The organism is Serratia sp. YWN4, from assembly GCF_055790845.1.
Genome location: NZ_CM147696.1, coordinates 5,175,889 through 5,233,117, shown reverse-complemented (window position 1 = coordinate 5,233,117; position 57,229 = coordinate 5,175,889). Strand labels below are relative to the sequence as shown.

General features: G+C 55.5%; 54 protein-coding genes and 1 pseudogene (2 of these 55 running past the window's edge). 39 read left to right on the top strand and 16 right to left on the bottom strand.

The features are described 5' to 3' along the window. From ACX9GT_RS24100 to rsmD, 3 genes are all read right to left on the bottom strand, one after another. Positions 1-460, bottom strand: the 5' portion of a protein-coding gene (locus ACX9GT_RS24100; protein WP_473189048.1) for a lysoplasmalogenase. It extends 167 nt beyond the left edge of the window; only the first 460 of its 627 coding nucleotides appear in the window; it begins with the start codon at positions 458-460; its stop codon lies off the left edge, out of view. A 101-nt stretch (positions 461-561) separates the two neighbouring features. Next, the gene (locus tag ACX9GT_RS24095; protein ID WP_473189047.1) at positions 562-834 is read right to left on the bottom strand and encodes a DUF1145 family protein; all 273 of its coding nucleotides are present in this window, start codon (positions 832-834) and stop codon (positions 562-564) included. Continuing rightward, entirely contained in the window at positions 824-1,447 is a 624-nt protein-coding gene (rsmD, locus tag ACX9GT_RS24090; protein ID WP_459400875.1) for a 16S rRNA (guanine(966)-N(2))-methyltransferase, read from the bottom strand. Before rsmD ends, ACX9GT_RS24095 begins: the two co-directional genes overlap by 11 nt. A 182-nt stretch (positions 1,448-1,629) precedes the next feature. Here rsmD and ftsY point away from each other — a divergent pair, with 182 nt between their 5' ends. From ftsY to ACX9GT_RS24040, 10 genes are all read left to right on the top strand, one after another. Further along, complete coding sequence (gene ftsY, locus ACX9GT_RS24085; RefSeq protein WP_473189046.1) at positions 1,630-2,982, top strand: signal recognition particle-docking protein FtsY; 1,353 nt, start codon at positions 1,630-1,632, stop codon at positions 2,980-2,982. 5 nt (positions 2,983-2,987) lie between these two features. Further along, positions 2,988-3,659, top strand: coding sequence for a cell division ATP-binding protein FtsE (ftsE, locus tag ACX9GT_RS24080; protein WP_473189045.1), 672 nt, complete (start codon positions 2,988-2,990; stop codon positions 3,657-3,659). Continuing rightward, positions 3,649-4,602, top strand: a complete 954-nt coding sequence (gene ftsX, locus ACX9GT_RS24075) for a permease-like cell division protein FtsX (protein WP_459400878.1) — start codon at positions 3,649-3,651, stop codon at positions 4,600-4,602. Before ftsE ends, ftsX begins: the two co-directional genes overlap by 11 nt. 314 nt (positions 4,603-4,916) lie before the next feature. Beyond that, entirely contained in the window at positions 4,917-5,774 is an 858-nt protein-coding gene (rpoH, locus tag ACX9GT_RS24070) for an RNA polymerase sigma factor RpoH (protein WP_459400879.1), read from the top strand. A gap of 467 nt (positions 5,775-6,241) precedes the next feature. Further along, positions 6,242-8,314, top strand: a complete 2,073-nt coding sequence (locus ACX9GT_RS24065; protein ID WP_473189044.1) for a type VI secretion system Vgr family protein — start codon at positions 6,242-6,244, stop codon at positions 8,312-8,314. Next, positions 8,311-8,901, top strand: coding sequence for a DUF4123 domain-containing protein (locus ACX9GT_RS24060; protein WP_473189043.1), 591 nt, complete (start codon positions 8,311-8,313; stop codon positions 8,899-8,901). The genes ACX9GT_RS24065 and ACX9GT_RS24060 overlap by 4 nt, the downstream gene beginning before the upstream one ends. After that, positions 8,898-9,743, top strand: a complete 846-nt coding sequence (locus ACX9GT_RS24055; protein WP_473189042.1) for a hypothetical protein — start codon at positions 8,898-8,900, stop codon at positions 9,741-9,743. Before ACX9GT_RS24060 ends, ACX9GT_RS24055 begins: the two co-directional genes overlap by 4 nt. Before the next feature lie 3 nt (positions 9,744-9,746). Next, positions 9,747-11,609 carry a hypothetical protein gene (locus ACX9GT_RS24050; protein WP_473189041.1) on the top strand — a complete coding sequence of 621 codons (1,863 nt, stop codon included), beginning with the start codon at positions 9,747-9,749 and terminating at the stop codon, positions 11,607-11,609. Positions 11,610-11,634: 25 nt separating this feature from the next. After that, positions 11,635-12,573, top strand: coding sequence for a hypothetical protein (locus ACX9GT_RS24045; protein WP_473189040.1), 939 nt, complete (start codon positions 11,635-11,637; stop codon positions 12,571-12,573). A 26-nt stretch (positions 12,574-12,599) separates the two neighbouring features. Continuing rightward, positions 12,600-12,863 (top strand): PAAR domain-containing protein, encoded by a 264-nt coding sequence (locus tag ACX9GT_RS24040; RefSeq protein ID WP_473189039.1) that lies wholly within the window; start codon positions 12,600-12,602, stop codon positions 12,861-12,863. 34 nt (positions 12,864-12,897) lie between these two features. Here the strand turns inward: ACX9GT_RS24040 and ACX9GT_RS24035 are convergent, their stop codons facing one another. Genes ACX9GT_RS24035 through panM form a run of 3 tightly spaced genes read right to left on the bottom strand, consistent with a single transcriptional unit; the run spans position 12,898 to position 16,527 of the window. Then, a complete protein-coding gene (locus ACX9GT_RS24035; RefSeq protein ID WP_473189038.1) occupies positions 12,898-14,937 on the bottom strand; it encodes a hypothetical protein in 2,040 nt (679 codons plus the stop codon). Then, positions 14,924-16,135 carry a DUF3142 domain-containing protein gene (locus tag ACX9GT_RS24030; protein ID WP_473189037.1) on the bottom strand — a complete coding sequence of 404 codons (1,212 nt, stop codon included), beginning with the start codon at positions 16,133-16,135 and terminating at the stop codon, positions 14,924-14,926. Before ACX9GT_RS24030 ends, ACX9GT_RS24035 begins: the two co-directional genes overlap by 14 nt. Continuing rightward, positions 16,132-16,527, bottom strand: a complete 396-nt coding sequence (panM, locus tag ACX9GT_RS24025) for an aspartate 1-decarboxylase autocleavage activator PanM (RefSeq protein ID WP_473189036.1) — start codon at positions 16,525-16,527, stop codon at positions 16,132-16,134. Before panM ends, ACX9GT_RS24030 begins: the two co-directional genes overlap by 4 nt. Before the next feature lie 473 nt (positions 16,528-17,000). Between panM and ACX9GT_RS24020 the strand changes: the two genes are divergently transcribed. The 13 genes from ACX9GT_RS24020 to ACX9GT_RS23960 all read left to right on the top strand — a co-directional run bounded on the left by ACX9GT_RS24020 (position 17,001) and on the right by ACX9GT_RS23960 (position 30,441). Next, a complete protein-coding gene (locus ACX9GT_RS24020; protein WP_473189035.1) occupies positions 17,001-18,116 on the top strand; it encodes a branched-chain amino acid ABC transporter substrate-binding protein in 1,116 nt (371 codons plus the stop codon). 168 nt (positions 18,117-18,284) lie between these two features. Further along, positions 18,285-19,211, top strand: a complete 927-nt coding sequence (gene livH / locus ACX9GT_RS24015; RefSeq protein ID WP_473191681.1) for a high-affinity branched-chain amino acid ABC transporter permease LivH — start codon at positions 18,285-18,287, stop codon at positions 19,209-19,211. Then, positions 19,208-20,491, top strand: coding sequence for a high-affinity branched-chain amino acid ABC transporter permease LivM (locus ACX9GT_RS24010; RefSeq protein WP_473189034.1), 1,284 nt, complete (start codon positions 19,208-19,210; stop codon positions 20,489-20,491). The genes livH and ACX9GT_RS24010 overlap by 4 nt, the downstream gene beginning before the upstream one ends. Then, the gene (gene livG, locus ACX9GT_RS24005) at positions 20,488-21,255 is read left to right on the top strand and encodes a high-affinity branched-chain amino acid ABC transporter ATP-binding protein LivG (protein ID WP_473189033.1); all 768 of its coding nucleotides are present in this window, start codon (positions 20,488-20,490) and stop codon (positions 21,253-21,255) included. The genes ACX9GT_RS24010 and livG overlap by 4 nt, the downstream gene beginning before the upstream one ends. Before the next feature lie 4 nt (positions 21,256-21,259). After that, a complete protein-coding gene (livF, locus tag ACX9GT_RS24000; RefSeq protein ID WP_459400886.1) occupies positions 21,260-21,961 on the top strand; it encodes a high-affinity branched-chain amino acid ABC transporter ATP-binding protein LivF in 702 nt (233 codons plus the stop codon). A gap of 45 nt (positions 21,962-22,006) precedes the next feature. Beyond that, a complete protein-coding gene (locus tag ACX9GT_RS23995) occupies positions 22,007-23,194 on the top strand; it encodes an aminotransferase-like domain-containing protein (protein WP_473189032.1) in 1,188 nt (395 codons plus the stop codon). A gap of 175 nt (positions 23,195-23,369) precedes the next feature. Beyond that, complete coding sequence (ugpB, locus tag ACX9GT_RS23990; protein ID WP_473189031.1) at positions 23,370-24,689, top strand: sn-glycerol-3-phosphate ABC transporter substrate-binding protein UgpB; 1,320 nt, start codon at positions 23,370-23,372, stop codon at positions 24,687-24,689. Between the two features lie 149 nt (positions 24,690-24,838). Further along, positions 24,839-25,726, top strand: a complete 888-nt coding sequence (gene ugpA / locus ACX9GT_RS23985; RefSeq protein WP_473189030.1) for a sn-glycerol-3-phosphate ABC transporter permease UgpA — start codon at positions 24,839-24,841, stop codon at positions 25,724-25,726. Beyond that, on the top strand, positions 25,723-26,568 hold the full coding sequence (gene ugpE, locus ACX9GT_RS23980; RefSeq protein ID WP_473189029.1) for a sn-glycerol-3-phosphate ABC transporter permease UgpE: 846 nt from the start codon (positions 25,723-25,725) through the stop codon (positions 26,566-26,568). Before ugpA ends, ugpE begins: the two co-directional genes overlap by 4 nt. Then, positions 26,569-27,642 (top strand): sn-glycerol-3-phosphate import ATP-binding protein UgpC, encoded by a 1,074-nt coding sequence (locus tag ACX9GT_RS23975; protein ID WP_473189028.1) that lies wholly within the window; start codon positions 26,569-26,571, stop codon positions 27,640-27,642. Then, positions 27,642-28,379 (top strand): glycerophosphodiester phosphodiesterase, encoded by a 738-nt coding sequence (ugpQ, locus tag ACX9GT_RS23970; protein ID WP_473191680.1) that lies wholly within the window; start codon positions 27,642-27,644, stop codon positions 28,377-28,379. The genes ACX9GT_RS23975 and ugpQ overlap by 1 nt, the downstream gene beginning before the upstream one ends. Before the next feature lie 102 nt (positions 28,380-28,481). Further along, positions 28,482-29,438 (top strand): AEC family transporter, encoded by a 957-nt coding sequence (locus tag ACX9GT_RS23965; protein WP_473189027.1) that lies wholly within the window; start codon positions 28,482-28,484, stop codon positions 29,436-29,438. Positions 29,439-29,580: 142 nt separating this feature from the next. Next, positions 29,581-30,441 carry a carboxylate/amino acid/amine transporter gene (locus tag ACX9GT_RS23960; protein ID WP_473189026.1) on the top strand — a complete coding sequence of 287 codons (861 nt, stop codon included), beginning with the start codon at positions 29,581-29,583 and terminating at the stop codon, positions 30,439-30,441. A gap of 4 nt (positions 30,442-30,445) precedes the next feature. On the opposite strand, the gene metR is transcribed toward ACX9GT_RS23960, so the two are convergent. Then, positions 30,446-31,396, bottom strand: a complete 951-nt coding sequence (gene metR / locus ACX9GT_RS23955; RefSeq protein WP_473189025.1) for an HTH-type transcriptional regulator MetR — start codon at positions 31,394-31,396, stop codon at positions 30,446-30,448. Between the two features lie 105 nt (positions 31,397-31,501). Here metR and metE point away from each other — a divergent pair, with 105 nt between their 5' ends. Further along, on the top strand, positions 31,502-33,778 hold the full coding sequence (metE, locus tag ACX9GT_RS23950) for a 5-methyltetrahydropteroyltriglutamate--homocysteine S-methyltransferase (protein WP_473189024.1): 2,277 nt from the start codon (positions 31,502-31,504) through the stop codon (positions 33,776-33,778). Between the two features lie 55 nt (positions 33,779-33,833). Here the strand turns inward: metE and ACX9GT_RS23945 are convergent, their stop codons facing one another. Both ACX9GT_RS23945 and ACX9GT_RS23940 read right to left on the bottom strand, forming a co-directional pair. After that, positions 33,834-34,496: a B3/B4 domain-containing protein gene (locus tag ACX9GT_RS23945; RefSeq protein ID WP_473189023.1), complete on the bottom strand. Its 663-nt coding sequence runs from the start codon at positions 34,494-34,496 to the stop codon at positions 33,834-33,836. 82 nt (positions 34,497-34,578) lie between these two features. Continuing rightward, on the bottom strand, positions 34,579-35,376 hold the full coding sequence (locus tag ACX9GT_RS23940; RefSeq protein WP_473189022.1) for an AraC family transcriptional regulator: 798 nt from the start codon (positions 35,374-35,376) through the stop codon (positions 34,579-34,581). 143 nt (positions 35,377-35,519) lie between these two features. Here ACX9GT_RS23940 and ACX9GT_RS23935 point away from each other — a divergent pair, with 143 nt between their 5' ends. After that, positions 35,520-36,380: an AraC family transcriptional regulator gene (locus ACX9GT_RS23935; RefSeq protein WP_473189021.1), complete on the top strand. Its 861-nt coding sequence runs from the start codon at positions 35,520-35,522 to the stop codon at positions 36,378-36,380. A 3-nt stretch (positions 36,381-36,383) separates the two neighbouring features. Here the strand turns inward: ACX9GT_RS23935 and ACX9GT_RS23930 are convergent, their stop codons facing one another. The 5 genes from ACX9GT_RS23930 to ACX9GT_RS23910 all read right to left on the bottom strand — a co-directional run bounded on the left by ACX9GT_RS23930 (position 36,384) and on the right by ACX9GT_RS23910 (position 41,388). Next, positions 36,384-36,728 carry a PTS fructose-like transporter subunit IIB gene (locus ACX9GT_RS23930; RefSeq protein ID WP_473189020.1) on the bottom strand — a complete coding sequence of 115 codons (345 nt, stop codon included), beginning with the start codon at positions 36,726-36,728 and terminating at the stop codon, positions 36,384-36,386. A gap of 27 nt (positions 36,729-36,755) precedes the next feature. After that, positions 36,756-37,652: a [formate-C-acetyltransferase]-activating enzyme gene (locus ACX9GT_RS23925; protein ID WP_473189019.1), complete on the bottom strand. Its 897-nt coding sequence runs from the start codon at positions 37,650-37,652 to the stop codon at positions 36,756-36,758. Further along, positions 37,618-39,915, bottom strand: a complete 2,298-nt coding sequence (locus ACX9GT_RS23920) for a formate C-acetyltransferase (protein ID WP_473189018.1) — start codon at positions 39,913-39,915, stop codon at positions 37,618-37,620. Before ACX9GT_RS23920 ends, ACX9GT_RS23925 begins: the two co-directional genes overlap by 35 nt. 62 nt (positions 39,916-39,977) lie before the next feature. After that, positions 39,978-40,298, bottom strand: coding sequence for a PTS fructose-like transporter subunit IIB (locus tag ACX9GT_RS23915; protein WP_473189017.1), 321 nt, complete (start codon positions 40,296-40,298; stop codon positions 39,978-39,980). Between the two features lie 10 nt (positions 40,299-40,308). Then, positions 40,309-41,388, bottom strand: coding sequence for a PTS fructose transporter subunit EIIC (locus tag ACX9GT_RS23910; protein ID WP_473189016.1), 1,080 nt, complete (start codon positions 41,386-41,388; stop codon positions 40,309-40,311). Between the two features lie 362 nt (positions 41,389-41,750). On the opposite strand from ACX9GT_RS23910, the gene ptsP reads away from it, so the two are divergent. Together ptsP and fsa are read left to right on the top strand one after the other, a co-directional pair. Further along, positions 41,751-44,252 (top strand): phosphoenolpyruvate--protein phosphotransferase, encoded by a 2,502-nt coding sequence (gene ptsP / locus ACX9GT_RS23905; RefSeq protein ID WP_473189015.1) that lies wholly within the window; start codon positions 41,751-41,753, stop codon positions 44,250-44,252. Positions 44,253-44,279: 27 nt separating this feature from the next. After that, the gene (gene fsa / locus ACX9GT_RS23900) at positions 44,280-44,945 is read left to right on the top strand and encodes a fructose-6-phosphate aldolase (protein ID WP_473189014.1); all 666 of its coding nucleotides are present in this window, start codon (positions 44,280-44,282) and stop codon (positions 44,943-44,945) included. A gap of 39 nt (positions 44,946-44,984) precedes the next feature. On the opposite strand, the gene ACX9GT_RS23895 is transcribed toward fsa, so the two are convergent. Both ACX9GT_RS23895 and ACX9GT_RS23890 read right to left on the bottom strand, forming a co-directional pair. Beyond that, the gene (locus ACX9GT_RS23895) at positions 44,985-45,821 is read right to left on the bottom strand and encodes a dienelactone hydrolase family protein (RefSeq protein ID WP_473189013.1); all 837 of its coding nucleotides are present in this window, start codon (positions 45,819-45,821) and stop codon (positions 44,985-44,987) included. 161 nt (positions 45,822-45,982) lie between these two features. Continuing rightward, positions 45,983-46,341 (bottom strand): annotated as a pseudogene (locus tag ACX9GT_RS23890) (helix-turn-helix domain-containing protein). Positions 46,342-46,638: 297 nt separating this feature from the next. Between ACX9GT_RS23890 and udp the strand changes: the two are divergent. The 12 genes from udp to tatC all read left to right on the top strand — a co-directional run. Beyond that, on the top strand, positions 46,639-47,400 hold the full coding sequence (gene udp, locus ACX9GT_RS23885) for a uridine phosphorylase (RefSeq protein WP_473189012.1): 762 nt from the start codon (positions 46,639-46,641) through the stop codon (positions 47,398-47,400). Positions 47,401-47,550: 150 nt separating this feature from the next. After that, positions 47,551-48,333, top strand: a complete 783-nt coding sequence (locus ACX9GT_RS23880; protein WP_473189011.1) for a tyrosine-protein phosphatase — start codon at positions 47,551-47,553, stop codon at positions 48,331-48,333. An 89-nt stretch (positions 48,334-48,422) separates the two neighbouring features. Then, the gene (locus ACX9GT_RS23875; protein WP_473189010.1) at positions 48,423-48,953 is read left to right on the top strand and encodes a DedA family protein; all 531 of its coding nucleotides are present in this window, start codon (positions 48,423-48,425) and stop codon (positions 48,951-48,953) included. Between the two features lie 330 nt (positions 48,954-49,283). Then, positions 49,284-50,066, top strand: coding sequence for a histidine phosphatase family protein (locus tag ACX9GT_RS23870; RefSeq protein WP_473191679.1), 783 nt, complete (start codon positions 49,284-49,286; stop codon positions 50,064-50,066). Between the two features lie 95 nt (positions 50,067-50,161). Beyond that, positions 50,162-51,475 (top strand): OprD family outer membrane porin, encoded by a 1,314-nt coding sequence (locus ACX9GT_RS23865; RefSeq protein WP_473189009.1) that lies wholly within the window; start codon positions 50,162-50,164, stop codon positions 51,473-51,475. Between the two features lie 128 nt (positions 51,476-51,603). Next, positions 51,604-53,139: a DNA recombination protein RmuC gene (rmuC, locus tag ACX9GT_RS23860; protein ID WP_473189008.1), complete on the top strand. Its 1,536-nt coding sequence runs from the start codon at positions 51,604-51,606 to the stop codon at positions 53,137-53,139. 80 nt (positions 53,140-53,219) lie between these two features. Further along, a complete protein-coding gene (ubiE, locus tag ACX9GT_RS23855; protein WP_473189007.1) occupies positions 53,220-53,975 on the top strand; it encodes a bifunctional demethylmenaquinone methyltransferase/2-methoxy-6-polyprenyl-1,4-benzoquinol methylase UbiE in 756 nt (251 codons plus the stop codon). Positions 53,976-53,988: 13 nt separating this feature from the next. Next, positions 53,989-54,597: a ubiquinone biosynthesis protein UbiJ gene (gene ubiJ, locus ACX9GT_RS23850; protein WP_473191678.1), complete on the top strand. Its 609-nt coding sequence runs from the start codon at positions 53,989-53,991 to the stop codon at positions 54,595-54,597. Further along, positions 54,594-56,225, top strand: coding sequence for a ubiquinone biosynthesis regulatory protein kinase UbiB (gene ubiB, locus ACX9GT_RS23845; RefSeq protein ID WP_473189006.1), 1,632 nt, complete (start codon positions 54,594-54,596; stop codon positions 56,223-56,225). The genes ubiJ and ubiB overlap by 4 nt, the downstream gene beginning before the upstream one ends. Positions 56,226-56,328: 103 nt before the next feature. Further along, on the top strand, positions 56,329-56,592 hold the full coding sequence (gene tatA, locus ACX9GT_RS23840; RefSeq protein ID WP_473189005.1) for a Sec-independent protein translocase subunit TatA: 264 nt from the start codon (positions 56,329-56,331) through the stop codon (positions 56,590-56,592). A 3-nt stretch (positions 56,593-56,595) separates the two neighbouring features. Continuing rightward, entirely contained in the window at positions 56,596-57,147 is a 552-nt protein-coding gene (tatB, locus tag ACX9GT_RS23835; protein ID WP_473189004.1) for a Sec-independent protein translocase protein TatB, read from the top strand. A 3-nt stretch (positions 57,148-57,150) separates the two neighbouring features. Further along, positions 57,151-57,229, top strand: the beginning of a protein-coding gene (gene tatC / locus ACX9GT_RS23830) for a Sec-independent protein translocase subunit TatC (protein ID WP_473189003.1). 692 nt of this gene lie beyond the right edge of the window; 79 of the gene's 771 nt are visible here — the first part of the coding sequence; its start codon is at positions 57,151-57,153; its stop codon lies beyond the right edge, outside the window.

The window sequence follows — 57,229 nt, the reverse complement described above, 5'->3', positions numbered from 1 at the left end:
TGCGCAGGAAATACTGCTCACCGGCTAGCCATACCATCAGCAGCGTCATTGCCACCAGCGTGGCGATCGGCCAGCGCATCTCTTCCAACCGGCTCCAAATGGTTGCCAGTAGCGCCGCCCCGATGATCAACAACGCGACTGGCAATGGCCAGAACAGGCTGAACGTCATCTGGCTGGCAAAGCTCAGGGTATAAAGCAAGTGCGAAAGGAAGAACGCGCCGATGGCATACAGCACGCGTTCGCGTGGCAGTAGTAGCAGGGCATCACCGACCAGCGTGGCCAACAGGCCCAGGACGATCAGATAACCGGCCGCACCCAGCACCGGCGCCTGCCAGGCCATCAGCAGCATCAGCAGCAGCGTGACCGGTTTAAACACCCAGCGTTGCCAACGGGGGCCGCGGTAGGAGGCATCGACGAACAGCCAACCGGAAAAAAATACGGCAAGGAACGGCCAACTCATTTTGTCTTCCTTATTTATGATGGGAGCGGTGTCACCCGATCCAGGTTGTCACTTCAGTTTAGGCAGCGTGCGTAAGTTAGACAACGCTTTCTTCGTGAGGCTTATTTCTTCTTGATCGGCGGCTGTTTTTTCTGCCAGGCCAGCATTTCAAAGACGCCAAAAATAAAAATTTTGGCTTGCTGCCCGCGGCTGATGGGCTGATCTTTCGGCTGGGTGGATTTCAGTAATACCAGTTGCAGCCCATGCATCACCACCATAAAGAACAGCGCCACGTCGATGAAGTATTTCAGCGGCTTGGGGTACGGCGAGAACAGGTTAGTGAGCAAAAAGCCCCACACGCACAGCATCAGCAAGCGGCCCAGATTAATCAGCATGTTCGGTTTTCTCATCAATAGAGCGGATATAAAGACGGTAGGCCACCTGACCCGCGATTTTCTCGCGGTGCAGCGTCCAGGTTGCTGGGACGTCAGCGGCGGCGCTTTCGGCTTCAGCCTCGACATAAATCCACGCCTCATCCGCCAGCCATCCCCGTTGTTCTAACAGTATAACGGTTTCGGCCAGTAACCCCTTGCGGAATGGCGGATCGAGAAATACCACGTCAAAGGGTTGTCCGTTGCCCGCCAGCCAATGAAGCGTATTGGTATGGATGACCTGCCCCTCGCCCTTTAGCAACGCCAGGTTTTTCTCCAACTGCTGGGCTACCGGCCGTTCATATTCCAGCAGCGTGGCGCTGGCGGCGTAGCGTGATAGCGCTTCCAGCCCCAGCGCACCGCTACCGGCGAAACAGTCCAGGCAGCGAGCGCCGCGGATCACCGGAGCCAGCCAGTTGAACAGCGTTTCACGCACGCGATCGGTGGTGGGCCGCAGCCCTTCACTGTGAGGAACCGGGAGTTTACGCCCGCGCCACTGGCCGCCGATAATGCGGATCTGGCCAGCAGAAGCCGATGGCGCTTTTTTAGCCGGGCTGCGTGAAGATATTTTTGCCATAGAGAGTTTCGGAGTTAACAAAAAGTTGCCGCCATTCTACCGGTGTGGCGCGCCGGGGGAAACGTAAAACGCTGTTGCTTTGGAAAGCATGCCCGATGCGTGTTGCTGTGCGAGGGAAAGTGATAGACTCGGCGGATTAATTTTTGCATTGGCAAGCTATTGGTACGGAGTAGGGTTAATAGATGGCAAAAGATAAGAAACGTGGGTTTTTCTCCTGGCTGGGCTTCGGCCAACAGGAAGAAAAGCAGCAACAACCTGAGCCAGCCGCAGAGCAAGAGGAGCATCAGGTTGCAGAAACTCCGGTTGCCCCCAAACTGGACGACCAGCTTCCCGCTCAGGAATCCGAGCCAGCCGATCTCAACGATACCCCAGGGGAGTGGGATGCTGGCCAGAATGGTGAACCGATTGCCGAAAATATCCCGGCGCTGATCGAACACAGTGCTGCGGTGGAAGAGCCCGCCCCAGCCCAAGAGATCGAACCCCTTATTGAACCGGTGGCAGAGGTGGTTGAACCTGAGCCAGAGCCGGTTGCAATTATGGCAGAGATCGAAGCCCCGGCAGAAATCCCCGAATTACTGGCCCCAGCGGTGACGCAGGAGCAGGAACGCCCGAGCAAAGAGGGCTTTTTTGCCCGCCTGAAGCGCAGCCTGCTGAAAACCAAACAGAATCTGGGTTCTGGTTTTATCGGCCTGTTCCGTGGCAAAAAGATCGACGACGAACTGTTCGAAGAGTTGGAAGAACAACTGCTGATTGCCGACGTCGGCGTGGAAACTACGCGTAAAATCATCGAATCTCTCACCCAGCATGCCAGCCGCAAGCAGTTGAATGACGCCGAGGCGCTGTACGGCAAGCTGAAAGAAGAGATGTCAGAAATTCTGGCGAAGGTGGATCAACCGTTGGACGTTGGCGGTAAAACGCCGTTTGTCATCCTGATGGTTGGCGTTAACGGCGTGGGTAAAACCACCACCATCGGCAAAATGGCGCGTCAGTTCCAGGCTGAAGGCAAGTCGGTGATGCTGGCAGCAGGCGATACCTTCCGTGCTGCCGCGGTTGAGCAGTTGCAGGTCTGGGGTGAGCGCAACCGCATTGCGGTGGTGGCCCAGCATACCGGTGCCGATTCCGCCTCGGTGATCTTCGACGCCGTACAGGCTGCTAAAGCGCGCAATATCGACGTGCTGATCGCCGATACCGCTGGCCGCTTGCAGAACAAAGCGCACCTGATGGAAGAGCTGAAGAAGATCGTGCGCGTCATGAAAAAACTGGACGAGCAGGCCCCTCATGAGGTTATGCTGACCCTGGATGCCAGCACCGGGCAGAACGCGGTCAATCAGGCGAAATTATTTAATGAAGCCGTAGGTTTAACCGGTATTACGCTGACTAAACTGGATGGTACCGCCAAAGGCGGGGTGATTTTCTCCATCGCCGATCAGTTCGGTATCCCGATCCGTTATATCGGCGTTGGTGAAGGCATTGAAGATTTGCGGCCGTTTAAGGCTGACGATTTTATTGAGGCACTTTTTGCCCGAGAGGATTAATACGGATGATTCGCTTTGAACAGGTCAGTAAAGCTTATCTGGGCGGACGGCAGGCGCTGCAAGGGGTAGATTTCCATCTGCGCCCGGCGGAGATGGCGTTTCTGACCGGCCATTCCGGCGCGGGGAAAAGTACCCTGCTGAAACTGATTTGTGGTATCGAACGGCCGAGCGCGGGGCATATCTGGTTCGGCGGGCATGATATCAGCCGCTTGAAAAGCCGCGAAGTGCCCTTCCTGCGCCGCCAGATCGGCATGATTTTTCAGGATCATCATTTGCTGCTGGATCGCACGGTGTACGACAACGTGGCGATGCCGCTGGTGATCGCCGGGGCCAGTAGCGAAGACATTCGCCGCCGCGTGTCGGCTGCGCTGGATAAGGTTGGGCTGCTGGATAAAGCGAAGAACTTCCCGATCCAGCTTTCTGGCGGCGAGCAGCAGCGCGTCGGCATTGCCCGCGCGGTGGTGAACAAACCCGCCGTTCTGCTGGCGGATGAACCGACCGGTAACCTGGATGATGCGCTGTCGGAAGGCATTTTGCGCCTGTTTGAAGAATTTAACCGCGTTGGGGTCACGGTGCTGATGGCTACCCACGACACCGGGCTGATTGCGCGCCGCAACTACCGCATCTTGACGCTGAGCCAAGGCCGCATGGCAGGAGGAGTGCATCATGGCGAATAACGCAAAAACGGCCAAGAGCAAGGCACTGCGCGGCGGCTGGCGTGAACAGTGGCGCTACGCCTGGATGAACGCTATCGCGGATATGCTGCGCCAACCTTTGGCAACGCTGCTGACGGTGATGGTGATCGCTATCTCCCTGACGTTACCCAGCGTCTGTTACATCGTATGGAAAAACGTCAGCACGGCAGCCACCCAATGGTATCCAACGCCACAGTTGACGGTCTATCTGGATAAATCCCTCGACGATGACGCGGCGGTGAAAGTGCTGGACGCCATCAAGGCGGAAGCGGGCGTGGAGAAGGTGAATTACCTGTCGCGTGAAGAAGCGCGCGGTGAGTTCCGCAACTGGTCCGGTTTTGGCGGTGCGCTGGATATGCTGGAAGAGAACCCGCTGCCCGCGGTCGCTATTATTACACCGAAGATGAGTTTCCAGAGCTCCGATACGCTCAATACCCTGCGCGATCGCGTCGCAGCGGTGCACGGTGTGGACGACGTGCGGATGGACGACAGCTGGTTTGCCCGCTTGGCGGCGCTGACCGGTTTGGTGGGTCAGGTAGCGGCGATGATCGGCGTGCTGATGATCGTGGCAGTGTTCCTGGTGATTGGTAACAGCGTGCGCCTGAGCATCTTCAGCCGCCGTGATACCATCAACGTGATGAAGCTGATTGGCGCGACCGATGGCTTTATCCTGCGCCCGTTCCTGAACGGCGGTGCGATGCTCGGCTTCTTTGGTGCCCTGTTCTCGCTGATCCTGTCTGGGGCGCTGGTGTGGAAGCTGGAATCGGTGGTCACCAGCGTGGCAAAAGTGTTCGGCACTACCTTTACTCTGCACGGCTTGGGCTGGGACGAAGCCCTGTTGTTACTGCTGATTGCCGCCATGATTGGCTGGGTTGCCGCCTGGTTGGCCACAGTGCAACATTTACGCCGATTTACACCACAATAAATGATTTTTTGATATACTCTTCTCCTGCTGCGTCCCACCGTGTTGCGGGAGAAGAGCACTCAAACAGCAAGTTATCCAGCCTCTTTTCAATAACGCACAAATTTCCTATTATTCTGAGCTTTCGTCACGTATTGTCATCAGCGTTGCGAGCGAAAAATATGGAACTTATAGGGTAGAGCACGGTCGAAAATGGCAGCAAATGTTAAGGTGCCCGGCGTGTGGAACCGCTTTTGCAACAGCAATAGCCATAAGATCAATAACTCCCCCGCCGTAAAATCATCTGCATGATCTGTTTTATCAAGAGAGGGTTTTGAATGACCAAAGAAATGCAAACTTTAGCCTTAGTCCCACAGGGCAGCTTGGAAGCCTATCTGCGGGCAGCCAACACCTATCCGATGCTGACGGCAGAGGAAGAGCGGGAATTGGCTGAACGGCTGCATTATCAGGGCGATCTGGAAGCAGCTAAGTTGCTCATCCTGTCCCACCTGCGCTTTGTTGCTCATATTGCCCGTAACTATTCAGGATATGGGTTGCCGCAGGCAGACCTGATCCAGGAAGGGAATATCGGCCTGATGAAGGCGGTGCGCCGCTTCAATCCAGAGGTGGGTGTGCGTCTGGTGTCCTTTGCCGTGCACTGGATCAAGGCAGAAATTCACGAATACGTGCTGCGTAACTGGCGCATTGTCAAAGTGGCCACCACCAAGGCCCAGCGCAAGTTGTTCTTTAACCTGCGCAAAAACAAACAGCGTTTGGGCTGGTTTAACCAGGATGAAGTCGAGCTGGTGGCGCGTGAACTGGGTGTAACCAGTAAAGACGTGCGCGAGATGGAATCCCGCATGGCCGCACAGGATATGACCTTTGACCCAACGCCGGAAGACGAAGGGCGCGATGGTCAGGCAATGGCGCCGGTGCTGTATTTGCAGGATAAAAGCTCAGACTTTGCCGAAGGCATTGAGGAAGATAACTGGGAAAGCAGTGCTGCAGACAAACTGGCCTTCGCGCTGGAAGGTCTGGACGAGCGCAGCCAGCATATCATCCGCGCCCGTTGGCTGGACGATGACAACAAGTCCACGTTGCAGGAGCTGGCCGATCAGTACGGTGTTTCCGCCGAACGTGTGCGCCAGCTTGAAAAGAACGCCATGAAGAAGCTGAAGATGGCGATCGAAGCGTAATTCTGCTCAGCGCATTGCAAAAGCCCGGTCTGTGTTAACAGCCGGGCTTTTCTGTTTCTATACCCATGCAACTTGACGTATGACAAGTATCAACGTGGAATAACTGTCATCAGGAGTACACTACCGACAGCAGCAGTACCACTAGGCTCTATAAGTCGCAGAAAATAGGCTTTCTTTTATAAAAACATATCGATTTATTTATATTACAAAGAGATGAAATTCCCCCATGGCGCTATATTAAAATAAAAAACCATGAGTTAATTTCCTACAGTATAAAAAATCAACTTTGCAAACATTATACTATTTACACCTGCATATATCAGTGGTGGAATATCGAGGCATATTGATCTCCTGTTTCATTCCCCTTACTCTACGAGCGTCTTTGAATATCCCCTGAGATTTGAATGGAATACCACGCTGTCGCGCGGCTGGGAATCGGCTGCGCGTTCAATTAAGGAAAGACGTGTATGTTGAGTGGGAATAAAGAGGCAACAGGTCTGCGGTTTACGCTGAGTGTGGGTGGTCTTCCCCCTGAAACCTTCGTGGTGGCAGGATTTACTCTGCATGAGCAATTCTCGTCGCACTTTGTGCTTGACCTTGAGGTCGCCAGTGCCAACCCCAGCGTCGAGTTTGGTGCCGTGTTGGACAATACCGCCACGCTGACCCTTTGGCAGGGTATGGAGGTGCAGCGGTTCGTCAACGGTATCGTGACGGAAGTGGAACAGGGTGATACTGGTTTGCATCAGACCCGTTATCGTCTCACCGTACAGCCTGCGCTCTGGCGAACCGGACTGGTCAGAAACTCCCGTATTTTTCAGCAAGAGAACGTTCAACAAATTCTCGAAACCTTGTTGAAAGAGCACCAGATCAGTGACTACGCCTTCGCGTTTCGCCATACCCATGCGGTTCGTGAGTTCTGTGTCCAGTATCAGGAGAGTGATGCAAGTTTCATCGACAGGATGGCCGCCGAAGAAGGATTATACTATTTCTTTGAACACGCCGATGGCAAACACACGCTGGTGTTTGCCGATGATTGCGCCGCACTGAATGATGGGCCTACGCTGCCCTACTACCCCAGCAAGCAACCCTACTCTGACGAACTGTGCATTACCACGTTTCGCCGCAAGGAAAGCCTGCGCCCTTCCGATGTCCTGTTGAAGGATTACACATTCAAGAGCCCCCGTTGGCCTGCGGAATCCAGTGAGCATGCCCGTGATCTGGAACACCAGAGTGCGCAATACCGTCATTATGACTATCCGGGGCGCTATAAAGGAACCGGGCCTGCGGGGGAGGATTTTGCCGAGTGGCGTCTCCAGGCACTGCGTCATGATGCACATCAGGGCCAAGGGGCCACCAACAGCCCGGCGCTTCAACCCGGTGTGTGCTTTACCTTGAATAACCACCCGCTGGCGACCCATAACCGACGCTGGCAAATCACCGGTATCACGCATCAGGGACGACAGCCGCAAGCGCTGGAAACCGAGTCGGGTGAACAGGGCACCACCCTCAACGGTCAGTTTACCTTTATTCCCCATAACCAGACCTGGCGGCCCCTTTCACTGCCCAAACCGCGCATTGATGGCGCACAGATAGCGATTGTCACAGGTCCCCCCTCGGAGGAAATTTTTTGCGATGAGTTCGGGCGCGTCAGAGTGCGTTTTCTGTGGGATTTATCCGGTAAAACAGACGACAGCAGTTCCTGCTGGGTACGGGTCGCTCAACCTTGGGCGGGGACAAGCTGGGGGATGTCGGCGATTCCCCGCATTGGCCACGAGGTGATTGTGGAGTTTCTGAACGGCGACCCCGATCAACCGATCATCATTGGGCGTACCTACCATGCCAACAATCTGCCCCCCGGAGATTTACCCGCCACTAAGACCCAGATGACGATCCGTTCAAAAACCCATAAGGGTGACGGGTTTAACGAACTGCGTTTTGAGGATGAAAAAGATAAGGAAGAAATTTTCATCCATGCGCAGCGTAACAAACGCATTATCGTTTTAAATGATAAAGACGAGCAGGTTGAGCATGATGAAAATCGTGCCATCGGCAATGATCAGCAGTTCAGTGTCGGGCGTGACAGACGGAAGAACATCGCTCAGGATGAAATACTGAAGATCGGTCGCGATCGTAAAGAACATATTGAACAGGACGTGTTTGTGACCATTGGTCGCAATGAAGATCGCAAGGTATTAAGTCAGTTACGCGAGGAAATCACCGCCAGCCATTTTGTTACCATTGGTGAAAATGAAACCATCACCATTGAAGGTATTCAGTCCATCGAAGCCAAAACGCAACTGAAAACACTGACCAGGAATTACCTGTTGCAGGGCACGGATAAAATACTGATCCGGGGCCCAAGCGGCAGTATCACGTTTGATGCCGCAGGGATCACCATCAACGCACCGCAAATCAATCTGCGCGGTAACGTCAGTGTCTCAGGCCCGGCAGGTGAGCAGGTGGAAGCGATTAAAGCCGCCATTCAGCAGGGTTCGCCTTTTGTTGAAGAGTGTCCGCTGAAGAAAAAAGGGCAACAATGATGAGGGTGCAACAACACTGGCAGTCACTGGACTTACCCACCCCGTTGAATCTGTTCGTATTGGCAGAAGCCACGCCGGATAACGGCCTGTTACCACAGATGGAGTTTCATCAGGTGCCTCATCGCGCCCTCTGGCGATTGGAGGACCAGCCTGAATTGGCGCAGTACGCCCCTTATCTGATTGATATGAGTGAGAGCCCGGCTTTTGAGCATTGGTTTTCGCAACAGGTTGAAAATCTGGCCTTTACCACCCTGAACAGCAGATTGACGTTTGATCCCTTGTGGCAACATCTGCGCCATTTCACCCGATTTGCGGATGTGCGTGAAGACCGTTACTACTTTTTGCGTATCGGCAATGCGGCCATGCTTTACCTCTATCTCTCATCGGTTACCGACCAGCCACAAAACGTCAGCAGGCTGTTTGCCGAAGGCCGGGTTAATGGCTTGCTGTTTCAGCACAAGGCGACAGACCTGTTGATGTACTGCCACCCCGCGTTTAAACACGACACCTACGGTAAAGGTCAGGAAGACGGCTACCTGCTGTGGCATGACCTGATGGAAGACCGGGTATCCAAGGGGGGAGTATGACGCTATTTGGCACAGTCGATTTGGTGTCGGTCGCCAGAGCCCAACAGAAAGAGGCGGGCAGGCAACTGACTTATTATCTGCAACGGCACTACAGCACAACGCTTCACCGTCTGCCTTCTGACGCCGGCGCACTGAAAGATTTTATCCCGCAAGCCCTGCAACAGGCCAATCAGCAGGGGTACGGTGCCGATGAATTATTCACGTTCTTTATTGTCAGCAGCGTTCTGCTGGGCTCCGACTGGCTGCAAGACCCCGTATTTACGCCGCTGATGACCTTGCTGATGGACAGCGGTACAGCCAGCGATCTCACTTCACGCCTGCACCATTGCCAACATCAGCGACAGCGGCTGGAGGTCGCCTTGCCTGCATTGCATGACAGTGCCATCACCCTGTTAGAGTCGCCTCTGGCACGTCTGCCTCTAGAGGCACTCTGGACATACTGGCAGGCAATGACCCGATTACGGGGAGTGTCTGCGAATCAATCATTGCCTCAGTTGTTTCGCTGCTATGAAGACGATTTTCGTCAGTGGGCCGGTTTGCCCGACCAAAAGAGAGGGGTAAAAGGTCTGGCATCTTCCCCATCCAAACGCCTGTCACACAGTGGGATGCCACAGGATGAGATCCTGGAATTCAGTCATGACCTGAGCCATGAACTGCGTCATCAATTATTACTTCACTTGCATCTGGTGTTGAGCTTTGGGCGTTTTTACCGCACTAACCGGTTGTATCAATCCTTGCACCAGGCGCTCGACACCCAGGAGCCGGGGCGAACGAGAGCGTTGATCCAGTTTTTGCGCCTGCACCAGCAACGTTTGAAGGAACATACCGAGGAAAGGGAATAAACCATGGCCGACATACCCAAGACAGGAACACCTTGCGCCACTTGTATGGATGGACTGGCGATCCCTTTCGATGTCAAATCCGATAATGCGCCCCATCCGGTCGACGACCGGCTGGGCTTGTACGGCGATACCGTGACCACCGACTGGTTGTTTGATAACCCCTGGATCACACCGGCCAGAAAAGAGCAGCATGCGCGAGATGCTTTTCTCCTGAAGGTCCTGGAACAGTTTGGCCACACCTATGGCGCGGAAAAGCAGGCAGAAATGTGTGCATTTCTCCACACGGAAGACTACCGGTTTGTTTGCCTGGATGATGAACTGCTGTTCGATGCCAGTGTTCAGGCCTCTCAAATGCTGCGCGAGCTTAACAGCCGGTTTGTCGATATCAGCAGCCGTGCAAAAGGAGGCAAGGACAGTGGTGAACACCATCTGAGCGATAATTTTCTGTTTGCAGATAACCGAATACTCTATGCCACCTTTACCCGAGCACGTTGGGAAATGAATGACCCCAGCCCGTTGATACTGGATTGGTCGATCTCCGGGCATTTTGATATCCCGATGGCCGTGCAGGCGCTGAAACGACGTTATGAAGCGGCCCAGGCATCCAGCAAGCGCTGGAAACGATTCTGGGGCGGGGTTGAGGCCACCCTGGCTGTCGCGACCGTGATACCCATTGCCGGGCAATTCTCAGCCGCTGCGCGTGGCACCATTGCCGCGGTCAAAGGGGTTAAGTACGCCTTTTATGCCCTCGAAACGGCACTGACGGCCAATATGCTGGTCGATGGCAGCAGCAAGGTGATCAACGGTGAGGGGCTGGATCTGGGGGAGGCGTTGTTTAAACGGATAGGCGCACTGGCTGACCCCAAGGACGGTGCGCAGCGTGGGGCGCAGGCGTTTATGGTGGTCAATCTGCTGATGCTGGCCCCGCTTGCCGGGCAGGCGGCAAAGTGGGCGTTGATACGCTTTCCCGGCACCAGCCGCAGCATGGCCGCTTATGAAGTGGCGAAAGAGATTGAACAGGCGGCAGCCCGTTATGCCAGCCAGGGCGAGGCCGTGGCGCTCTATGTCAATCTTGCCAGAACGCCAAGAGGTATGGAGGTGGCGACAGGCTCCATCAGCCGTATCGATACCCGCCTCACGCCGTCACTGGATACGCGCAACTGGTTTCATCAGATTGAATTTACCGGCGGTTCGGCGCACGTTAACCTGCGAACCCCGACCCTGCAAGATAATCTGGCCTTGCTGATCCACAACAACGGCGGCACGATCCGCGTTGCGGGTCGGGTCAGTAAAATGGTGGGCAACGTGGGTGAAGAGATCCTGGCACAGATGCTCATGCGTCAGTACGGTGTAAAAGCGGAGAATATTCTGGGCTATAGCCAGGGTAAGCTCGGGTTGACCAATGCCAGCGGTCAGGGGCTGGATATTCTGGTTCGGGTGCCGCCACCGCCCAGTCTGACCGTGCGTAATCCGGTGAGCCAGACAGCACGCAATGGCATTGAAGGCGCACATGGCACCACTGCCACCACCACGATAACGTTTCAGCCGGATACCCTGCTGGTGATTGAGGCAAAGACGACCTTGGGGGGGCAGGCGACACCGGGGTTGAGTGCTGCTACTCAGCAGGGAGGGGGCGAGAAGGATTTGCAACGTATTATGGAATTGGTTGAAGGTGGTAAAAGGGGGTGGAAACCCGAGAAGGTACAGTCTTTTGATCCTAACTTTCGCGATAAGATACGGGCAATCAATAGTGCATCAAGGCGGGATCGTGTCGAGTTTACACACGCACAGGTGTTTTTACGACGTGATGGCACCATCAATACCTCGGTGGGTAATGGCACTGGAGTACAGTGGAATGGTTGGTAATATTTAAGGATAAAGGTTCATCACTATGACGACGAAAAAACAGAAAAACCGTTTGGATAAAACACTGCCAGATGTGTCTAGCTGGGCACGAGGGATGGCCGCCTGGCCAGTTTCTGATCCTAAGCATGACTATATAGACCAATACCCTAATGGGCATGCTGAACTTTATGAAGCGTTGAGCCATTTGCATAAATTGGGTATGGCTGAAGTGGGTAATAGTTTATTAACGGCTGAACAGCATCCTAACAAGTCATCTGTTATTCATATGGCACACGGTTTCTCCCGAATGATCCATGCTAATAGTATCGATATTTTAGAATTAAAGGAGAGTAAGAAAACCATTATCTCTAACCTAGATTCAGTCACACGTAAAATGCTGGGCGCTATTGCTCTGGGAATGCCAACATTAGCCAAAAAGTTTCACCAGATTATTCTAGCTGGATTGGAACAGGGCTACGGAGTCAAAGATGGGTTCAAATATCGTGGCCCAGACTCCTTGCGTTATGCAGCTATGGGGTTATCTATAGTCCATGACTGGCTCCAGATCCCACTGGATCTGGAAAGGTTTGGCTTACCACGCGATCCAGCTTGGGGACCCCTGGTCAAATACTGGAATGACCCCGACCCAATCAAGCTGCAATCTATTCTTTACGGTGCCTGTGATACTCATATTGAACGTATCGCACTCACTGAGCAAGAAGTGAATAGCGGTAACTTTGAGTTTGGTTCCGAGTTTGAAGCGGTACATCCTACCGAAATTCTGGCAGTGTTGCGTTTGCGGCAGATGTTGGGTTTGATGAACCCCGTGCTGGATCATCCATTGATGAATACTCCCTATGCACAGATCACCGCAGTACCGGGACAAATCACTCAGCCAGACGACCTACTGGAAGCGTTTCTGACCAAAGCCCGTGAGCGTGATCCGCAGGTGATGGCTGAATGGGATCGAATTCAGGTTAATTGATTTCGGCATGTGATAAAGGAACCAGTATGGCCAAGCCTCTGATTGTACTCGGTGATAAAACCGACCACGGTGGTGTTGTGGTTACCGCTTGCTCTGGATTTGAAAATGAAGGTGCGATGGTCGCCTGTGAGGGTGATACCGTTGTGTGCCCACAGCACGGCTCTACGGTGATTGTAGGTCATGCTCAGGGCTTTGGCGTTAACGGAAAAGGGGTGGCTCGCGAAGGGGATCAGACCAGTTGTGGAGCACGTCTGATAGCCAGTCGTCATGGCACCACTCATGCTGGATAATTGGCGGCATATCGCCGCCTTCCTGTAACTCGGATTATTTGGCTACGGCGGCAAACTCCGGTGCCGGGCAGTTATAGCCAAATCGGCTTGACCAGTCGTATTGAGCCCCTGTTTTGGTGTAACGCTGATAGAGTGCCCGCCCGGTTTTGGCATCGCGCGCTATCACCCAGCTTGCGGCGTTGCACAGCACGGCGGCATAGGCTTGGCTTTTTGGTGGCAAGAGATCGGCCGCAAGCTGTGCCAGCGCCACGGCCTGCCAACGATAGTGCAGGAAACGGTTATCCGCCGCCGGCAGAGATTTGGCAGCACGTACCGCCTCAGCGGCGCTGATCCAACTCTTGTGTTTTAGCTCGCGGGTATCAAAGGCATCCCCAAGATAGGAGTAGCCCGCGCCGTAAATGGCGTAATCCGGCGTCATTTCGTAGCCGGTGAATTCCAACCCTTGTTCGCGCAGTAACGCCGCCGCCTGATAGTAGGCTTTGGCGCGAGTGGTTTTATCGCCGGTCTTATCCTGCGCCACTTTCAAACGTTCGGCAAATTCCTGCGCAGCTTGGCCATAGTTCGGAATGGCAAAGTAATTTACCGCTTCCTGATAACGACCGGCGCGCATCATCCGCCGTGCCAGCAGTTCGCGCAACTGTACTTCCGGCGTCAGCTGTTGGCCATTGTACTCATCAGGCTTAACCGGTTTCAGCGGCGTGGTGGGCGCAGGGGCATGTTTATCGACAAAGCCTTTCAACTCATCAATGGTTAGCACCCGCTCGGCGATATCGGCGACGTCTGCCCAGTAATTCTCTTTACCACGGTACATCAACCCCATCGCTTGCAGGTAATCACCCCGGTTCAGCGCCAGAATGGCCTGTTCACCAGCCACCCGGCACTCGGGGATGATCATCTCATTGGCGAAATCCCCATCATATTGTGGCCCCCAGCTTTCGTCAGAAGGGAACGCCGCTGCGGCTTTGGCATAGGCGGCGGTGGCGGCCTTGACGTTGCCGTCACGCAGCGCCATCTTGGCGCGCAACCACCAGGCTAAACCGCTGTCCCCGGCGTTTTTCAGCAGGCTAGCGGCCATCGGGTAGTTCCCGGAACGATAGGCCAATGCCGCCAATCGATCGCTACCGGCAAAACCGCTTTGTACCGATTCATTGAGCAGCGCCAGGATCGGATCAATGACCTGCTTGGTGTTGTCGTATGGCTGCACGTTAGCGCTGCGGGCGAACAGTTCGATGGTGACCAACTGCTGGACCAGCGGATCGTGAATCGCCTGCTTGAGCGCTTCCAGGTGGTTCGGGTTGACCAGATAGCTGGAGATATATTGCAATGACAAACCGCCATCGCTATCACCCTGTGCCGCCTGTTGTGCATATAACTGCACCGCAGCGGTCATCTCGCCCTGCCACAGGTGAATTCGCGCCTGCTGGCCCAGGCTGCTTAACGCCAGCTGATCGGGATCGGCCTCGCCGTTTTTCACTTGGTCGATCACCTGCTGGAAAGCAGCAATAGCCTTATCAAGCTGCGCTCTCTCTGGGTGTTTCACCACCGGAGTGGCTGAGCCGTCGACGTTTTCCGGCGTGCCGTGGTCATTCATCCATAGCCGCCCGAGCGAGTATTGTGCCCGTAACCCCCAATCGCCCCGATCGGCCGCTGGCAGCGCCAGAACCTGCTTGAAGTATTCGGCTGCACGGGGATCTTCCGCCGCAAAAGCCACCGCGCCCAGGGTGTACAGGCGCGCTGCGTTGGAGAGCGCTTGTGCGTCAACTGCACTGGCTTGCTCAACGGTCTTGCTGGCGCGCATTTGGTTGATTGCCTGTTCCTGAGGCGATTGCGGCATCGGTTTTGGCGGCGTTTCTGGTGCCGGTTCTTTCCACCGCGGCAATTGTTTGTCTACCGCGACCAACCTGCTGGTTTCGAATGCGAAATTACCTTCTGGCATATACAGCAGGGTGCTGTTGCGATTGAGCAGTAAACGGTTGGGGAAATCCGGTCCGCAGGCTTGGCCGCTCAAAGGGATAACTAACGCAGCGGCAATCAGCGATGCGAGTGGAAGAGTACGCAAATCATGGGACGACATAAGTGCCTCCTGGCGTGATCTGTTGGCAGCGTAGCCAGCCTAATGGGCGTGATTGCCCGGCGCGTAGCTGATCGCCGCTGATGCGGATAAAGTGTTGTTGCTGTGCCGTGGTTTCTAGCCGGTAATTAGCCACCGCATCGGCCGCCAGGCAACGGCTGGCGTTAATGACGATCTCGCGGGGGAGCGGGGCATCTACCGGCCCATCATTCTGAATAAGCAGATCATACAACCCATTTTGCTGTGGCAGAAATTTTACCTGCCAACTGACGGTAAGCGGTTGGTTACCGATCACTGCTCGCAGCGTGGCGAGTGACCAGGCGCGGCGATCGCCCTCCAGCGGCAGGCGGAACCAGATGATACCGCGCAATCGTGGTGGGTTGAGCGTGGCAAGCTGATGCAGAAAATCGGCCACCTGCTGGGGCGCAACGGTGAGTTCCTGCGTGCTGCCCGCCACGCGTACAGAAGCCTCGCTTTCCACCTGTGCGCCCTGGGCGTCAAAACCCACCAGGCCCATACCGTAAGCGGGCAGCGCCACGCGGAAGGGGTTGCGGCTGATGCGGGCATACTGGTTGACCCAGCGCAGGGCCAGCGGGCCATCGAACAAGCCTTGCTGTGGTGATAGCACCGCATGCACTTGTAGCACCGAACTGTCGGTCTGCTGTAACACATCGGGTAACGCCGGAGAGCCGATCCAGGCGGGCAGAGCGGTGATCCCCAGTTGCAACGAGGCAGGAAGCTGCTGGCGCAGTTGCTGTAGAAAATGCCGGTATTCCGCCAGCCGCGCGGTGGCGGCATCGTGATCGATCTCCACGCCGATGACCGGCAACCCGGCGGCCTGCCAGCGTTGCAACTGTTGCAGCAGACGTTGGCGGATTGCCGCTTCATCCAACTGCTTCAATTGCCCATCCAGGCGCACCACCAGCCACAGCGGGCGGCCATCCTGCTTCAGCAGTGGCATATTGACCTGGATCTCGCGGTAGCCTTCACGCGGATGCACCTGTAGGCCCAGAACGCGCAGGGTAGAGAACAGGTCACGGCTGGCGGCCAGCGCGCTAGCGTGTTGTGGCGTCCAGACTCTTTGCCACAGGTAAACCTGCTGATCCCAAACCTGGTGCAACCGCAATGCTTGATAGCGGCCAGCCAGCCCTGCGGCTAGCGCCAGCAACAATATGGCTGCCAAAGCGACCCAACGCTTCATTTCTGCCAGAGATCGCCCTGCGCGGAGAAGCCACAGGCACGCATAAAGTTCTCTACTTCGCCGCGTTCACGCGGGCTTAATCCGGCGGTGGAGAGCTGCCAGCGTAACGCCTGCGGCAATTGACGCTGGGCATCCTGTACCAGATACAGCCCAACGCCACGGCGACGTGTCACTTCGCGCACCATCAGATCGTGCAGTTGAGCGCCATCATCGTTCAACAGCTCAATTTTTACCGCTCCCAGCAGGCGCTCATTAAACCGTGCGGCGAACAGTGCTTTGCCATCTTGCAGCCAGGCTTGCCACTCTGCCGGTTGCTGGTGTGGCCAGATTTTGCCAAGGTCAATCAGGTCTTGCGCGGACAACGTGGTCAATCGCTCAATGGTCAGTTTCATGCAAAATTTCCACCCAAATAGAGAGTCTGGACAGTGTAATGGATCTTGTTCAGAGCGTTGTGTAAGTTTTTCTGTACGACGACTGCGCAAAATGTTTTTTGCAGCCAGCATTTTCCGAGTAAAAAATTAGTTACTGGCTTGTTAACTAGCACAATGCGCTGCGCCATATCGGTTATAGCGTAGAATTAATCCAGATTTTATTCTGTTTACACCGCTTGTTTCTGAGCGTGAAAGTTGATTTGCAGAAGAAAATTCCTGTTTAATGGCATGAAAAGTAAAGTCTTATTAGAAAATATTGTCGAGAATACACCTAAATCATTATTACTTATAGATAAAAGCCGTATACCCTGCATACCTTAAGCCGCTCACGCATTGACTACCTGGCTACAGCTTCGGGCAATAAAGGGTATACAGTGAACTAGGTGCGGCAAACACCACGGGCAAACTCACAACGATAGATGGGGATTATGCGGATGAAATTAACAAAGGGTAAAGCGCTGCTGGCTGGTTGTATCGCAATGGCTATGGGTCATGTTGCGATGGCGAAAGACATCAAAGTGGCGATCGTTGGTGCGATGTCTGGCCCGGTGGCGCAGTACGGCGATATGGAGTTCACCGGCGCACGTCAGGCGATTGCTGATATCAACGCTAAAGGCGGCATCAAAGGGGATAAGCTGGTTGGCGTAGAATACGACGATGCTTGTGACCCGAAACAGGCGGTCGCGGTGGCCAACAAGGTGATCAACGACGGTATCCGTTACGTGATCGGCCATCTGTGCTCCTCTTCGACCCAACCTGCATCAGATATCTATGAAGACGAAGGTTTGATCATGATCACCCCGGCGGCCACTAACGCCGATCTGACCACTCGCGGTTACAAGATGATCATGCGTACCACCGGCCTGGATTCCGATCAGGGCCCGACCGCAGCGAAATACATCCTCAACGAGATCAAACCGAAGCGCATCGCCGTGGTGCATGACAAGCAGCAGTACGGTGAAGGCCTGGCGCGCTCAGTGCGTGACAGCCTGAAAAAGCAGGGTACCGAGGTGGTGATGTTTGAAGGCGTTACCGCTGGCGACAAAGATTTTTCTACCCTGGTGGCGCGCCTGAAGAAAGAGAACGTTGATTTCGTCTATTTTGGCGGTTACTACCCGGAAATGGGGCAGATCCTGCGCCAGGCCAAGCAGGCTGGCTTGACCACCCGCTTTATGGGGCCGGAAGGCGTAGGTAACTCTTCGCTGTCTAACATTGCTGGTGCCGCGTCTGAAGGCATGCTGGTGACTCTGCCAAAACGCTACGATCAGGTTCCTGCCAACCAACCGGTTGTTGATGCGTTGAAAGCCAAGAAACTGGATCCGACCGGGCCATTCGTCTGGACCACCTACGCCGCGCTGCAATCGCTGGTGACTGGGATGGAGCGCAGCGGCAGCCAGGAGCCTGCGGATATCGTCAAAGATCTGAAAACCGGCAAACCGGTGGAAACCGTGATGGGGCCACTGAGCTGGGATGAGAAGGGCGATCTGAAAGGTTTCGAATTCGGCGTGTTCGAATGGCATGCAGATGGTTCATCAACGCCAATTAAATAAGCCATAATAATATCCTTGGTCTTGCAGGTTGCGGCCTGCAAGCCATCGGGTAGCGCTATTCAGGCAGAATAGCGCATATCTACAAGCCGGGAACTCCCGGTGCCTGCCGTTTTAGCAGGCCGTTGGGCCGATATTTACGGCCGCGACAACACCTTAGAAGGCCAGAGTATGTCAGAGCAGTTCCTCTATTTTCTGCAGCAGATGTTCAACGGTGTCACGTTGGGCAGCACCTATGCATTGATTGCCATCGGTTACACCATGGTTTACGGCATTATCGGCATGATCAACTTCGCCCACGGCGAGGTGTATATGATCGGCAGTTATGTCTCATTTATCGTTATCGCCGCCCTGATGATGATCGGGATCGACGTGGGCTGGCTGCTGATCGGCTGCGCCTTCCTGGTCTCTATCGTGATTGCCAGCGCCTACGGTTGGAGCATTGAGCGCGTGGCCTATAAGCCGGTGCGCAACTCCAAGCGCCTGATCGCGCTGATTTCCGCCATCGGGATGTCGATATTCCTGCAAAACTACGTCAGCCTGACGCAGGGCTCACGCGATGTGGCGCTGCCGAGCCTGGTCACCGGCCAGTGGGTACTCGGCGAAAGCAACGGCTTTGCCGCCACCATCAGCACCATGCAGCTCACCATCTGGATCGTGACCTTCCTCGCTATGCTGGCGCTGACGATGTTTATCCGTTATTCGCGCATGGGCCGCGCTTGCCGTGCCTGTGCAGAAGATTTGAAAATGGCCAGCCTGCTGGGCATCAACACCGACCGGGTGATTTCGCTGACGTTTGTCATCGGCGCCATCATGGCGGCGGTAGCCGGTGTGCTGCTTGGTCAGTTCTACGGCGTGATTAACCCGTACATCGGCTTTATGGCTGGGATGAAAGCCTTCACCGCCGCCGTGCTGGGCGGGATCGGCAGTATTCCGGGGGCGATGATCGGCGGGTTGGTGCTGGGCGTGGCCGAAGCGCTCACCTCGGCTTATTTGAGCACCGAATACAAAGACGTGGTGTCTTTCGCGCTGCTGATCGTGGTGTTACTGGTGATGCCGACCGGCATTCTTGGGCGTCCGGAGGTTGAGAAAGTATGAAACTCGATCTGCTTAACGCCTGCATTGCCACGGTAGTGCTGTTTGTCATGGCGTCCTTCCTGATGGGGATGCAACTGAGCCTCGACGGCACCAAGCTGGTGGTACACGGCGCGGCTGAAGTGCGCTGGATGTGGATTGGCATCGGCTGCGTGGTGGTATTTTTCTTCCAACTGCTGCGCCCGCTGATGCAACAGGGGCTGAAAAAGATTTCCGGCCCATCGTTCGTGTTACCGAGTTTTGACGGCACCACTACGCGCCAGAAACTGCTGGCGGCAGCGATCATCATCGCGGCGGTGGTCTGGCCGTTTCTGGTTTCACGCGGCACGGTGGATATCGCTACCCTGACGCTGATCTACGTGATGCTCGGCCTGGGCCTGAACGTGGTGGTCGGCCTTTCTGGCCTGCTGGTGCTGGGTTACGGCGGTTTTTACGCCATCGGCGCTTATACCTATGCGCTGCTGAATCACTATTACGGCCTGGGGTTCTGGGAAAGCCTGCCGCTGGCGGGGATAGTGACGGCCATCTTTGGCTTTATTCTCGGCTTCCCGGTCTTGCGCCTGCGCGGCGACTATCTGGCGATCGTTACGCTCGGCTTCGGCGAGATCGTGCGTATTCTGCTGCTGAACAATACCGAGATTACCGGTGGCCCGAACGGCATCAGCCAGATCCCGAAACCCACCTTCTTTGGTCTGGAGTTTAGCCGCAGCGCGCGCGACGGCGGTTGGGATACCTTCCATAACTTCTTTGGTCTGCAATACGATCCCGGCGATCGCATCGTGTTCCTGTATCTGGTGGCGCTGCTGCTGGTTATCCTGACGCTGTTCGTGATTAACCGCCTGCTGCGCATGCCGCTCGGGCGTGCCTGGGAAGCGCTGCGCGAAGATGAGATCGCCTGCCGTTCATTGGGCCTTAGCCCGGCCAAGATTAAATTGACCGCTTTCATCATCAGCGCCGCGTTCGCCGGTTTTGCCGGAACGCTGTTCGCTGCGCGCCAAGGCTTTGTCAGCCCGGAATCCTTCACCTTTGTCGAATCGGCTTTTGTGTTGGCGATCGTGGTACTGGGTGGGATGGGTTCGCAGTTTGCGGTGATCCTGGCGGCCATCCTGCTGGTGGTTTCCCGTGAACTGATGCGTGATTTGAACGAATACAGCATGTTGCTGCTGGGCGCGTTGATGGTATTGATGATGATTTGGCGGCCACAAGGCTTGTTACCGATGAAGCGGCCACAGTTGAAGCTGAAAGTGGCAGAGATCAAGGCAGTGAAGGGGGAGCAGGCATGAGTTCTCAACCTTTACTGGCGGTCGAAGGGTTGTCGATGCGTTTTGGCGGCCTGCTGGCGGTCAACAACGTTGCACTGGAACTGAACGAAGGCGAAATCGTCTCGCTGATCGGCCCGAACGGCGCGGGGAAAACCACGGTATTCAACTGCCTGACCGGCTTCTATCGCCCAACCGGCGGCACCATCAAACTGCGCGATCGCCACTTGGAAGGGCTTTCCGGTCAGACGATTGCGCGCATGGGCGTGGTGCGCACCTTCCAACATGTGCGGTTGTTCCGCGAAATGACGGTGGTGGAAAACCTGCTGGTGGCCCAACATCAGCACCTGAAAAGCGGCGTGTTTGCCGGTTTGCTGAAAACCCCGGCGTTCCGCCGCGCCGAAGCCGATGCGTTAGAGCGGGCGATGGTATGGTTGGAGCGCGTCGGCCTGCTGGAAATGGCCAACCGCTCGGCGGGTAATCTGGCCTATGGTCAGCAGCGGCGGCTGGAAATTGCCCGCTGCATGGTGACACGCCCGGAACTGCTGATGCTGGATGAACCGGCGGCTGGCCTGAACCCGAAAGAAACCGACGAGCTGGATCATCTGATCGTGGAACTGCGCAATCAGCATAAGGTTTCGGTGTTGCTGATTGAGCACGATATGAAACTGGTGATGGGGATTTCTGATCGCATCTATGTGGTCAATCAGGGAACCCCGCTGGCGCACGGCACTCCGGCAGAAATCCGCAATAACCCGGACGTGATCCGGGCCTATCTGGGCGAATAAGCATATGTTGTCATTTAATCAGGTTTCCGCCCATTACGGCAAAATCCAGGCGCTGCATCAGGTCAGCCTGAATATTCAACAGGGTGAAATTGTCACCCTGATCGGTGCCAACGGTGCCGGTAAAACCACGCTGCTCGGCACGTTATGCGGCGAACCGCGAGCCAGCGAAGGCACCATCCAACTGCTGGATCAGGACATCACCCAGTGGCAGACCGCGCGCATTATGCGTGAAGCGGTGGCGATCGTACCGGAAGGGCGGCGGGTGTTTTCTCGCATGACGGTGGAAGAGAATCTGGCGATGGGCGGCTTCTTTGCCACCCGCGATCAGTACCAGCAGCGCATTGAGCGGGTGTTCAGCCTGTTCCCGCGCCTGCTGGAGCGCCGCAATCAGCGTTCTGGCACCATGTCCGGCGGTGAACAGCAGATGCTGGCGATCGGCCGCGCACTGATGAGCCAGCCGAAGTTGCTGCTGCTCGACGAACCTTCGCTCGGGCTGGCACCGATCATCATCCAGCAGATTTTCGATATCATCCAGCAGCTACGCGAAGAGGGCATGACCATCTTCCTGGTGGAGCAAAATGCCAATCAGGCGTTAAAACTGGCGGATCGTGGTTATGTACTGGAAAACGGCCGCGTGGTGTTGGAAGATACAGGGGCCGCATTGTTAGCCAACGAAGCAGTAAGATCGGCGTATCTGGGCGGTTAGGCTGCTCCCCTACAAACTAGACATTTTCAGGTAAGAGAATAACCAATGAAGACAGAAGGACTCCTCGCGCAGCGCATGGTGAAGGTAAAAAGCTCGGCAATCCGTGAATTGCTCAAGCACAGTAAAATGGAAAATGTCATTTCGCTGGCGGGTGGCATTCCCTCTGATGCGCTGTTTGATTTCGAAGGATTGAGCATTGCCACACAGCAGGCGATTACCGAACAGGCGAAAAGCGCTTTTCAATATGGATTGACCGAAGGCAGCTACCTGCTGCGTGAACGCATCTGCACCCTGTGTACCGAACGTGGCGTCAGCGCCAAGCCGGAAGATGTGCTGGTCACCGCCGGTTCTCAGCAGGCGTTGGATCTGGTGATGCGTGCCGTGGTTAACCCCGGCGATGTGTTTGTGGTAGAACGCCCGACCTATCTGGCGGCATTGCAGACGCTGGAATTGGCGGAGGCCAACGTCATGTCGGTTTCTTCCGACAGCGATGGCATGGTGGTTGAAGAACTGGCCGAGTTGCTGAAAACCCAGAAAATCAAAGGGGTGTACGTGGTGCCGAACTTCGGTAACCCGACCGGCCTGACCCTGAGTGCTGCACGCCGCGAGCAACTGGTTAAGCTGGCTGCCGAGCATAACTTCCTGATTGTGGAAGACGATCCGTACGGCGAACTGCGTTTCACCGAAGAGCGTAATGCCACGCTGTATCAGGTTTCACAGCAGCTTCTGGGCCATACCGATAACATTATCTACACCTCAACGTTCTCCAAGATCCTGGCGCCGGGCCTGCGTTTGGGCTGGGCGATCCTGCCGCCGTTCCTGCTGCACAAGATTGCCATCATCAAGCAGGCGGCCGATCTGCACGCCAGCTCGCTGTCGCAGAGTATCGCTGAGTGCTATCTGGGCCTGAACCGCTTACCGGCACAGATCGAGAAGATCCGCACGGCTTATAAGCAGAAATGCGGCATTTTGGCCGGGTTGGTGGAAAAAGAGCTGGGTGATGTGATCAGTTTTGATATGCCAAAAGGCGGCATGTTCCTGTGGGCGCGTTTCCGCCAGCCGTTCAACGCGACCGAATGGCTGAAAACCACCCTGGATCAGGGGGTGGTGTTTGTGCCGGGGGAATATTTCTTCTCCGACAAACCTGATCACTCCACGTTCCGCCTGTCGTTTGCGACTGCCACCGAGCAGCAGATGCAGGAAGCGGTCGCCCGCCTGCGCCGCGCGCTGTAATCTCTTTGCGGCGGCGTGGAGCATTCCATGCCGCCGCTATCAAATCGCCATCTGCACTTCACCCTCCCGTCACGCTGCTGTAATCCAACCATTATTTTTCTGTCATCCGTGCATGGCATGTTAGCTCCCGAACAAGATGAGATATTTTTATACCCGCTTTTCTCAGGAGTTAGGCATGCTTACCTACACGATTAAAAAACCGATGCTGTGCGTGGCGTTGACCCTGGCGGTCAGCACTCAGGCACTGGCTGCGACCGATATCCCGTTTTGGCATTCGATGGAAGGTGAACTGGGTAAAGAAGTGGATTCTTTAGTGAGTCGTTTCAACCAGGCCCACAGCGATGTGCAGATCGTGCCGGTTTATAAAGGCAATTACGAACAGAGCCTGGCGGCGGGTATTGCCGCTTACCGTTCCGGCAAAGCACCGGCGATCTTGCAGGTTTATGAAGTCGGCACCGCTACCATGATGGCAAGTAAAGCCATTAAGCCGGTGTACCAGATATTTCAGGAAAGCGGCGTGCCGTTTGATGAGTCGGTCTTTGTTCCAGCGGTTGCCGGTTATTACACAGATAATAAAAGCGGGCACCTGATTTCCCAGCCGTTCAACAGCTCCACTCCGGTGCTGTATTACAACAAAGACGCCTTCAAAAAAGCCGGTCTGAGCCCGGATCAACCGCCAAAAACCTGGCAGGAACTGGCCGCGAACAGTGCCAAATTGCGCCAGGCTGGCATGAAATGTGGCTATACCAGCGGCTGGCTGGGCTGGATCCAACTGGAGAACTTCAGCGCCTGGCATGCGGTGCCGTTTGCCAGCGAGAACAACGGCTTTGGCGGCACCAACGCCAAGCTGGAGTTTAACCAGCCGTTGCAGGTCAGGCATGTTCAGTTGTTGCAGGACATGAGCAAGAAAGGCGACTTTACCTACTACGGGCGCAAAGACGAACCTACCGAGAAGTTCTACAGCGGCGACTGTGCCATTATCACCGCTTCTTCCGGCGCGATGGCCACCGTCAGGAAATATGCCAAATTCGACTTCGGCGTGGGCATGATGCCTTACGACGCCGAGGTGAAAAATGCCCCACAGAACGCCATTATCGGCGGGGCCAGCCTGTGGGTGATGAATGGCAAAGATGCCACTACCTACAAAGGCGTGGCGGAATTCCTGCAATTCCTGGCACAACCGGAGATCGCCGCCGAATGGCATCAAAAAACCGGCTACTTGCCGATCACCACCGCTGCCTTTGATCTGACCAAACAGCAGGGCTTTTACGCCAAATTCCCAGGTGCCGATATCCCAACCCGTCAGATGCTGAACAAGCCGCCGTTATCTTTCACCAAAGGCCTGCGTCTGGGCAATATGCCGCAGATCCGCACCGTGGTGGATGAGGAGTTCGAGAGCGTCTGGGCCGGCAAGAAAACCCCGCAGCAGGCGATGGATACCGCCGTTGAACGTGGGGATGCACTGTTGCGCCGCTTTGAGTCCTCAACTAAATAGGTCACGGCTACTGCGCGCTTCGCCATTCTGGGATTGGGCAGTGCTCGCTCTTCTCATGGACTTTGTGTCCACTCTGGGAGTTGCGCGCAGTCCGTGCCCAGACTGGCTTTGTTCGCGACCCCATCTTTGGTATCAATAAATATTTGCTTATGAACTCACATCGTCCCGGTTTCGGTTGTAGCTGGTTGCCCTATGTTTTGCTGTTACCACAACTGCTGATCACCGTTGTTTTCTTCCTGTGGCCCGCTGGTCAGGCGTTGTGGTATTCGGTGCAGAGCCTCGATCCCTTTGGCCTTTCCAGCCAGTTTGTTGGGCTGGATAACTTTAGCCAACTGTTGCACGACCCGTATTACCTGGATTCCTTCTACACCACGCTGGTGTTCAGCTCCTTGGTGGCCGGTATCGGTCTGCTGGTGTCGCTATTGTTTGCGGCACTGGTGGATTATGTGCTGCGCGGCAGCCGTTTCTACCAAACGCTGATGATCCTGCCCTACGCGGTAGCGCCTGCCGTGGCGGCGGTGTTGTGGATCTTCCTGTTCAGCCCCGGCATGGGGTTGATCACCCGCTTTCTTGCCGGATTCGGCTACGAATGGAATCACGCACAAAGCAGTGGCCAAGCGATGTTCCTGGTGGTGCTGGCGTCGGTGTGGCAGCAGATCAGCTATAACTTCCTGTTTTTCGTGGCGGCGTTGCAGTCGATCCCGCGCTCGCTGGTGGAAGCGGCGGCGATTGACGGCGCAGGCCCGGTGCGGCGCTTCTTCAATCTGGTGTTGCCGCTGATTACGCCGGTCAGCTTCTTCCTGCTGGTGGTGAACCTGGTATATGCCTTCTTCAATACCTTCCCGGTGATCGATGCCGCTACCGGCGGCGGCCCAGGGCAATCCACCACCACGCTGATCTACAAGATCTACCGTGAAGGTTTTGCCGGTCTGGATCTGTCCAGCTCGGCGGCGCAGTCGGTGATCCTGATGTTGCTGGTGATTGGTCTGACGGTGATTCAGTTCCGCTTTGTCGAACGTAAGGTGCGCTATCAATGATTGAGAACCGACGCGGGCTGGATATTTTCAGCCATGTCATGCTGATTGTCGGTGTGCTGGTGGTGCTATTCCCGCTGTATGTGGCGTTCATTGCCGCCACGCTGGACGATCGGCAGGTGTTTGAGGTGCCGATGCGGCTTATCCCAGGGGATCATCTGTGGAGCAACCTGCGCCATATCTGGCAGAGCGGCGTAGGTTCCCTCAAGGTGCCGTTTTCACAACTGCTGCTCAACAGTATGATCATGGCGTTGGCGATTACCTGCGGCAAAATCGTGGTCTCGGTGCTTTCCGCCTACGCCATTGTCTATTTCCGTTTTCCGCTGCGCAGCCTGTTTTTCTGGCTGATCTTCATGACGCTGATGCTGCCGGTGGAAGTGCGCATTTTCCCGACGGTGGAGGTGATCTCCAACCTCAATCTGCTGGACAGCCACACCGGCCTCACGCTGCCGCTGATGGCTTCGGCGACCGCCACCTTCCTGCTGCGCCAGTTCTTTATGACCTTGCCGGATGAACTGCTGGAAGCGGCACGCATTGACGGAGCCGGGCCGATGCGTTTTTTCTGGGACATCGTGTTGCCGCTATCGAAAACCAATCTGGCGGCGCTGTTTGTCATCACTTTTATCTACGGCTGGAACCAGTATCTGTGGCCGCTGCTGATCACCAGCGATGCCTCGATGGGCACCGCCGTGGCGGGCATCAGGAGCATGATTTCCACCTCTGGCGCACCAACCCAGTGGAACCAGGTGATGGCGGCAATGATATTGACCTTAATTCCACCCTTGGCGGTGGTTCTTCTGATGCAGCGCTGGTTTGTGCGCGGTCTTGTAGACAGTGAGAAATAAATGGCAGGTTTAAAACTACAGGCAGTCACCAAGTCTTACGATGGCAAAACGCCGGTGATTAAGCCCTTTGATCTCGACGTGGCGGACGGCGAGTTTATTGTGCTGGTTGGCCCTTCGGGCTGTGGCAAATCGACGCTGCTGCGTATGGTGGCCGGGTTGGAGCACACCACCAGCGGCGATATTTATATCGACACCCAGCGGGTTACCGAGTTGGAGCCGAAAGATCGCGGCATCGCGATGGTGTTCCAGAACTATGCGCTGTACCCGCATATGAGCGTGTATGACAACATGGCCTATGGCCTGAAAATCCGAGGTTTTGGCAAACAGCAGATCCGCCAGCGCGTGGAGGAAGCTGCGCGCATTCTGGAACTGGAACCGTTGTTGCAGCGCAAGCCGCGTGAGCTTTCCGGTGGTCAGCGCCAGCGGGTGGCGATGGGCCGGGCGATTGTGCGCGAACCGGCGGTCTTCTTGTTCGACGAACCTTTGTCTAACCTGGACGCCAAGCTGCGCGTGCAGATGCGCCTGGAATTGCAGCAACTGCATCGCCGCCTGAAAACCACCAGCCTGTATGTGACGCACGATCAGGTGGAGGCGATGACGCTGGCGCAGCGGGTGATCGTGATGAACAAAGGCGTGGCGGAGCAGATCGGTACGCCGAGCCAAGTCTATCAGCGCCCGGCTTCGCTGTTTGTCGCCAGCTTTATCGGCTCCCCGGCAATGAACCTGCTGCCTGGCGTATTGAATGCCGATGGCAGCCAACTGCAACTGGCTGGCGGTATGGCATTGTGTTTGCCTGAAGCGCAGCCGCGCTGGAGCGGGCGCGAATTGACGCTGGGCATTCGCCCTGAACATATGCAACTGACTACGCGTGAGCGGGGCGGTATTCCATTGGAACTGCAAACGCTGGAACTGCTCGGTGCAGATAATCTGGCACATGGTCAATGGGGTGGCATCGGGGTGATCGTCCGCCTGAACCACGAAACCTTGCCGCCAGCGGGCAGCAGGTTATATTTACAGTTGCCTGCGCAGGCACTGCATTTTTTTGACACCCACAGCGGATTACGGATGGAATGATGACCACAGTCTGGCCTTACCCTCATATTGCTGCTCATCGCGGCGGCGGTTCCTTGGCACCGGAAAATACCCTGGCGGCGATCGATGTTGGCGCGCGTCACGGCCACAAGATGATCGAATTCGACGCCAAACTGGCGCAGGACGGGCAGATCTTCCTGCTGCATGACGATACGCTCGATCGCACCAGCAACGGCTGGGGCGTGGCGGGCGATCTGCCGTGGGAAAAGCTGGAGCAGTTAGACGCCGGTAACTGGTACAGCGCGGCATTTAAAGGCGAGCGCCTGCCGCTGCTGGCGGAAGTGGCCGAGCGTTGTAAACAGCATGGTCTGATGGCCAATATCGAGATTAAACCGACGCTGGGCATGGAAGACGAAACCGGCCGCGAGGTGGCGCTGATCGCGCGCCTGCTGTGGCAAGGGCAAACCGATCCGCTGCTTTCTTCGTTTTCTGTTGAAGCGCTGGCGGCGGCGCAGCGCACGGTGCCGGAACTGCCACGCGGCCTGCTGCTGGATGAGTGGGATGACCATTGGCGTGAACTGACCGAAAAGCTGGAATGTGTTTCGATACATCTCAATCACCACGTTCTGACCGCCGAGCGGGTAAACATGCTGAAGGAAGCGGGGTTGCGCATTCTGGTGTATACCGTCAACAGCCCTGAGCGCGCGCGTTTATTGTTGAACTGGGGCGTTGACTGCATTTGTACCGACCGGATAGATTTAATAGGCCCGGATTTTTAATGGTTAATGGGGCACAGTGCGCTGTGCCCAGCAATAATCCGTCGGCGCTCATTAAATCTTGCGACGTCAGCCCTTTGCCGCCGCGCCACCGGAAGGGATGCGATGCCTGCTTTTATTGTTTCATTGTGGCACCAGATAGTGCTGTCTTTGCCGTTATTTGTGCTGATCGTGCTGGGATATGGCCTTATCCGCTGGGGGAAATGGCCTGCCAGTATCACCGATGGTTTGACCCGCTTCGTGTTCTCTCTGGCACTGCCCGCCATGCTGTTCCGCATGATGTGTGATTTCTCGCAACGTCCGGCGGTGGATGCCCGGTTACTGATCGCCTTCTTCGGCAGTTGCCTGATCGTCTTTGTTATCGGCCGTATTACGGCCAAGCGAATATTCAAGCTGGACGGCGTGTCCGGTTCGGTGTTCGCGCTGGGCGGTATTTTCTCCAACAACGTGATGCTTGGTCTGCCGATCGCCAGCGTGATGCTTGGGGAAGCGGCAATTCCGTCGGTGGCTCTGGTGCTGGTGTTCAACGGCCTGATCCTGTGGACATTGGTGACCATCTCTATCGAATGGGCGCGCAACGGTTCACCCACGTTGAACGGTTTTATCAAGACCGCGCGCAGTGTGCTGACCAACCCGCTGATTATCGGCATCCTTTCCGGCACGCTGTTCAGCCTGACTGGTTTGCCGCTGCCGGCGTTTGTCGATCAGCCGGTCAGCATGCTCGGGCAGGTGGCGGCACCGCTGTCGCTAGTGGTGCTCGGTATGGGCCTGGCGGAATATCCGATCAGTGAAGGCTGGAAGCTGAGCAGCGCTATCTGCTTCCTCAAACTGTTGGTGCAGCCCATGGTGATCTGGCTGCTGGCCTGGGCAATGGATCTGCCACCGATGGAAACTCACGTGGTGGTCCTGTTGGGTTCAATGGCGGTAGGGGTGAACGTTTACCTGATGTCACGCCAGTTCAACGTGCTCACCGGCCCGGCCGCCACCAGCCTAGTGATGTCCACCGCGCTGGCGGCGATCACCACCCCGTTGATCCTCACCATTATGGGCGTGCGGGTGTAATCGGTGGCTGCAATAGGATAGCCCAGCGGTATGAATTCGCACGTTGGGTTGTTTTTTGCACAAACGTCAACCGCCTTTCTATCACGCGGCTTCTCGCCTTCCGTTACAATCGCCTTTTCAGATCTTTTAGGGTGAATTTGACGTGTGGCTTCTGGTTATTACCACCATTTTATGGGCATTTTCTTTCAGCCTGATCGGCGAATATCTGGCAGGGCATGTCGATAGCTGGTTTTCGGTGCTGATCCGCGTCGGGCTGGCGGCGTTGGTGTTCCTGCCGTTCCTGCGCTGGCGCAACATCAAGCTGAAAGTGATCCTGCTGTATATGCTGGTGGGGGCGTGCCAGCTTGGCATCATGTACCTGTTCAGCTTCCGCGCTTTTATGTACCTGACGGTGCAGGAATTTTTGTTGTTTACCGTGCTGACGCCGCTGTATATCACGCTGATCTATGACCTGATCAGTGGCCGCCGCCTGCGCTGGGGCTATCTGTTCAGCGCGTTGCTGGCGGTGCTGGGCGCGGCGATTATCCGTTACCACCAGTTGAGCGAGCACTTCTGGTTCGGGCTGCTGCTGGTGCAGGCGGCGAATATCAGCTTTGCCATCGGCATGGTGGGCTATAAACGGCTGATGGAGGTGCACTCGTTGCCGCAGCATACGGCGTTTTCCTGGTTCTACCTGGGGGCGCTGGTGGTGGCTGTGATTGCCTGGTGCTTGTGGGGCAACCCGAACCAACTGCCAACCACCCACCTGCAATGGGGTATTCTGGTATGGCTGGGCGTGGTGGCTTCCGGGCTGGGCTACTTTATGTGGAACTACGGCGCAACGCAGGTGGATGCTGGCACTCTCGGCATTATGAACAACATGCATGTGCCCGCCGGGCTGCTGGTTAATCTGGCGATCTGGCAGCAGCAGCCGCACTGGACCAGCTTTATCATCGGCGGCGCGGTGATTGTGGCTTCGCTGTGGGTGCATCGCCGCTGGGTGGCACCGCAAGCCACCCAGTGATGGCTTAAACCTGGGGTGCTGGCGGTTTGATACTGGCAAAACCCGCGCCGGGCCGGGCGGCATCACGCACGAACGGCAGGTGATCGCAGGCGTGCTGGCGGGCGGAGCGGATAAAGGCTTCGATCACCGCCTGGCGCTGTTCGCCGTCGCGCACGGCGGCATACAACCGGCTCCACAGACCATCGCCCAGGGTTTTGGTTACTACCAGGCCCTGGCGTTCAAAACTTTCCACCACCCAGTGCGGTAACGCGGCGATCCCCATGCGTGCCGACACCATCTGAATTAATAACAACGTGTTATCGACGCTTTTCAACGTTGGGCTGACGCCTGCCGGTTGCAGAAAATGCCGCCAGATATCCAGCCGCTGGCGCTGCACCGGGTAAATCATCAGCGTTTCATCGCACAAATCTTCCGGCTCAATGTGCGGTTTGTTGGCCAGCGGATGATCGGGGGCCAGCACCAGCCGCACTTCAAAATCGAACATCGGCGAATAGTGCAGCCCGCTGCGCGGCAGGATATCGGAAGTGAGCACCACATCCAGTTCGCCCTGCTGCAAGGCTGGTTGCGGATCGAAAGTGACGCCGGATTTGAAATCCATCACCACCTGCGGCCAGCTCTGGTGGAAGTTGTCCAGCGCCGGAGTGAGCCACTGGATGCAACTGTGGCACTCAATGGCAATGCGCAGCGTAGCCTGATGCGGTTCGTGGCACGCCTGTAGCGCCTGCTGGATCTGCGGCAGCACCCGTTCTGCCAACTGCAACAGGATCTCGCCCTGTGCGCTAAAGCGCAGCGGCTGGCTTTTACGAACGAACAGCTTAAAGCCCAGACGTTGTTCCAGATCGCTGAACTGATGCGAAAGCGCAGATTGTGTCTGATGAAGTTGCGCGGCAGCGGCGGCCAGCGAGCCGGTATTGCGCAGCGCTTGCAGCGTCCTTAAGTGTTTCAGTTCGATCATGAGAATCCTTCACAGTGACAGTGAACATATTGCGCTTGTGGTTGATACAGTACCTGCGGATTATAGATGTGTAAACATCTGGACGGCTAAATGGGAAATATGACGATGACAATTCTAAATCACACACTGGGTTTTCCACGCGTTGGTCTGCGTCGCGAACTGAAAAAAGCACAGGAAAGTTACTGGGCAGGCAATTCAACGCAGGAAGAACTGCTGGCGGTTGGCCGCGAGCTGCGTGCTCGCCACTGGCAACAACAACAGCAAGCCGGGGTGGATTTGGTGCCGGTCGGTGATTTTGCCTGGTACGATCACGTGCTGACCACCAGCCTGCTGCTGGGCAACGTCCCGGCGCGTCACCAGAATAAAGACGGTTCAATCGATCTGGATACGCTGTTCCGTATTGGTCGTGGCCGCGCGCCCTCCGGTGAACCGGCGGCAGCGGCAGAAATGACCAAATGGTTTAACACCAACTATCACTACATGGTGCCTGAATTCACCCTAGGTCAGCAGTTTAAACTGAGCTGGAGCCAACTGTTGGACGAAGTTGACGAAGCGCTGGCGCTGGGCCACAAAATCAAGCCAGTACTGCTGGGGCCGCTAACCTATCTGTGGCTGGGCAAAGTGAAAGGTGAGCAGTTCGATCGCCTGTCGCTGCTGAACGATATTCTGCCGGTGTACCAGCAAGTGCTGGCGGAACTGGCCAAACGCGGTATCGAGTGGGTACAGATCGACGAACCGGCGCTGGTGCTGGAATTGCCGCAGGCCTGGCTGGATGCCTTCAAACCGGCTTACGCGGCGTTGCAGGGCCAGGTTAAGCTGCTGCTGACCACCTATTTCGACAGCGTGGGTCACAATCTCGACACCATTCGCGCTTTGCCGGTGCAGGGGCTGCATGTGGATCTGGTGGCAGGCCATGATGATATTGCAGCACTGAACAATGCGCTGCCAAAAGAGTGGCTGCTGTCGCTAGGGGTGATCAACGGCCGCAACGTGTGGCGTGCCGATCTGAGCAGCTGGTTTGCCCGCCTGCAACCACTGGTAAACAGCCGCCCGCTGTGGATTGCTACCTCTTGTTCGCTGCTGCACAGCCCGATCGATCTGAGCGTAGAAACCCGCTTGGACGATGAAGTGAAAAGCTGGTTCGCCTTTGCTTTGCAGAAATGTGCCGAACTGGCGTTGTTGAGTGCGGCCTTGAACGCACCGGGGGCCAACAAGCAGGCCGAACTGGACGCTTACAGCGCGCCGATCCGCGCCCGCCGTCAGTCCAGCCGCGTACATAATGCGCAGGTGGAACAGCGCCTTGCCGCCATCACCGCCAAAGACAGCGAGCGCCAGCGCCCTTATCAGCAGCGTGCTCAGGCCCAGCGCGATCGCTTCAACCTGCCAGCCTGGCCGACCACCACCATCGGTTCCTTCCCGCAAACTACCGAAATCCGCGGCCTGCGTCTCGATTTCAAACAGGGCCGCCTGGACGGCAATAATTACCGCACCAGCATCGGTGAGCATATCAAGCAGGCAATCGCCGAGCAGGAACGTTTAGGGCTGGACGTGCTGGTGCACGGCGAAGCCGAGCGTAACGATATGGTGGAATACTTTGGCGAAAATCTCGACGGCTTTGTGTTCACTCAAAACGGTTGGGTGCAGAGCTACGGTTCCCGCTGCGTGAAGCCGCCGGTGATTATTGGTGATATCAGCCGCCCAGAGGCGATTACCGTTGAGTGGGCCAAGTTTGCCCAGTCGCTGACCGATAAACCGGTAAAAGGCATGCTGACTGGCCCGGTAACCATTCTTTGCTGGTCGTTCCCGCGTGAAGACGTGACGCGCGAGACGATCGCCAAACAGATCGCCTTGGCACTGCGTGACGAAGTGGCGGATTTGGAGCAAGCCGGTATCGGCATCATCCAGATCGACGAACCGGCATTGCGTGAAGGCCTGCCGCTACGCCGCTCCGATTGGGCTGCCTACCTGAACTGGGCGGTGGATGCCTTTAAACTGAACGCTGCCGTGGCGCAGGACGACACTCAGATCCACACCCATATGTGTTACTGCGAGTTCAACGACATTATGGATTCGATTGCGGCGCTGGATGCGGATGTGATCACCATCGAAACCTCACGCTCCGATATGGATCTGCTGGAGGCCTTCAAAGAGTTCGAATACCCGAACGAAATTGGGCCGGGCGTGTACGACATCCATTCGCCAAACGTGCCCAGCGTGGAGTGGATCGAAGCGCTGCTGCGCAAAGCGGCGCAAAACATCCCGGCAGAGCGCCTGTGGGTTAACCCGGACTGCGGCCTGAAAACCCGTGGCTGGCCGGAAACCCGTCAGTCGCTGGCCAATATGGTGCTGGCGGCCCAGCGGTTGCGTGAGTTGCAGGTGTAACTCAATGCTTTGCTAGAGATCTGTTTTCAAGGGCGCTTCGGTGCCCTTTTGCTGTTCAGAGTGGCGTTGACGTACTGCCGGGCCAGATATGTTGGATCTGCTGCGTTAGTGCCGCGCTTAGTGCGGCAATATCTTCTGCCGCTGTGCTATGCATGGCTTCCATCACAATCAGTGCCTGCGTGGTATTTACCGAGACCGCCGAGTCACCGCTTTGTCGATGAGTCCAGCGCCGGGCGTGAGCGCGGTCTGCGGCGTCGGCAAAGATCACCTCACCGGGGGCCGGATTCTCGGTGGTGCCAGAAAAGGTGTGGTAAATCTCGTGGCCTGTGGCCGGCCTAACTTGCAGATCTCCGCTGATTTTCTGCCGATCAAAAACCGCAATCGGAATGGCAAATGCCAGTGACAGGGCATTGCACAGGTCAATTAATGGGTAAATGGCCGGCAGTGAGCCCTCTTTGCGCCAGCGGCGCAGCAGGGATTCCGCCGCACAGCGGTACTGAGTAGGTTTTAGCCCCATCTTGACGAAGGCGCGCCGCCAAGCCTGGATTTCTGCTAAATCGCTTTCGGTGCTGCCGCTCAATCTGACTACGGTCTGGTGGTTGAGATCCGCCACCGCTTGGCTGACATCCGTCTGTTGATCGACGCCATCAACCCGCAGGCAATAAGAAACCAAGGTGGGAAAAGCCGTTCTGATACTGCTGGCGTAGGTAAAGTTCATGGTTCACCGGGAATGAAGTTGAGGTCAATGGCACTACTGTGACCTTCAGGACCAACGGTGTCTTGAACGAAATTGCAGCCGATTAGCCGCAGCGTTTATGGTTGGCGTAGATGCCGGGAGAAACGCCTAGCGCCCGGCGGAATTGCCGGGACATGTGGCTTTGATCGGCAAAGCCTGCTGCTGCTGCGCTCTCTGCCAACGGCGTGCCCGCTGCAATCAATTGCCGAGCAAGCTGGATGCGGCGTTGGATTTGGTAAGCGTGCGGCGTGATGCCGGTGGCGCGCTGGAAGCTGCGTAACAGTTGGAAGTGGTTCATGCCGCAAAGCTGTGCCAGCTCGGTCAAGGTGACTGGGCTGGCGGGGTCATCGTCAATACGCTCCCTGGCGAACCGGATCGGGGGGGCGGTTTCCTTTGGTTCACTGACGTGGAGCAACCGCGCCAGCAGGATCAACAACGCCTGTTCCTGCTGGAGATTGTTGTGTGGTGTGCAGGTTATGTTGTTGAACAGAGTACGGAAACTACCGGCAGCTACGGTATCAGTAAGGGCAGGGGATGAAAACTCGCGGTGGTGTGCGTTGCCAGCGGCAAGATCGCCAATGGCGGCTGCCACCACGGCAGGTTCCAGATAGAGCATGCACCATGAGCGCGGCTGCTCACCGATCGGGCGGCCATCATGAACCTCACCAGGATTGACGGTGATGATATCGCCGGGCCCGGCTTCCACCTGCCCGCGCCCGCTAAGTGATTTCTGTGCCCCATGTTCTATCAGCCCGATGCCAAACTGTGCGTGAAAATGTTTGGGATAGCTGTGACGGGTGGAAGCGATTACGGCTTCGATACCCGCTATGGAACAAGCTGGCATGCTGAAAGTCGCCGTCATTTGAAGCACTCCTTGGTTTTTGGGTCATCGTGCGTACCAGCCTATCATTATCCTGCGCCATTTATTGTCCTGAGCCTGCGTTTTATCTGGCGCTATTGGTTATCATCAGGTATCGCTTTGCATTCGCTTGAAGGACTTGCTTGATGAAACACCCGCTCGCCACGGTGCTAATGCCATTGCTTGATGATGTGCAGGGTATTCGGCAGGTTTATTTTGCTGGGAATCAACATCCGGCGCCGGAGTTGGCCTATCAGGTGAGTTTTCCGCGCCTGGAATTGGTGGTGGACGGTGAGCAGAATATGGAGTGGGAAGGCAGCCAGGGCATGCGGCAGCAACAGCTGCTGTTGCCGGGGGATGTGCTGTTTGTCCCGGCCCAGGGTTGGAACAGCCCAAGCTGGCAACGCCCGGTGACTACGCTCAGCCTGTTGTTTGGCAAGCAGCAACTGGGTTACAGCCTGCTGGGCTGGGATGGCGAACAGACTCAACCGCAGGGTAAGGACAATGTGGCGCGTCGTGGGCCGCGAGTGGGCTCCTTTATGTTGCAGGCGCTTAATGAGCTGGCATGGCATCAGAGCGATCAGTCCACCGCACGCTTTTTAGTGAAGGGGCTACTCAGCCATGCGCTCGATCTGTTCGGTACCTCGGTAAAAACCGCTTCACGCAGTCAGGCGCTGTTTGACGCAGTGCGCGCCCACCTGGAGGAGCACTATCGCGAACCGCTGACTCGTGAGTCGGTCGCGCAGGCGTTTTATATTTCCCCTAACTATCTTTCGCATCTGTTTCAAAAGGCAGGGGGCGTCGGTTTTAATGAGTATCTGAATCATGTGCGGCTGGAGCAGGCGAAGCATCTGCTGAAACGGTATGACATGAAGGTGAAGGAGGTGGCGCACGCCTGCGGCTTTATCGATAGCAACTATTTTTGCCGCCTGTTTCGCAAAAGTACCGAGCGCTCGCCGTCAGAATACCGGGGCCAGTATCATAGCGAACTGAAGATGCGCGAGTAGCGTTCAAACTACGCGAATATGGGTTTCCTGTGGCGATGCTGCCGCTTTGCGCACCGCGCTGAGGGCCTTTTCTGGCGTGCGCAGAAAGGTGTTGATCCCAATCTGCACACTGCGGTGGTGCTTGAAGCGTTCACTTTCTGCCAGCAAAATGTCGGTGATCAGCAACACCACATCAGCTTGAGCCAGATCGTCGGCAGTCAGTGGGTTTTCAATCCCCAGCGCCCCTTGGGTTTCGACTTTTACCGGCCATTTTTCCAATGCGCACAGTTTCTCCAGCCGCTCGGCTGCCATATAGGTATGAGCAACGCCGCTGATACAGGCCGTTACTGCAACGAGTTTGATGGTCATATGTACCCCTTAGCGTTTTGCCGCTCTTTAACCGCCGATGAGCACTTGGTAACCCGCCTGTTCCGCCATCGCCTGCAACGGAGTGATCTCCTGCTCGCTGGGCGGAGCCACATCACGTAGCGCATATTCACGCCCCAGCAGTGAATACTTGGCTGCACCGTATTGATGGAAAGGCAGCAGATGGATCTCTTGTAGCCTGAAAGGGGCGAGAAACGCCAGCACCTGCGTCATATTCTCTTTACTTAACGTGTAACCGGGGATGAGTGGCAAGCGAGGGATCAGGTGAATACCGCGCCGTGCCAGCGCAGTAAAGTTATCTAATACCCGTTGCTGGTTCATATTCAGCAGGCGTTTGGCGGTGCTGGTATCCATGATTTTCAAGTCGAACAGTACCTGATCGCTATGTTCAGCCAAAGCCAGCAGGCTGGCGAGCGGTGCATCGCCAGCGGTTTCGATCGCCGTATGGATACCCAGTGCTTGCAACCGTTGCAGCAGCAGGCTGGCAAACTCCGCCTGCATCAGCACTTCACCGCCGGAAAGTGTAACACCGCCGCCGGAAGTGCGGTAAAACACCTCATCTTTCAGGATCTGCCGCAGCAGCGCATCCAGCGTGATATTCTGGCCGATCTGCTCCAGCGCGCCGCTTGGGCATTCCTGGGCATCATTCAGGCAGGGTTGGCAGTGCAGGCATTTGGCTTTGCGCCGCACGATATTCATCTTGCCCGACATCGATTCCGGGTTGGCACACCACGGGCAGGTGTGCGGGCAGCCTTTGAGGAACACCACGGTGCGAATACCCTGGCCGTCGTTCAGCGAATAGCGCTGAATATTGAAGATACGCCCCTGCATTTGAGCCGCATCGGCCTGGGTAAAACCAGGCGCGATAAGACTACAGTTGATGCGCTGTACGACGGATGATGTCATCCTGGATCTCCTTCGACAGCTCCACGAAGAACGCGCTGTAACCTGCCACACGCACCACCAGCCCGGCGAAGTCTTGTGGTCTGGCCTGCGCTTCCCGTAGCGTTTCGGCATTCACCACGTTGAACTGCACATGCTGGAGCTTGAGCTTGGTAAAGGCGCCGAGGAAGTCCGCCAGTTTGTTCAGCCCCTGCTGGCCTTCCAGCGTGCTTGGGGTGAATTTCACATTCAGCAACGTGCCGTTGGAAAGCAGATAGTTATCCAGCTTGCTCACCGATTTCAGAACCGCTGTCGGCCCTTGGGCATCCTGCCCGAGCATCGGTGAAAGCCCGCCGTCTGCTAATTGTTCACCCGCATAGCGCCCGTCTGGCGTTGCGCCAACCACGGCCCCCAGCGGCACATGGGCAGATACGGTATAAGAGCCCGGTGTGAACTGGCCACCGCGCGGATTGCGGTACTGCTCCACCTCTTTACAGTAAAATCGCAGCAGATCGGCGCTGATTAAGTCAACTTCGTCGATATCATTGCCGTACTTGTCGAAGCGGTTGATCAGTCTGGCACGGATTTTTTCCCCTTCCGGCGTAGCGAAGTTGGCCCGCAGAATGGTCAGCAGTTCATCAAAACTCAGGCGTTGCTGATCGAATACCAGTCCTTTCAGTGCATACAGTGAATCACTCAGGTTGGCGATGCCGATCCCCTGTACTCCAGAGAAATTATAGCGTGCGCCGCCTTCGGTAATGTCTTTGCCGTGTTGCAGACAATCATCAATAAACGAAGACAGCAGTGGAACCGGTGCCCAATCGCGATGGCCGATATCGCAGATATTACTGCCCTGTACCATCAGCCTGACATAATGGCGGATTCTTTGCCGGATCTGTTCCAGCAGCAGGGGGTAGGTGAGTTGGCTATTGCCTTCGTTATCCAGCAGCGTCAGTTCCATCACTTTCAACAGGTTGAACATGGCGATATCGTGCAGGCCATAGGTGCGCCCCGGAATTGACAGTTCAACGCAGCCGACTACCGCATAATCACGCGCGTCTTCCAGTGAGACGCCCCGGTTGAGAAACGCCGGTACGACCACTTCATCGTTGAAAATCTGCGGTATGCCGGTGCCGAGACGAATGGTTTCGGCGGTTTTCAGCAGGAACAACCGATCGATAAATTCATTGACCCGCACGCCCAGGTTTGGCTGTGGCAGACGGATATTCTGGTAGGCATCCAGGCACAGGAACGACAGCACGTTGACCGCACTGCGGCCAGTTTCCGTCAAGCCGCCGAGTAGGATGGTGTAGCCAGTCGGGAAACCGGCAAAGTAACGGGCGCTGGAGGTTGAACGCAGCAGCACGATGTCGTTGCACTTTACCCACAGGCTTTCCAGCAGTTCGCGCAGGAAGGCCGGATCCTCCCCCCGATTGAGCGACGCCTGATAAAACGGCAGCATGTACTGATCGAAACGCCCGAGCGACAGGGAACTGGCGTTAGATTCGTACTGCAAGATGATATTCATATACCAAAATAACTGGCAGGCCTGATAGAAATCCTGCGGTTTATGATGCGCCACCTGCTCAGAAATGCGGGCAATGCGCAGCAGTTCCTCGCTGCGGGTGGCATCGCTGCAATCTGCCGCCATATGGTTTGCCAGTTGGGCATAACGCAGGATATGGCGCTGCGAGGCACGCAGCAACAGCAGGGAGGCCGGGTAGAAGTGATTGTCGGGACATTGCGCCACGCGGGTTGCCAGTTCGTCGATCAGCCGATCCAACCCGTTTTCTAACAGGCGTGGGTAATCGATGATGATATGCCCTTGGCCTTTATCGGTCTGGTTAATGCTGAAAATCTGGGTTTGCGTGGCGGCGGTGACTTCTGCCGACATCTGGCTGTTGATGAAGTCCTTCATGGAACGCTGTTGCCAATAAGGGTAAAGCTGTTCGCGATAAAGCTGTTTATCGGTGTCTGAAATGGCAAAGCGATCCTGTGGGCGAGTCGGAAAGGTATCCAGCTCTTTCAGCAACCAGTAAGGATCCATTTCTGGCGAGATAATCCCGGCACGCGGTTTTACGGTACGGTTACCCGCGATCAGTTCGTCTTCGCGGATGCTGATGTCCACCTGATCCAGAATATGCGCAGTGGCCTTTGCCCGGCGGATGATCGTTGATTCCCCTTCGGTCTGCCGGTGGCTGGCGGTATAAAGCAAGGCGCGTTCCAGTGAGATCTCGCGTGGGGCGGAGAACAAAGCGGTTTTCAGGCGTTCGATCCGGGCGGTCATCACGTTTTCCTTCAGTGAAGTTGTATGAGTGGGGAAACCCGACGCATCGCGTCGGGGATCGGTTATGCCTTCTGCGCCAGATGATTGGCGATCTTGTCCATGATGGTGTCGGCACGCTTGACCGCGTCGCTGATACCAACGCGCACGACGGTTTTCCCTTTGAAGCGCTCTTCAAATTTAATGCCGATATCTTTGGTCAAGATCACCACATCGGCATTGGCTACGTCTTCGGCGGTCAGTTCGTTTTCCAGACCAATGGAACCTTGGGTTTCGACCTTGCATTGCCAGCCTTTGGCCTTAGCGGAACGCTCAATGGCTTCAGCGGCCATATAGGTGTGGGCAACGCCGGATGGGCAGGCGGTTACAGCGATAATAGTTGTCATAGTCAGTTCCTTAGTTAATTTCAAAATCCAAGTCCAGATCGCTTTCCTGTGGCGCATTGGCCGCCTGTTTTTTCGCCGCCAGTTTTTTCAGCAGATTAACCAGCACTGCCGTCACGACCATGCCCACCAGCAATGCAGCGACGAAGCCCAGTTTGCCTTCAACGACTGGCAGAACGATCAGACCGCCCCAACCGGCGTAGCACTGTGCTCCAACTAAGGCGGCGGTCACGGCTGCGCTGGCGGCACCGATCATGATGGAAGGAATAACGCGCAATGGATCGGCGGCCGCAAACGGGATGGCGCCTTCGGTGACGCCAACGCAACCCATCAGCAGGGCAGCTTTACCGGCTTCACGTTCTTCGGCGCTGTAGTATTTACGGCCAATCAGCGTGGCAAAACCCAAGCCGAGCGGCGGGGTAGCGATGGCAACCGCAGCGATAGCCACCACCGAGTAAACGCCCTGAGCCACGCAGATCAGCATGAAGGCGTAAGCCACTTTGTTGACTGGGCCACCCATATCAAATGCCAGCATCAGGCCCATGATGATCGCCAGTACCACGATGCTGCCCTGCTGCATCCCTTGTAACCAGTGAGTCAGGCCGTTAGTCAGCGCACCAACGGGTTCACCTACGCCCCACATCATGATGCCTGCGGTAAGCAAAGTACCGACGATCGGGATCACGAAGATCGGCATCACCGAACGCAGGATCTTTGGTACTGGGATCTTTTTCAGATAGAACACAATGATGCCACCCAGCAGGCCAGCGATGATCGCGCCAAAGAAACCGGCACCGAAGGAAGCACCGACCCAAGCCCCAATGGCAGAAGGAGCCAGAGCGGAGCGGTCAGAGATGGAATAACCGATGTAGGCTGCCAGAAAAGGGACCATCAGCGTCAGCCCGGCCACGCCGATGTCGAACAGTTTTTTTAGGTTGGGATCGGTGGCGGCATCGGGAACGGCACCTTTGCCATAAAGCATCACGGAAATCGCCAGCAGTATGCCGCCAGCGACTACAAACGGGATCATATGCGAGACGCCGGTCATTAAATGCTGGCGTGTATTTCTTAGTATATTGAGCAGATCTTTCATCGTTGACTCCCTGGCGACAACCAGCGTGCTTCTGAGGACAAAAACCACCAGAGAAGATCCCTGAGTGGCGAAAGGTTGTTGCCTACACAATAGGCACCTGCTTGCGTTATCAACAGTGGACAAAATTGCCATTTACTGGATTTTTGTAATGTCAGGAGAAAAGTGCGATCTAACTCAAAGTGTGCAACAGAATAAAATTGGCACTTGCTGTGCTGGCTTTGTGAGCGGCATCGCATTTATACAGTCAGGATACATTTGTCCAGTGTTTGACATTTTTGTCCGATAGCCGCAGCCCGCAATGCGCTTTTATCCTTGTAGCAAACCGGTGTTGTTTACCGCTGCTTTGGTATGAGGAAAGAGTGATGGCTAAAATTGTGATTTTTACCTGTGTGTTGCCGAATGGTGTTCATGCCCGCCCGGCCAGCCATATCGAAACCCTGTGCAACGGTTTCCGTTCCCGTTTTGACTGGTATAACCCACGCAGTGGTCTTAGCGGCGACGGTAAAAGCGTGCTGTCGTTGATCGGTGCCGATATTTTGCTGGGCGATGAATGCCGGGTGACCATTGAAGGGGAGGATGAGCTAGCGGCATTTGAACGCCTGAGCCAGTTCCTTGAGCATGAATTTCCACATTGTGACGAAGCCTTGCCACAGATGAATGATCACGCTGAACTGGAGCCGCTCCCGACATCACTCGCTAATCTGCACCCGACTCTGTTGCGTGCGCGGCCAGTCAGCCAAGGCACTGCGAGCGGCAAGCTGCTGCACTTGGCGCGTGTGGATCTGAACACATTGGATTTGCCTCCTGCCAAGAGCATTGAACAGGAACAGAATCAGCTTTCTGCCGGGCTGGCGTGTTTTACCAAAGCGTTGGAACTGCAACTGATGGCGGGCAATGGCACGACAACAGCGGTACTGGAAGCACACCGTTCGTTACTGCGTGATGCTGCATTCCGCCAGCACCTGCTCGACGGCGTGCTGGCCGGGGCAAGCTGTGCGGCAGCGATTGTTGCCACCGCTGCGCATTTCAGCCAGCAGTTGGCACAATCGGCCAGTGCTTATCTGCGTGAACGTGAGCTGGACATTCGTGATGTCAGCTTTCAACTGTTGCAGCATATTTATGGTGAAACGTGTTTCCCGGCGCAGCAGGCGCTGAACGCTGACAGCATTTGCATGACCGATGAACTGACCCCCAGCCAGTTTCTGGATCTGGACAAGCGCTACCTGAAAGGCCTGCTGCTGGGCAGCGGTGGCAGCACCTCACATACGGTGATTTTGGCGCGTTCTTTCAATATTCCGACGCTGGTCGGGGTAGAGGCCACCGCATTGTTGCCCTATCTGAATCAGCAGGTACAGATTGATGGCGATCTCGGGCTGGTGGCTTGCGATCTCAGTGAGCCAGTGCGTCGTTATTATCAGCAGGAACAATGGCTGAACGCGCAGATCCGCCGCCAGCAAAGCGCCTATCTGGATCAGCCGGGGCGCACGGTCGATGGCGTGCGCCTGGAGGTGGCAGCCAATATTGCCCATGCGGTAGAGGCGGAAGCTGCCTTCAGCCAGGGAGCTGAGGCGGTGGGCCTGTTCCGTACCGAAATGCTGTATATGGATCGGATGAGCGCCCCTGCGGAAGATGAACTGTACAACATTTACTGCCAAGGGTTGGAGGCCGCTGCGGGCAAGACAATCATTGTGCGCACCATGGATATTGGTGGTGACAAGCCGGTGGACTATTTGCAGATCCCGGCAGAGAACAATCCGTTCCTCGGTTATCGTGCGGTACGCATCTATCAGGAGTTTCTGCCGCTGTTCCGTACCCAACTGCGCTCGATCCTGCGTGCTTCGGCGCATGGTTCGCTGAAGATCATGATTCCGATGATCTCCTCCATGGAAGAGATCCTGTGGGTGAAGGATCAACTGGCGGAGGTGAAGCAATCGCTGCGTGCTGAACAGATCCCGTTCGATGAAAAGATCCCGCTCGGCATCATGCTGGAAGTGCCTTCGGTGCTGTTTATCATCGATCAGTGTTGCGAAGAGATTGATTTCTTTAGCATCGGCAGTAACGACTTAACACAGTATCTGCTGGCGGTAGATCGTGATAACGCTAAAGTGCTCAAGCATTACAACAGTTTGAACCCGGCATTCCTGCGCAGCCTGGATCATGCAGTGCGTGAGGTGCATCGCCATGGTAAGTGGATTGGCCTGTGTGGTGAACTGGGGGCCAAAGGCTCGGTGTTACCGTTGCTGGTGGGCATGGGGTTGGATGAGATCAGCATGAGTGCACCGTCCATCGCCGCCACCAAGGCTCGCTTGGCCAAACTGGACAGCCGTGAATGTCGCTTGCTGCTGAACCACGCCATGGCCTGCCGCACTTCATTGGAAGTGGAGCACCTGTTGGCGCAGTTCCGCATGGAGCAAAGCGATGCGCCACTGATTACACCAGGCTGTATCGCGCTGGGGGCGGATTGGCGCAGCAAAGAAGAAGCGATCAAAGGCATGGTGGATAACCTGTTGCTGGCCGAACGTTGCCGTTATCCGCGCAAGCTGATGGCCGATCTGTGGGCGCGCGAAGCGGTGTTTTCCACCGGTCTGGGTTTTGGCTTTGCCATTCCACACACCAAATCCGAACATATCGAACAATCCACCATCAGCGTAGCCAAGTTGGCGCACCCGGTAGCCTGGGGCGATGAGGAGGCACAGTTCATCATCATGCTGACGCTGAATAAACATGTCGCAGGCGATCAGCATATGCGTATTTTCTCCAAATTGGCGCGGCGCATCATGCATGAAGGTTTCCGTGATGCCTTGGTGAATGCCAATTCTGCCCAACAGGTGGAATCACTGCTGCAACAGGAACTTGAACTGTAAACCTTTTTTTGGCTTTAAGGAGTAATCATGGAACTCTATCTGGATACCGCTGATATCAGCGCGGTGAAGCGTTTAGCGCGTGTTCTGCCGTTGTACGGTGTGACGACTAACCCGAGCATTGTTGCCGCATCGCGCACATCGCTATGGGAAGTGCTCCCCGCATTGCGTGATGCATTGGGTGGAGAAGGAAAACTGTTTGCCCAAGTACTGGCTGCCACGGCTGAGCAGATGGTGGAAGAGGCGGTATTGCTCAGCCAGCGGGTTGCAGGCCTGGTGGTGAAAGTACCGGTAACGGCAGAAGGTTTGGCGGCGATCAAAACGTTGCGTGGAATGGGCATCCCGACGTTGGGCACGGCGGTATATGGCGCAGCGCAGGGGTTGCTGGCCGCTTTGGCGGGAACGGAATATGTGGCACCTTACGTCAACCGGGTCGATGCGCAGGGCGGCAATGGCATTGCTACCGTTCAGGAACTGCAACAGTTGCTGGCACTGCATGTACCGCAGGCTAAGGTATTGGCTGCCAGTTTCAAAACCCCGCGCCAGGCGCTGGAGTGCCTGCTGGTAGGGTGCAAAGCTATCACTTTGCCAGTGGACGTGGCCGAGCAGTTTATCAGTACGCCCGCGGTGCAGGCTGCGGTAGATAAGTTTGAGCACGATTGGCGTGGGGCATTTGGTTCACTGCAGTTGGGGTAAGGCAGAAAAGTGAATCAGGGGCCAAGGTGCCCCTGACGATTATTTCACACCCACTACGCCGTGCTGGATAAACCAACTGAGCATGCGTTGCCAACCGTCGGCGGAGGCTTCGGCGTGATAGCTTGGGCGGTAATCAGCATGGAACGCATGGCCCGCCTCGGGGTAAACCACGATCTCGGCATCAGCGTTGGCCGCACGGATCGCTTGGCGCATGCTTTCCACTGTCTCCTGCGGAATGCTGCCATCCTGGCCGCCATACAGGCCCAGCACTGGCGCGGAGAGATGCGTCGCGATATCAACCGGGTGCTTCGGTGAGTTCAGGGTTTTCTCCCCCACCAGTTTGCCATACCAGGCTACAGCGGCTTTCAACTGCGGATTATGTGCGGCATATAACCAGGTGATACGCCCGCCCCAGCAGAAACCGGTGATCGCCAGCTTGTTGGCATCACCGCCGTGGCGCGTTGCCCAGTGTGCGGTATGGTCCAGATCGGCCAGCACTTGATTGTCTGGCACTTTGCTGACCAAGTTTTGCAGAAGATCGCTGATTTCGCTGTAATCTCTGGCGTCCCCTTGGCGGAAATAGAGTTCCGGGGCAATTGCCAGATAGCCCTGTTTCGCCAGGCGGCGACACAGATCCTGAATATGTTCATGCACGCCGAAAATCTCCTGCACCACCAATATCACCGGGAGTGGCCCTGGGTGATCGGCGGGTTTGGCGATATACGCCGGGAGTTCGTCGCCCTGTGAAGGAATAGTGGTTTCCCCGGTATGGATACCCTGTTCATCGGTTTGCATCGTCGATGTGGCTAGCGGTGTCACTGCCGGGGCAAATCCCCCCTGAGCCTGCTTTAATATTATCTCTTGTTCGGTTTTCATGCGGTCTCCATGCAATCAATGAGAGAAAAGCTCGGGAACGGTTAACTATAGGCAAGATTACCGCGTATTGGCATCTTGTGGGGTATTTTTAGCCATTGAAGCTGTGACTAAAATGGGTCAGGCCCCGTTGATGAGCAGCGATATATTTCCGGCAAATGCGGCTAAAGGCCAACCAGGCTCTCTAGCGGGATCTTAAATTGCTTATGCAAATTACGGATCATCGGTAGGGTTAACTGACGAGTTCCGTTAAGAACTTCGTACACCCGGTTTGATCGACCGATAGCGGGTTCTAAATCCTTGATCGTCAAGCCCTGTTGTTCCATCCGAAATTTTATTGCCTCAATGGGAGTTGAGGCTCAATGGGGTAATGCTTTTTTTCGTACTCTTCGATAAGCAGGCACATGACTTCAAAGAAATCTCCTTCAGGTGAACCCATTTCCGGCTCATTATCAAACAGGGGAGAAACAGCATTCAGGGCTGCCTGATAGTCATCTTCGTTACGGATCGGTTTGATTTGCATGTTGTTACTCCAATTCGACGGTTTCAGCATCATACTGGCGATGGGTACCTGTGCATGTTAGTCCCGTAGCGGGACTAACATAAGCAAAAAGTCCCATATTGGGATTCATCTTCTTACACCAGCTAAACTTATCTAGTGGTTCAATACGCCTTTTTATGTGATTAAAATCACAAAATATTTGTAATTTAATTTTTTGTTTCTTAATTAATGGTGAATTAATTCACAAAAATAGCCGACGATTTTCAGTAGAGTGCTTTTTTGTTCCTCCCAATAAACAGGATCCAAGAGGAGTCTCCTATGTCTCAATCTGACGTTTTCCATCTCGGCCTCACTAAAAACGATTTACAAGGAGCGACGCTCGCCATCGTTCCCGGCGATCCGCAGCGCGTAGAGAAAATTGCCAAGCTGATGGAAAACCCGGTGCATCTGGCATCACATCGAGAATTTACCTCATGGCGTGCAGAGCTGGATGGCAAAGCGATCATCGTTTGTTCCACCGGGATCGGCGGCCCATCGACGTCGATTGCGGTTGAAGAGCTGGCACAGCTGGGCATTCGTACTTTCTTGCGCATCGGCACCACCGGCGCGATCCAAAGCAATATTAATGTGGGTGATGTGCTGGTTACCACGGCGGCAGTGCGCCTCGACGGTGCCAGCCTGCACTTTGCGCCACTGGAGTTCCCGGCGGTGGCCGATTTTGCCTGTACCACGGCGCTGGTGGCAGCGGCCAAAGCCAGCGGTGCGACGACCCATATTGGCGTCACTGCCTCTTCCGACACCTTCTACCCAGGCCAGGAGCGTTACGACACCTATTCCGGCCGGGTGGTCAGCCGTTTCCAAGGCTCGATGGCCGAGTGGCAATCTATGGGTGTCATGAACTATGAAATGGAATCCGCGACTCTGCTGACCATGTGTGCCAGCCAGGGCCTGCGCGCCGGGATGGTGGCCGGGGTGATCGTCAACCGCACCCAGCAGGAGATCCCTGACGCGGAAACCATGCAGAAAACCGAAAGCCAGGCCGTGCAGATTGTGGTCGAGGCTGCCCGTCGTCTGTTGTAACCCTTGCCAATTTCGGGCCGTTTAACGGCCCGTTTTTCCATCTTGTTATAATCTGTTACGGTGATAGTCACTTGTGTCATGCTCGTGGTCGCTTTTTCAGGCCGGTACTTGTGATGACATTTCCCCAAGATAATCGCTATGAGGATGTCTATGATCGCCCAGCCCCTGCTTCATCCTTCACTGGCCCCGCTTGACGGTGGCATCAACTTCCGCGATCTCGGCGGTAACAGCGTGGCCGATGGCCGCCGCATCAAACGTGGGTTGCTGTTCCGTTCCGGCTCACTGGAACGCCTGACCGAAAGCGACTGTGCTTTTCTGGCCGGAGTGCCGATACGTTCGGTGCTTGATTACCGCGATGCTGACGAAGTGCAGGCCAAGCCGGATGTGCTGTGGCAGGGAGCGGATTATCACCATTTCCCGGCGAACCCGCTCAGCAGCGAAGTGAATGCCAACCTGGAGAAGCTCACCAACGAAACGTTGGCCAGGTTCAATGCCCAGGCGTTTATGCTGGAGCTGTACCGCCGTCTGCCGTTTAACAATGCGGCCTACCGCCAACTGACACAATTGCTGACCACGCCTGAACCCGGGGCGATTGTGCAGCACTGTGCGGTGGGTAAAGATCGCACCGGGGTTGGTTCGGCGCTGGTGTTGCTGGCGCTCGGAGCGGATGAGGCCACGGTGGTTGAAGATTACTTGCTGACCGAAACTACGCTGGCGGCCTTCCGCGAGCATATGCTGGATCAGCTTTCCGTTCGCTTGAATACGGCCGCGTTGGCGCAGTTCGCCCATGTGTTGAGTGCGCGTGAAGAGTTCCTGATGACGGCGCTGGGCTGTATTCGCGAACAATATGGTACTGCCGATCGCTGGTTGGAAAGCGAATACGGGCTGGGGCAAAACCAGCGTGAGCAGTTACAGGCGGTCTATCTGGAATAACAATAGCGGCATGTTTAGCCAAGGTTTAACCAAGGCGGGCTGGCATTGCGTATCCTTGGGGCTGGATTTTTCGCTTAAGGAGCCTGCTATTGAGTCTCAATGATATTGTCCATTGGGTCAGCGACATCGTGCGGCAGCATGAAGGTTGGGCCATTCCGATTATCTTTTTTCTGGCTTTCGGTGAATCGCTGGCCTTCCTGTCGCTGTTGCTGCCTGCCACGGTTATTTTGCTAGCGCTGGGGGCGTTGATCGGTGAAAGCGGCATTGCTTTCTGGCCGATTTGGGCCGCCGCTGCCGCCGGTGCATTCTTTGGTGACTGGCTCTCCTACTGGGTGGGTTATCACTATCAGGATCGCGTTGCCCATATGTGGCCGCTGTCGCGCAATCCGCAATTGCTGGTGCGTGGCCATGCGTTTTTTGCACGCTGGGGCGTGCTGGGCATCTTCTTTGGCCGCTTCTTTGGCCCGTTGCGCGCGGTGGTGCCGCTGGTGGGGGGGATTTGTGCGATGCCGCAAACCTCTTTCCAGATTGCCAATATTACCTCGGCGATGATTTGGGCATTCGGTATTCTCGCTCCGGGCGTCTATGGCATTAAATGGCTCAGTCAATGGATGGGATAAATCCCTTATATTAGCGCTCCCCTGTTGTTGCAGGGGAGTGACAATATTCCCGTGTTTATTATGAGTTCACTTTACGTTATTTATTAGTTCTTGCAGACAGAGTGAGAATACGATCACGAATCTGTCTTTAATTTGAGGTTTTAACTTCCTTTATTTTTCGAAGATGTTAATTTTTAACCAAGTGGATTGTTACTGTTAATCAACAGGCAAAACCCAAACTTTCTTGACGTAATGTCAGGGGTTTGGGTTTTTTTTTGCCCTGATTATTAGAGTGACTTCGCTAATGATTAATTAAATTAACCTATCTGTGTCACGGAGTATCAGATGAAAATAAAAACATGGTTATTGGCTTCTCTGCTTTCTCTTTCTTTTGCCACGACATCCAATGCGTTTGCAGCGGCGGATGATAGCGTGACGATTTACTTCGCCCGCCATGGAAAAACCATACTCAATACTTATGATCGTGTTCAAGGGTGGTCAGATTCCCCGCTGACGGCACCGGGGCTTGAAACCGCTCGCTATCTTGGTGCCGGTTTAAAAGATATTCCGTTTGAACGTTATTACACCAGCGATGCTGGCCGCCAGCGTGAAACCATGCAGGTGATCCTCAAGGAAATGGGCAAGTCAGACGTTAAAGTGACGGAACTGCCTGATTTACGCGAAATGTTCTTTGGTGGCTTTGAAGGCTTACCGAACCCCGATATGGCGAACGCCGCTGCCAAGCAGATGGGGATGGCCTCTGGGGCTGCAATGTTCCAACAGGCGGGCGAAGGCAAGATTGACCTTATCACGATGGTGAATGCTATCAGCCAAAGCGATGAGAAGAAGGAAGCAGAAAATGCCTTGCAGGTAAAAACGCGCATGCAACGCGCATTGCATACCATTGTGCAGGAGGCTTTGAAGGAAGGGGACAAGAATGTGTTGGCTGTTTCTTCCGGGTTATCGATGCTGATGATGGTTTCAGATATGACCGATAATCCGAATAAGAATAAGCCACTGGCTAATGCGGCGGTAGTCAAGGTGACTTATAAAGACGGGAAATATACGATCACCGATTTGGGTGATATGAGTTATGTCGCCAAAGGAAAGGAAGCGTTAAATAAAGGCCGTTAATTCCTTAGGTATATAAAACAATAAATACATGCCAGGGTGATAATAGTCAATCCCCTGGTAGGGAATTCCTATGCCGACTCCAGGGGATAATAATAATGAAAAATTCTGCTTCATGGTGTTTGATTTCGATTGCTTTATTTTCAACGGTTGCTCAAGCCGCCGATGAAAGCGTATTTTCTTCGCCTTTTTTCACTGATAGCAAAGCTGAATTATCGCTGAAGAATTACTGGAAATACCTCAAAGAAGACGCCGCCAACCCTACCACTGTGCATAACGCCTGGGGGCAAGGGGTGGCGTTGGGGTATCAGTCCGGTTATCTGGCCGATACTCTTGGGGTGAATATTGATTACTACAGTGCGGTAAAATTGGGGGCCAGTGACTATTTCAATTCGCGCGGGGTGCTGTACAACAACGGCCCCGGCAACAGCAAAGATAACGCGGCCGGTTTTAGCAAATTCGGCCAGCGCCATCTCAAACTGAAGGGGGAGGTTGGCGATGCGGCGCTGAATGCGCAGTTTGGCTGGCAAACGCTGCGTAATTATGGCGTGATCTCCAATTCAACCCGGCTTTCACCCACCACCTATCTGGGCTGGTCCGGTGGGGTGGCGAGGGAGGGGTTATCACTGCGCGGGGCCTATGTCGATCGTTCCATGGAACGCAACTCGCCAGACAGCCTGCGCCTGCAAACCAACGATGGCCGTGAGATTAACCATCTGGCTACGGGTGAACTGGGTTATGAAAATAGCCTGTTCAACGGCCAACTGGCTTACGGTGAATCGCAAAATTACCTGCGCCGCCAGATCCTGCGCGTGGCGCTGAAACCCAATAACAACCTCAACTTGGGCAGCCAGATTTACACCACACAGGCGTTGGATGATTACAAAGAAATGGCGTTGAGCAGGCGTAATTTCGATCGTAATGCCAACCACTACGCCTTTGATGCCAAATGGCAGGAGAAACTTTGGAGCCTCAAACTCGGTATTGCCCACACGCGGGCACCGAAGGCCGACGGTGAGCTTGGGTTTTACCCGCGTCATATGGCGCGAAACTCACGCGGTACCTTTACTTCGATGGCCTATGCCGGTGAAGACTATATGCGGGATGGTGAAACCATGCTGGGGTCTATTGCAGAATACAATATTACGCCTGAATTCAGCGCGGGATTGGGGGGGATTTACGGTCAGTTCAACTACCAGGGGACGACGGTACGTACCGGCGAGGTGAATATCTTCGGCCGTTGGGTTCCATCCCATCCGAAGCTGAAGAACCTGACGGTGTTCGCCATGTTTGGGCCAGGGTGGTCCTACAAGAACGTCAATAAAACACCGATACTGTCCCAAGGGGATTACCTCACGTCGCATTCGCTGGCCGCTGAGTTTATCGCCGAGTATCGCTTCAAACTGTTTTAACTCTGCTTTAATCAGCGCGGTGCTGCAACCGGGCACCGCGTCACCCCCGAATAAAAACACGCTGGACATCCATACAGGCTCCCTTTAACGTGGCAGGCAACGCAATGACATAGGTTATAGGGGGCAGGGTGGAGTCCAGTTTAGTTTACGGTATTGGCGGGGTGGCGATCGGTGTGCTGCTGGGCTGGTTGATCGCCAGCCTGCGGCTGCAACAGCACAGCGCCCAGCATGAAACTGACCTGCGCTTGCTGGAACAATCCCTGCAACAGGCGCAGCAGGAAACTGCTAGCCGCCAGGAGATGCTGCAACGCCACGAGCAACAACTGCGGCAAAATGAGCTGGAATTGCGGCAGTTACATAGCCAGGTAGCTGCCGGACAGGAGCGGATGCAGCAACTCAATCACTGGCGCAACGAATGCGAGCAGTTGAATCAGGAACTGCGGGCGCAGCGTGAAGTGAACAGCGCCCAGGAAGCGGAACTGCGTGAAGTTACTATTCGCCTGGAAGAAACCCGCATGGCGGCCGAAGAGAAACAGCGGTTGCTGATCAACAGTGAACAACGGCTGACCACTCAATTCGAAAATCTGGCGAATCGCATTTTTGAACACAGCGGCCGCAAGGTAGATGAGCAGAACCAGCAAAGCCTGGATCGCCTGTTGCTGCCGCTGCGCGAGCAACTGGACGGTTTCCGCCGTCAGGTGCAAGACAGCTTCGGCCAAGAAGCTCGTGAGCGCCATACGCTGACGCACGAAATCCGTAACCTTCAGCAATTGAACGCGCAGATGGCGCGTGAAGCTCTTAACCTCACCAAAGCGCTGAAAGGCGATAACAAAACTCAGGGCAACTGGGGGGAAGTGGTGCTGAGCCGGGTGCTGGAGGCTTCCGGGCTGCGTGAAGGGCATGAATATGAAACGCAGGTCAACGTGCGGCTGGATCATCAAAGCCGGATGCAGCCCGATGTGATCGTGCGTTTACCGCAGGGCAAAGATGTGGTGATTGATGCCAAAATGTCGCTGGTGGCTTACGAGCGTTACTTCAATAGTGAGGATGAGTTGGAGCGTGAAGCGGCGCTGAGCGAGCATATTGCTTCGCTGCGTGGTCATATTCGCCTGTTGGGCCGCAAAGACTATCAGCAACTGCCAGGCCTGCGTTCGCTGGATTACGTGCTGATGTTTATCCCGGTGGAACCCGCGTTTCTGCTGGCGATCGATCGTGAACCGGAACTGATCAGCGAAGCATTAAAGCACAACATTATGCTGGTGAGCCCCACCACGCTGCTGGTGGCGCTGCGCACCATCACCAATCTGTGGCGTTACGAGCATCAAAGCCAGAATGCCCAACGCATTGCCGATCGTGCTGCGCGGTTGTATGACAAGATGCGGCTGTTCGTTGACGATATGTCGGCGCTGGGGCAAAGCCTGGACAAAGCACAGGGCAGCTATCGCCAAGCGATGAGCAAACTGAGCGAAGGGCGTGGTAACCTTATCGGCAGGATTGAGGGCTTCCGCGCGCTGGGGGTTGAGGTCAAACGACCCATCCAACCGTTGCTGGCACAGCAGGCCAGCGCCGAACATGACGACGAGGCCGATGACGAGATCGACGCGTTGCCCGAAGCCGTCGACGATGATAACACCGAAGAACCGCGCTCCGCATCGCGGGGGTGAAAGCCTTTGCAAGGTGGGGTGTTTCGCCGGTTTTCTGGTACACTCCACCACACAAAATTGACTGAATAGCAGGCAGGACAATGGCAGATCAAACGCAGGAAACCACTGATTTTGGTTTTCGCACCGTGGCAAGAGAGGAAAAACAGGCCATGGTGGCCAATGTTTTTCACTCGGTAGCCGCAAAGTATGACGTGATGAACGACCTGATGTCGTTTGGCATCCACCGTATCTGGAAGCGTTTCACCATTGATTGCAGCGGCGTGCGCCGTGGCCAGCGCGTGCTGGATCTGGCGGGCGGAACCGGCGATCTGGCGGCCAAGTTTTCCCGCATGGTGGGTGAGCAAGGGCAGGTGGTGCTGGCGGATATCAACGATTCGATGCTGAAAATGGGGCGCGAAAAACTGCGCGATCTCGGCATCGTCGGTAACATCAATTACGTGCAAGCCAACGCCGAAGCCCTGCCGTTCCCAGACAACTATTTCGATTGCATCACCATCTCCTTTGGCCTGCGCAACGTCACTGATAAAGACAAAGCGCTGCGCTCGATGTTCCGCGTGCTGAAGCCGGGCGGCCGCCTGCTGGTGCTGGAATTCTCCAAACCGCTGCTGGAACCGCTGAGCAAAGCCTACGATGCCTACTCTTTCCACGTGCTGCCAAAAATCGGTGAGCTGGTGGTGAAAGATCCGGACAGTTACCGCTATCTGGCGGAGTCGATCCGCATGCATCCGGATCAGGATACGCTTAAGGGGATGATGGCGAACGCCGGTTTCGAAAACGTCAGCTATTTCAACCTGACTGGTGGCATTGTGGCTCTGCACCGAGGCTTCAAGTTCTGATATGGAAATGCCGATACTGTTAACCCCGTTACTGACCGGCGTAGTAGAAACTTCGCTCAATAGTCTGCTATTTCGCGATCGCAGCATGAAGGCCGCGCGTCAGCGGCTGGTGGGGAAAGTGTTGCGCATCGAATTGCAGGAACTCAGTGCGCCGCTGGTGCTGGTGTTCAGCGAGCAACGGGTCGATGTGCTCGGCCAGTCTGAAGATAGCGCGGATTGCACCGTGCAAACCCGCCTGTCGGTACTGCTGAAATTGCGCGATCGCCAGCAGCTTTCGCCGCTGATGCGCAGCGGTGAACTGATCGTCGAAGGCGATATTCAGGTGGTGCAACAGTTGGTGGCGCTGCTCGATCTGGCGGAATGGGATCCGGCGGAATGGTTGGCACCCTATATCGGTGATATCGCCGCGCAAGGGATCAGCCAGATCGTCGGCAAAGGTGCCAGTCTGTTTAAATCAGGTTTACAACGCCAGCAGCATTATGTGGCGGAAACCTTGACGGAAGAATGGCGCGTGGCCCCTGGGCCGCTTGAAGTGGTGTGGTTTAACGAAGAGGTTGATGCCGCTGCCCGTAGTGCGGAAGCACTGATTGCCCGAATGGACAAGTTGGAGGGTAAACGATGACCCCTGGCGAACTATGCCGCCTGTATTTGATTATCCGCGTTTTTCTCAGCTACGGCTTGGATGAGCTGATCCCCAAAATGCGCCTGACATGGCCATTGCGTTTTGGCCGCCGCCTGCTGTTCTGGATGCCGAATCGCCATAAAGACATGCCGCTGGGCGAACGCCTGCGTTTGGCGTTGCAGGAGCTTGGCCCGGTGTGGATCAAGTTCGGCCAGATGATGTCGACCCGCCGTGACTTATTTCCTCCGCACATTGCCGATCAACTGACGCTGTTACAGGACCGCGTTGCGCCGTTTGATGGCGCGTTGGCCCGCCAGCATATCGAACTGGCGATGGGTGGCCCGCTGGAAACCTGGTTTGATGATTTCGATCAGCAGGCGCTGGCCTCCGCTTCTATCGCCCAAGTGCATACCGCACGGCTGAAAAGCACCGGGCAGGAAGTGGTGCTGAAAGTGATCCGCCCGGACATTGGGCCGATTATCAAGGCCGATGTGCGGTTGATGTACCGCTTGGCGGGCTGGGTGCCGATGCTGATGCCGGATGGCCGCCGCCTGCGCCCGCGTGAAGTGGTGCGCGAATACGAGAAAACCCTGCTGGACGAGTTGAACCTGCTGCGTGAAGCGGCCAACGCCATCCAGCTACGCCGTAATTTCGACGGCAGCCCGATGCTCTACGTGCCTGAAATTTACTCCGATTACTGCCGCGAAAGCGTGCTGGTGATGGAGCGGATTTACGGCATACCGGTGTCGGATATTGAAGCCTTGGAACAGCAGGGTACCAATATGAAACTGCTGGCAGAGCGCGGCGTGCAGGTGTTCTTTACCCAGGTGTTCCGCGACAGCTTCTTCCATGCCGACATGCACCCTGGCAATATTTTTGTCAGCTACGAGCATCCGCAGGATCCGTGCTATATCGGGATTGACTGCGGCATCGTTGGTTCGTTGAACAAGGATGATAAGCGCTATCTGGCGGAAAACTTTATCGCCTTTTTTAACCGTGACTACCGCAAGGTGGCGGAATTACACGTCGATTCCGGCTGGGTGCCGCCTGATACCAACGTAGAAGATTTCGAGTTTGCCATCCGCACCGTCTGTGAGCCGATTTTTGAAAAGCCGCTGGCGGAAATTTCGTTTGGTAATGTGCTGCTCAACCTGTTCAACACGGCGCGCCGCTTCAATATGGAAGTGCAGCCGCAGCTGGTGTTATTACAGAAAACCTTGTTATATGTTGAAGGCTTGGGCCGCCAGCTTTATCCGCAGCTGGATCTCTGGACGACGGCGAAACCGTTTCTGGAAAGTTGGCTGCGCGATCAGGTGGGTATTCCCGCCGTGATCCGGGCGCTGAAAGAAAAAGCCCCGTTCTGGGCCGAGAAACTGCCTGAATTACCTGAACTATTTTACGATAGCCTGCAACAGCATAAACGGTTGCAGCAAAGTGTGGATAAGCTGACCAGCCAGATGCAAGGGCAGCGCATTCGCCAAGGTCAATCACGGTATTTGTTTGGGGTTGGCGCTACACTGTTAGTCAGTGGTACGATTTTGCTGCTGGGAGATGTCAAAGTGCTTCCTGTATGGCTGATTGCCGGTGGCGTGATCGCCTGGTGCGTGGGTTGGAAGCGCACCACCTGAATGAATTCAAAACCCGGTTACAGGTTGTTGCATATCCCATTGAAAGATGAAAAGGGTATAATGCGGCAACATGGAATAACCCTTTAATCTAGAGGCTATTGGAATGGGCGGTATTAGTATTACGCAATTGTTGATCATCGCAGTGATCGTGGTGCTGCTGTTTGGTACCAAAAAGCTCCGTACGCTGGGATCCGATCTCGGTGCATCAATCAAAGGCTTCAAAAAGGCGATCGGTGATGACACTACGCCACCGGCTAACACGGCTGAGAAAAGCAGCCTGGATGACGCTGACTTTACGGCCAAGCCTATCACCGATAAGCAGCCGGAAGTGAAAACCGAAGAGTCGAAGAACAAAGAGCAGGTATAAACCGTGTTTGACATTGGGTTTGGTGAACTGCTGCTGGTGATGGTAATCGGCCTGGTTGTGCTCGGGCCGGAACGCTTGCCGGTGGCGGTCAGAACAGTCGCTGGCTGGATCCGGGCGCTGCGCTCTTTGGCGGCTTCGGTGCAAAATGAGCTTTCGCAGGAGTTGAAACTGCAGGAGTTGCAGGAAAGCCTGAAGAAGGTGGAGAGTGCCGGTTTGCAGAATCTGACACCGGAACTCAAAGCATCCATGGATGAGTTGAAAGAAGCGGCAGAGTCACTGAAACGTTCTTATCATAGCGATCCGAACGAGCCAGCGCACACCATTCATAACCCGGCGGCGACCGACCCTGAAGCGATTCACGACGGTGTCACCCCAGCGGACGCGGTAACCACTGCATCCGTACCAGCCGCTGTGCCGCACTCGGCAGAACCTGTGCCCGCAGTGGAAACTGTTGCTGCAACGGCGCCTGTGACGCAAGCCCCTGCAACGCAGGCCATTCAAGAGCCAGTGGCGGATAAAATCCCTGCGTCTCAACAACCTAGTGGCGAACGTTAAAACATGGCCGTTGAAGATACCCAACCGCTTATCAGTCATTTGATCGAACTGCGTAAGCGGCTGTTGAATTCGATTATCAGCG

Coding starts and splice junctions, on each gene's coding strand:
- ACX9GT_RS24095 (WP_473189047.1), bottom strand. CDS start 834: ATGCTGATTAATCTGGGCCGCTTGCTGATGCTGTGCGTGTGGGGCTTT.
- rsmD (WP_459400875.1), bottom strand. CDS start 1,447: ATGGCAAAAATATCTTCACGCAGCCCGGCTAAAAAAGCGCCATCGGCT.
- ftsY (WP_473189046.1), top strand. CDS start 1,630: ATGGCAAAAGATAAGAAACGTGGGTTTTTCTCCTGGCTGGGCTTCGGC.
- ftsE (WP_473189045.1), top strand. CDS start 2,988: ATGATTCGCTTTGAACAGGTCAGTAAAGCTTATCTGGGCGGACGGCAG.
- ftsX (WP_459400878.1), top strand. CDS start 3,649: ATGGCGAATAACGCAAAAACGGCCAAGAGCAAGGCACTGCGCGGCGGC.
- rpoH (WP_459400879.1), top strand. CDS start 4,917: ATGACCAAAGAAATGCAAACTTTAGCCTTAGTCCCACAGGGCAGCTTG.
- ACX9GT_RS24065 (WP_473189044.1), top strand. CDS start 6,242: ATGTTGAGTGGGAATAAAGAGGCAACAGGTCTGCGGTTTACGCTGAGT.
- ACX9GT_RS24060 (WP_473189043.1), top strand. CDS start 8,311: ATGATGAGGGTGCAACAACACTGGCAGTCACTGGACTTACCCACCCCG.
- ACX9GT_RS24055 (WP_473189042.1), top strand. CDS start 8,898: ATGACGCTATTTGGCACAGTCGATTTGGTGTCGGTCGCCAGAGCCCAA.
- ACX9GT_RS24050 (WP_473189041.1), top strand. CDS start 9,747: ATGGCCGACATACCCAAGACAGGAACACCTTGCGCCACTTGTATGGAT.
- ACX9GT_RS24045 (WP_473189040.1), top strand. CDS start 11,635: ATGACGACGAAAAAACAGAAAAACCGTTTGGATAAAACACTGCCAGAT.
- ACX9GT_RS24040 (WP_473189039.1), top strand. CDS start 12,600: ATGGCCAAGCCTCTGATTGTACTCGGTGATAAAACCGACCACGGTGGT.
- ACX9GT_RS24035 (WP_473189038.1), bottom strand. CDS start 14,937: ATGTCGTCCCATGATTTGCGTACTCTTCCACTCGCATCGCTGATTGCC.
- ACX9GT_RS24030 (WP_473189037.1), bottom strand. CDS start 16,135: ATGAAGCGTTGGGTCGCTTTGGCAGCCATATTGTTGCTGGCGCTAGCC.
- panM (WP_473189036.1), bottom strand. CDS start 16,527: ATGAAACTGACCATTGAGCGATTGACCACGTTGTCCGCGCAAGACCTG.
- ACX9GT_RS24020 (WP_473189035.1), top strand. CDS start 17,001: ATGAAATTAACAAAGGGTAAAGCGCTGCTGGCTGGTTGTATCGCAATG.
- livH (WP_473191681.1), top strand. CDS start 18,285: ATGTCAGAGCAGTTCCTCTATTTTCTGCAGCAGATGTTCAACGGTGTC.
- ACX9GT_RS24010 (WP_473189034.1), top strand. CDS start 19,208: ATGAAACTCGATCTGCTTAACGCCTGCATTGCCACGGTAGTGCTGTTT.
- livG (WP_473189033.1), top strand. CDS start 20,488: ATGAGTTCTCAACCTTTACTGGCGGTCGAAGGGTTGTCGATGCGTTTT.
- livF (WP_459400886.1), top strand. CDS start 21,260: ATGTTGTCATTTAATCAGGTTTCCGCCCATTACGGCAAAATCCAGGCG.
- ACX9GT_RS23995 (WP_473189032.1), top strand. CDS start 22,007: ATGAAGACAGAAGGACTCCTCGCGCAGCGCATGGTGAAGGTAAAAAGC.
- ugpB (WP_473189031.1), top strand. CDS start 23,370: ATGCTTACCTACACGATTAAAAAACCGATGCTGTGCGTGGCGTTGACC.
- ugpA (WP_473189030.1), top strand. CDS start 24,839: ATGAACTCACATCGTCCCGGTTTCGGTTGTAGCTGGTTGCCCTATGTT.
- ugpE (WP_473189029.1), top strand. CDS start 25,723: ATGATTGAGAACCGACGCGGGCTGGATATTTTCAGCCATGTCATGCTG.
- ACX9GT_RS23975 (WP_473189028.1), top strand. CDS start 26,569: ATGGCAGGTTTAAAACTACAGGCAGTCACCAAGTCTTACGATGGCAAA.
- ugpQ (WP_473191680.1), top strand. CDS start 27,642: ATGACCACAGTCTGGCCTTACCCTCATATTGCTGCTCATCGCGGCGGC.
- ACX9GT_RS23965 (WP_473189027.1), top strand. CDS start 28,482: ATGCCTGCTTTTATTGTTTCATTGTGGCACCAGATAGTGCTGTCTTTG.
- metR (WP_473189025.1), bottom strand. CDS start 31,396: ATGATCGAACTGAAACACTTAAGGACGCTGCAAGCGCTGCGCAATACC.
- metE (WP_473189024.1), top strand. CDS start 31,502: ATGACAATTCTAAATCACACACTGGGTTTTCCACGCGTTGGTCTGCGT.
- ACX9GT_RS23945 (WP_473189023.1), bottom strand. CDS start 34,496: ATGAACTTTACCTACGCCAGCAGTATCAGAACGGCTTTTCCCACCTTG.
- ACX9GT_RS23940 (WP_473189022.1), bottom strand. CDS start 35,376: ATGACGGCGACTTTCAGCATGCCAGCTTGTTCCATAGCGGGTATCGAA.
- ACX9GT_RS23935 (WP_473189021.1), top strand. CDS start 35,520: ATGAAACACCCGCTCGCCACGGTGCTAATGCCATTGCTTGATGATGTG.
- ACX9GT_RS23930 (WP_473189020.1), bottom strand. CDS start 36,728: ATGACCATCAAACTCGTTGCAGTAACGGCCTGTATCAGCGGCGTTGCT.
- ACX9GT_RS23925 (WP_473189019.1), bottom strand. CDS start 37,652: ATGACATCATCCGTCGTACAGCGCATCAACTGTAGTCTTATCGCGCCT.
- ACX9GT_RS23920 (WP_473189018.1), bottom strand. CDS start 39,915: ATGACCGCCCGGATCGAACGCCTGAAAACCGCTTTGTTCTCCGCCCCA.
- ACX9GT_RS23915 (WP_473189017.1), bottom strand. CDS start 40,298: ATGACAACTATTATCGCTGTAACCGCCTGCCCATCCGGCGTTGCCCAC.
- ACX9GT_RS23910 (WP_473189016.1), bottom strand. CDS start 41,388: ATGAAAGATCTGCTCAATATACTAAGAAATACACGCCAGCATTTAATG.
- ptsP (WP_473189015.1), top strand. CDS start 41,751: ATGGCTAAAATTGTGATTTTTACCTGTGTGTTGCCGAATGGTGTTCAT.
- fsa (WP_473189014.1), top strand. CDS start 44,280: ATGGAACTCTATCTGGATACCGCTGATATCAGCGCGGTGAAGCGTTTA.
- ACX9GT_RS23895 (WP_473189013.1), bottom strand. CDS start 45,821: ATGAAAACCGAACAAGAGATAATATTAAAGCAGGCTCAGGGGGGATTT.
- udp (WP_473189012.1), top strand. CDS start 46,639: ATGTCTCAATCTGACGTTTTCCATCTCGGCCTCACTAAAAACGATTTA.
- ACX9GT_RS23880 (WP_473189011.1), top strand. CDS start 47,551: ATGATCGCCCAGCCCCTGCTTCATCCTTCACTGGCCCCGCTTGACGGT.
- ACX9GT_RS23865 (WP_473189009.1), top strand. CDS start 50,162: ATGAAAAATTCTGCTTCATGGTGTTTGATTTCGATTGCTTTATTTTCA.
- ubiE (WP_473189007.1), top strand. CDS start 53,220: ATGGCAGATCAAACGCAGGAAACCACTGATTTTGGTTTTCGCACCGTG.
- ubiB (WP_473189006.1), top strand. CDS start 54,594: ATGACCCCTGGCGAACTATGCCGCCTGTATTTGATTATCCGCGTTTTT.
- tatA (WP_473189005.1), top strand. CDS start 56,329: ATGGGCGGTATTAGTATTACGCAATTGTTGATCATCGCAGTGATCGTG.